Consider the following 48654-nt stretch of genomic DNA (forward strand, 5'->3'; position numbering starts at 1 on the left):
AGGTTTACATTATGGCGGCACTAGCAGATTTAGTTAATTTTCAACTTCAAAATGCCAAAGCCTTATCTGAATTATTGAATTCAGAGAAAATTGCTATCACTAGCCGACAATCAAACGATATTGAGCGAATCGCCAAAGAAAAAGTAGTCCTTGTCGAACAACTTCGGTTGACCGATCAGCGCATTGCAGCCCATAGTAATATCTCAGAACTCACCGAAAATCCGGAACTTGTCGAGTTAGTCAAGACAATCAAGTCCATAGTTCATGATTGTCATCAATCGAATCTCGTCAATGGTGAAGCACTGAATCGAGCACACCTTAGCTTCAAAAAACTCAGCAACATGATGCAGCAAAGCCACGGAAAGATTGGTATGACTTACAATGCCGGTGGTCAAACCCATACGATTTCAACTCTGGGAACCAATATAAAAGCCTAGCCCCCCCCCTTCACGAGTCCTGCTTGTTATCTCACACTTAGCTCTTAGCTCTTAGCTCTTAGCTCTTAGCTCTTAGCTCTTAGCTCTTAGCTCTTAGCTCTTAGCTCTTAGCTCTTAGCCAGCATTTTTACGCCCCTATGAAATACGTCAACAAACCCGCAAAGACACAAAAGCGGCAAGTATTTTCATACTTGCCGCTTTATTTTATTGACTGTTAATGATTGCCGCTACGCCATCTGGAAAACGAGTCGCCATTCATATAACTCAAAGAACCTGAAACAAAATCCTCATGAATCTAGAATAATGTTTTCTGTCTCTTCTCTGGTACGGCTTGAACTTCACCGTAACTACGTAGCTGGTTCATTTTACGGATATCTAACTGAAGCTCTGTGACGTAACTATCGCCAACCGGGTAACTGCGCACCACTTCGGCTCCACGAATGACACCATCAACTGCACCTGAAGTTCGTTCGATACCAAGACGTTGATCTTCAAGTTCAGCTCGGCCACTCACTCGCATGCCATAGACTTGTTCCGCAAGTTCACGGTACGCATCAACCTTAGACGCTCTCATCGCACGGATACGTTTCTCTTCGTCGGTACGTCCTTTTTGCTCACTGATACTTGCGTAACCAACAGCAACCAAAGAATCGTCTGTTCTCATACTTTGAATAGGCTGACAACCCACAAGCAATAAAGCAGCAACAACAAATATTAACTTCTTCATTTCAAACTCCTAAGGGCGAAGAATCACAGTATAAGGCTGAGTGATCGTTGGGTCCGAACGAATAATCACACCATCTTGAGTTCGAATGCTGTTCAGGGTATCGAGGTCACGACCGATACGATCTGCGGGTAAGAAACCTTGCGCTGAAGCAACCACAATACGAGTTTGCATTCCAACCACGCGAGCATTCACTAGAACACCGCCTTCTTGGCGAAGCATCGTTCCCGTCAAAACATATTGGACATCTTGCTCTTGAGCGAGATCTTTCCAATCACGACTGAGTGCAAAGTCACCTTGGTGAGTAACTTGGATAGAACCTGTTGTTTTAAAATCAACAACCTTGAAACCTCGACGCTGAAACTGGTGAATAAAACCTTCTGATACTGAGTTTCCAAGCCAGTTTGTGGTGTCCATATGCTGTAGATCAACAAAAGAGGTGATCGCAATCGGTGTTCTTGCTGAAATACCGGTATTCGAAATAATCAAATCTTCGGTCATACTTTCCACGAAAAAATCCATGGTATGACGAGGGCTGTCCATCAACATAAACTGGCTGCCTGAGTATTCAGACTTACCGTTATAGATTGGCGAATAAGCGCATGATGTCATTAACATGACACTCATTACTACGAGCCATTTTTTCATTCTCTTATCTCCAGATATATTTCGTGCTTACTGTATTAACATGTTCTCACCATTATTCTTTTCAATGGATTACAATGTTGGAACAGTCTTTGCTTTTCACTAATGGTTCAGATTAAGAAAAACGCACTTAAGTCAGCTTCAAGCTTATAGTTATTTGTTAAGCAATATTTATACCCAACTGGTAACGAATAAATGAAAAAAATAATTTCTTACTTATTTTCAATAAGTTCACTGATAACAATAAGTTTCAATGCTCATGCCTCTTGGTATGAGGTTACCGGCACTGCAACCATCGTATCGTCGGAAGAAACCGCAAGGATCCACGCGCTAGAAGACGCCCTATATAAGGCCGTGCAGTTTTCAGGTGCCGATATTGGCAGTATATCTAACCTTACGCCCTATCTAGATTCGAACAAAAAAGAGTTCCAGTTTACCAACCACGAAGTACGCTACATATTAGTTGAAAAAGAGAAGACTCGCGGTGGCAATTTAACGGTCACCGCAAGAATCGATATCTACCCTTCGGCAAATGCTTGCCATGACAACCAATACAAAAAGACATTTTTGGTCGGAAACATTGATGTCACCTCCCCTCAACAAGCCGTGATGGGAAGGGTTTATAACATCGGAGATGATTTCAGCCATATCATTGACCGACAACTGGCACAAGAATCACGCAGCTTTGTTTCTGTCGGCACGACAAATTACGAAATAGATAAACGTCGACCAGAAGTCATCAAGATGATCGCTCAAGACACCGGCGCACAATACATTATTGGAGGCGAGATTACCGATTTAACCGCAACGGTGGAATCTAAACTTTTAAAAGACGACATCATCAACCGCCAGTTTGCGTTAGAAATGCAAGTATTTGATGGTAAAACAGGACAGCAAGTTTACAGCCGTAACTACCGTGAAGTGGCAAAGTGGCCATTTGCTAAGACCAGTGAAGTCGATACGCGTAGTGCTCGTTTCTGGTCATCCACCTACGGCAATATGATGCTTCGCGTCAGCCGCGATATTATGTTGGACTTGGAATCTGAAGTGTCATGTAAGATTACACTTCCGGAAGTGGCCGCGGTTTTTGACAACACTGTCACCATTGATTTAGGTCGAATACATGGCGTACAGCAAGGTGACAAACTTAAATTGTGGCATACGGGTTCATTTATCGACCAAAGAGGCTTACCACGTAACAAAGTATCGCAAAGTGATATCACATTGACGGTTTCTCGCGTATACGAAAACGAAGCGGAACTCACGATTGATCAACCAAGCCTTGCCGCAAGTATTCAAATTGGCGATGTCATGCAGAAAATCATGTAGTTAGCGACAATCATACTGTTGAATAAAGCCTTAGCACTGTTGTTAAGGCTTTATTTTTTCATGATGAGTTTCGGTTTTAGCGTATTTGTCGTAATCTTATTAATAACATAATCATCATTTAGCAAACTATGAACCAGAATAATCTCATTGGTGCGACCGGTTATCGCTTTATATCAAAAGGCAAGACCGCTTTTAAAATCCATATTCATACCCCAGATGATACAGTCTTACATCGTTCTGTTGGTTTTGTTCGTTTGGGTGAAAAGAAAGCACTAAAGAAAACCATTAAATTGAGAGATGAACTCGGCAGAGAGCTGTGGGGGAAATTTTGGCCAAAAGTCCTTAAAGATCCCTATTTAATGACGCGCTTGCCGCATAGTTTAGAACCTAAAATAGTATTCAAGCCAAACCCGACTCAAACGGACCCCGAGCATAGAGACGAATGCTATATCGCTAAGTGGCGCGTATTTTCTGAGAATGGCGATTACAAATACAAAACAAAGGTCTGTTCTATAAAGAAACACGGACGACTTGCAGCCTACAGCCAAACCAAACGCGCCCTACTTGATGCCCACAAAGATGTGATAGAGCTCCTTATCTTTATGGGTCGATTGAACAGTATTAACTTAAAATAGAATCCGTGACCCAGACTGAGCAGATATAAAAACAGCCGTCATCGCGGCTGTTTTTATAGTTAGATTAACGGGCTTAACACTTCTCGCATATGGCTACATACCTCTAGCTTCGACATATCTCAGCCAGTGTTGTCAATCGGCGTTTTGACTCTTTAACATAAGGATTGGTTTGATCCCATGCGTAGCCGGCCAAAATAGAGCACACCATTTGCTTAATCTTTGGGTTTGGATCCTGATAGAAAATCACATCCTGCAAAGTACCTGAGTACCACCCCTCGACATACGTTCTAAAAGTGTTGACACCAACCATCAACGGATCCGCATACTCGCGTTCCCAATCGACTTTTTCACCGTTAAGCTGCTTTTCCACACACTCAACCGCAAACTGAGCCGACTTCATCGCAATTGTCACGCCGGATGAAAATACCGGGTCAAGGAACTCACCAGCATTGCCAAGCAACGCGTACTTATCCGTCGCCAGATGTTTTACATTGGCAGAATAGCCACCGATGTCACCGGCTGGGTTCGGATACTCTGCATTTGCCAGAATCTCGGCTAAACCAGGCTCTTCCATTGCCAGTTGTTTAATCGCAGCAATTTTGTCTTCTGGATAAGACTCAAAAAACTCAGGCTCTCCGACTACACCAAATGACGAGACACCGTTGCTAAACGGGATCAACCAATACCAAACATCAGGGTTGGTTGGGTGCACAGAGATAAGTATTTTATTGCGATCATATTCTAAGTCGGAATCCACCTCAGCAATATGATCGTTAATGTGCGTAAAAATAGCTTTGCGTGGAGGAAGTGATGACGGCTCTTCCAAGTTAAGCATTTTCGGTAACACTCGACCAAAGCCACTGCCATCCAATACATATTGCGCTTCTAGCTGATAGCGCTCTCCATTAAGCTCTTGCACCTCTAAAACAGTGCTATCTTCGGCAAAATGAATGCCCACTAACTCATGCTGGTAATCAATGGCAACGCCTTGCGCTTCGGCACTATCAGCTAATACCTTATCAAAGGCACCTCGCTGAACCTGAAACGTGGTTCCTGGACCAGAAGAGAACTTATCTTCAAAATTGAACGCCGTATAAACACCATTTTTGCGAAAGGCAGCGCCATCTTTGTATTGGAAGTTGGCGTTGATTACTGCGTCAGTCATCCCAGCCTGTTCAATCACTTCCATACAAGCTGGTAATAGGCTTTCACCAATAGAAAAACGCGGAAATAGGCTCTTTTCAATCACTCGAACGTCGATACCTTTTTGGTGTAACAAAGACGCAGCAATAGACCCAGAAGGCCCTGCTCCAATGATCACCACTTGAGTTGCTAGTTTTTTCATTAATTTAAGCCATGTTTGTTATTTTTTATTGCTCGCCCGCTTTCAATTCAAGAAGCGTGTGGCCAAGGCCAATATCATCCGTACGGGTCACCACTTCGAAGCCCGCTTCTTCAACGATCTCTAAGAAATCTTCACTGCGGTAAAAGCGACTGTTGCCGTTGGCCAAGCAGGTAAAGTAGAGAGACGTCGCATTTAAGCTATAAGAAGCCGCATCGTATTTCTGTGCATCCCAAAACAGTTCAAGAATATAGACAGTCGCCTCCTCTGACATATGAGAGCGAACACGCTTTAATATGCTCAGAATCTCCATTGGCGAGAAACAGTCCAGAAACTGACTCATCCACCACACATCAGCGCCCGTTGGCAATGCTTGCTGTTTATCGAGCATGTTAGCGGGGAATGGCGTTACTCTATCTTGATGACCATGCTTTGCCGCGTTTGCCATCGCCATTTCTAGTTGCTGTGGCAAATCTACAATCGTCACCTCAACGTCCGAATCATGATGACAACACTGCATCGCCCACTTACCCGTGTTACCACCGATATCCACCAGCGATTTAGGTTTCTTGCTGAAGACTTTCTCGAGCAACACAGGGAACGAACGGTCCGAATAGAAGTGGTCGAACTTGAACCAGCTCTCTTTTGCTTTTTCTGGCAATTGAGACAAACCTTGGTAAATGGTTTCCCAATCTCCTAGCTCTTTCAAGCCTGCTGGTGTGCCTTCTTCAATGGCTTCGGTTAAATGCATCATCGCGGCGTAACAAACATCAGCGGTAAAATCCATGTTTGCGTTGGTCATACCATCGTGCAGAAGATAGAAACCAAGGTTGGCCATTTTATAGTTAGGCTTATCCCAAGTAACAATATGCGCACTTAACGCCATATCGAGCAGAACTTTAACGCCGTACTCGGATATCCCCGTTATTTCAGAGATCGTCTCTGCAGGTAAGCCACCGTTACCCGAATTATCTAACGCTTTTAAAATACCTAAATCACGGAGTGTACGAGCAGTATGAAAAACAATAGGAGCGAAAGACAATTTTTGCGCTTCTGTTTTTGCCTCTAATGCATTGAATGGATCTAATTTATATTCCGACACGAAAAACCTAACTTTAAAATTAAGAGGAAGTTACTCAGCTGCCATTTGTGCCAGCTTACGTTTAATATCAACGTTTAAGTTATTAACCCAGCGGTTGTAATTACGGTGTATTTCACCATCGTCATACTTCAAATTCTCTGATGTAACGTAAAGAATAGAGTAAAACTTATTACTATAAGGAATTTCAACCACAGCGTGGTGTGAACGCACATACAATTCAGCACGGATCAAACCTGGCTTTATTTCTGAAACCAACCAACCTCGCTTTTCCGCCGATTCATAAATGGCTGATTTCACCTGTTTACTTTGAAGATTCAGTGCAACTGGAGTATCCTCAACATTCATTACAGGTTGAACACGCCCGCAACCAGCAAGAACAAATATGAATATCATTGAAACAGCTATTTTTAGTAATTTCATTTAAATTTCTTATTCTGTGTTTATTTATGAACACCCTAGTATTTAGTCAGACTCAAAGCAAATCAATACTCTATGTCAAATCAATCACAATTAATGTCGTTTAATATTGAGAAATGGACGGCCAATTCTGCAGGGCTCAATTCCGATGTCGACTGGAAAAGGTGGAGCGCTAATTTAGCTTGGCCAGACAATGGCACCACTGAATTTAAAGCCATCCCGCCGATGATGCGTCGTCGCATGAGTGTGCTAAGTAAGCTTGCTGTCCAAACCGCATTGACTCTATTAAAAGACACTTCGATTGATTATCTGGTCTTTGCCAGTCGGCATGGTGAGTTACACAGAACCGCCCTATTAATTCAATCGATATTAGACGGCGATGACGCTTCACCAATGGCGTTTTCTCAGTCAGTACACAATACCGCAGCGGGACTCACCACGATTGCTGCCCAAGCACCGATTCCACTGACCTCAATAGCCGCAGGACAAGATACTTTCCATTGTGCACTGATGGAAGCTTATCTTTACCTTCACCAGCACCCATCACACCGTGTACTCGTGATAGACTTTGACCAACCTTTGCCTGAGCTCTATCAAGAGTTCGAAACGCAAAATTATGCCGATTATGCTTTGGGTTTGGTGATCACCTCAGGGAATGACTACTCAGTATCAAGAACCGTAACCAAAGAAAGATCAACCACAGAATTGCCACAAGGCTTGCAAGCTCTACAGCATATCCTGTTAGATCCCCCTTATTGGACAATTGCAGGCACACACCAAGTTTGGTCATGGGTAAATAACGAAAAACCGGGAATAGCACGATGAGCAAAGTCGACCAATATTGGCGAGTGTTCGCGACAGGGCTCTGCTTTACCATCTTTGGTCTAGGCGGCTTAGTATTAAGCTTCTTAATCTTACCCGCTATCGCGCTAACCACTCCCAATACCATTAAAAGAGAGCTTAAAGCACAACGATTGATTCGTTTCTCATTCCATGCTTTTTGCCAGATTATGAAGTTTACGGGCGCAATTGATTACCGAATTGATGGTGCTGAACGGCTCCGAGAAGATCGCAACTGCATCATCGTGGCCAATCACCCAAGCTTAATTGATTATGTGTTGATCGCCTCCCAACTGCCTCAGTGTGACTGTCTCGTAAAAGCCGCGATATGGAAAAACCCTTTTATGAAAAGGATTGTCAAAACGGCCGGTTATATACCTAACCAAGCCCCTGACGATCTTTTAGAGCGCTGTGAAGAACGTTTCTCACGTGGCAATGTGCTGCTGGTTTTTCCCGAAGGAACTCGCACAACGCCCGGAATTAAACCATCCTTACAACGTGGGGCCGCGCAAATTGCCACTCGAACACAAACCGATTTGCGCGTGATTCATATTACGGTTTCTCCGACATTCTTAACCAAAGAGAAAAAATGGTATCAAGTTCCAACGACAAAGCCCTTTTTTCATATCGCGGTGAAAGGTAAAATAGAAGTCGCACCCTTTATTACAAGCTCGAATAACTTAACTTCAGCAGCAAGACGTCTTAATCATCATCTTGCACAAACGATTTTCCCCTCAGAAGAAAGTATTTAGCGTTTCAATAAAACAACTGGCGATATCGCATTTTTAAAATACATCACATAATGTAGAATCCCCCTTAAAGCAGCATTTAAATAAAGTATTAAGTAGGCCAAAGTGGAAACATTACACAACGAACTGAAACAACTGATCATCGATGCATTAAATCTTGAAGACATGAGTATTGATGAAATTGAGACTGAAGCACCACTATTTGCAGATGGACTTGGGTTAGATTCGATTGATGCGTTAGAACTGGGTCTTGCTATCAAGAAAAAGTACAACATTGTTATTGATGCCGACGATTCGAACACTCGCCAACATTTTGCCTCGGTTGAAAACCTAGCGAACTACATCTCATCTCAAACGAACAACTAGGTAGCTCTTATGACACAAACGAACCAACAAGAAGTATACAACCAGGTCAAAGATACACTGATTGAGTTGTTCGAGCTTGATGCTGAAGATATCACTCCAGAAGCTCATCTTTATCTCGACTTAGATCTCGACAGTATTGATGCGGTTGATTTGGTTGTTCACCTACAGAATGTAACAGGCCAAAAGATCAAACCAGAAGAGTTCAAAGCAGTACGCACCGTCAATGACGTTGTTAACTCTGTGGTTGAACTCATGAAGGACGCATAATGCGTCCTCTGCTGACTTTATTGTCGGCAATCGTACTGTTCACTTATCCAATCGCGGTTTACTTTGGGCTCAACAAGTTTGGGCTCCAAACCGTTGGGCTCGTCTTAGCCGTTATCTTTGCTGTCCGTATTTTCACAGGTGGTCAGGCCAAGATCAAAGAGTTAAAACACTTAGCTTGGATAAGTGGCAGTGCAGGCATTATTCTACTGGCATTAGGGTTAACCTTTAAGCAACATGGCTGGTTAACCTATTATCCGGTCATCGTTAATGTTTGTATGTTAACGGTGTTCGCTTCAAGCCTTTGGCAACCGCAAACCATTATCGAACGCCTTGCTCGCCTCCAAGAGCCGGAACTGCCGCAAAGTGGCATTGATTACACTCGGAAAGTCACCAAAGTTTGGTGCCTATTCTTTATTATCAATGGCTCTATTGCCCTTTATACCTGCTTTCAATCTCTTGAAATATGGACCCTATACAATGGCTTACTCAGCTATTTATTCGCAGGGTTACTCTTTGCCGGAGAGTGGATAGTAAGACAGCGCATTCGTCAGAGTTAAATTGTTATGACCCAAACCGTATCTTACATCTCGTTATCTGAGCTTCTCCATCAAACCAGAGCCCCTGAATCGATTGTCTGCTTTGATGACAATAGCGAAATTACGTGGCAAACATTTAACGACGACTTATCTCAACTCGTACACCTTTTATCTTCATCCCCTTTTCAACGAGTTGCAATTTGCACCGAAGACAGCTACTTATTTTCGGTGGCCGTTTTGGCATCGGCTATCAGCAACAAACACATCATCTTACCGGGCAACTACCAACCTTGTGCACTGGCCGAGTTAAGTGAACATTTTGATTGCCTGCTGGTCGATAATTCGATTGGAGCCGTAGAGGTTGATGACGTTCGCAATATCCAAACACTGTTGGATTCAAACACCAAAACATCGACATTTCGAGCAAACGCTCTCGCTCTCATTGATTTATCAAAGGTCCAATTAACCCTGTTTACCTCAGGTTCAAGCGGCAGCCCCAAGGCAATCAATAAAACATTAGAACACCTCGATATTGAGACCGCTCAATTAAATAAAAATTGGGGCGAGATGCTAAAGAGTAATCAAATCCACAGCACGGTCTCACACCAACATATCTATGGCCTGTTGTTTCGACTCTTATGGCCGCTCTGCTCCGGCGTTCCATTTGCTCGACACAACCTTGAGTACCCTGAACAAATTCTGTCTCATGCCAATAAAAACAGCGTGTTGATCAGCAGCCCTGCTCTGCTCAAACGATTGAAGCACGAAACAAAGTCCGCGCGCCTAGCGGGGGTGTTTTCTTCAGGCGGCCCGTTGCCAACCGAATCGGCTCACCAAGCTCGCAGCCTGCTTGGTCAATTACCTATCGAGGTGTTCGGTAGCACTGAGACCGGCGGCATTGCATTCCGTCAGCAAGAGAGCGCTCAAACACCTTGGCAGCTTTTTGACTGTATTGAAGCTAAGCTTAACAGTGAGAATTGCATTAAGTTATTGTCGCCATACATCGACAAAAACAACTGGTATCAAACGGCTGATGAGTGCGAAATGATCTCAAAAAATCAATTTGTATTGAAAGGGCGAACCGATCGAGTGATCAAAATAGAAGAAAAACGAGTATCACTGGTTGAAGTCGAAAAGCGACTAGAACAACTGCCTTGGATAAGTGAATGTGTGGTGATTCCATTTGAAGAGCCGCAACGCTTAATCTTAGCGTCAGTTTTGGTATTATCCGATGAAGGCCGAGCGACACTTGCGGCCATGAGTAAAGGCAAGTTCTGGTTGATGCTACGTTCAGAGCTCAGAAAATGGTTAGAGCCAATTGCAATCCCGAGAAAGTATCGTGTGGTTGATGAGATTCCCCTTAACAGCCAAGGCAAGCGATTAACCTCTCACATAGAGCAACTCGTAAAATCATAGAAATCACTTATCGTGTTTTACACTGAGTTTATCTTTTTATATTTTTGTCAGAACCCCTATTTTCAGCCCAAGGATTCTAAGCACCTGCTATGAATAAGAGAAAGCCAAACGTTATTGCTGTTGACACTGCAGAGAAGGAATCGACTCTGACTCTCCATGTTAGCGGAGACATCACCGATTTTAAGGGGCACTTCAAGCGCTTCCCTATTCTTCCGGGTGTTACTCAGATTGATTGGGCGCTCCACTATGCCGTGCAAGAAATGAGTGTCCCAGGTTTTTTTAAAGGCATGGAGGTCATCAAGTTCCAAGAGCCGATCCTACCTGACTCAACCATTCAGCTATCACTCAAGTGGGACGCCGACAAAAATAAACTGAGCTTCAGCTACACCTCGAACCACGGCGAACAGACCCACTCTTCAGGCAAAATGAAGCTGGGAGAGAAAAGTGAATAGCACTCCGAACGAGGCTGTTTCTCAACACGCAGCAAGCGAAAGCAACTACAAGGCTTGCTTCCTGATTCCGTGCTTTAACCACGGCGCAACCATGCCCTCGGTGGTCTCATCACTTCTTAATTTTGAGCTTCCGATCATTATTGTTGATGATGGGAGTGAACTCGAGACCAAACAGTTTTTGACTCCCCTTGCTGATAACTCAAATGTCACTCTGGTGACACTTAAGCACAACCAAGGAAAAGGCGGTGCAGTAAAAGCTGGCATTAAGAAAGCACAAGCACTTGGCTTTAGCCACGCTATTCAGATTGATGCTGACGGTCAACACGATCTAGAAGCCTTGCCCGCATTAATCCAAGCGTCTCAAGAGCGCCCACAACGCCTGATATCAGGCCAACCCGTCTATGACGAGAGTGTGCCTAAAGCTAGGCTTTACGGACGCTACGCAACACACATCTGGGTGTGGATAGAGACCCTATCTCTATCGATCAAAGACAGCATGTGTGGCTTTCGAGCCTATCCGATAAACCAAACTCAAGCGGTACTCAACAAATACGATGTGGGATCGAGAATGGACTTTGATATCGAGGTTCTGGTCCGTCTGTATTGGGAAGGCTGCGACATCGACTTTATTGAAACGCGCGTTATCTATCCTGAAAACGGCGTCTCTCATTTTGATGCACTGTGGGATAATGTAAAAATCAGCTGGATGCACACACGATTGTTCTTTGGCATGCTGCCAAGAGCACCCAAGCTGATAGCTCGTCATTTCAAATCCGATTCTACTAAAAGTGGTCAAACCCAAGATTTCTTGGCTGAATCAAACAACAACGCGTCAGAACAACCCCATTGGTCTCGCACTCAAGAACGCGGTACCGTACTTGGCATCAAGTTACTGCTGGCTGTTTACACCCTACTAGGTCGCAGTGTATTCAACCTGATCTTGCGTGGTGTAATGCGTTACTACCACTTAACGGGCAAACGCGCGCGAAATGCTTCTGAGCAATATCTATTCCAATTAAAAGCGTACGCAGAGCAGCAGAATATAGCGTTACCCGCGGAGTTAACCAGCTATAACCACCTACTTTCTTTTGGTCATACCATGTTAGACAAGCTCGCAGCATGGAAAGGTGATTTCTCAGTCGATAACCTGACCATCCATGGCCAAGATCAGTTCGAAAGCATGGTGGCCAATAAGCAAGGTGTGCTAATCCTGGGATCTCACCTTGGCAATATTGAACTGTGTCGAGCTTTGGGTCGTAGGCACTCAAACATCAAAATCAACGCGCTGGTTTTTACAGAACACGCCGAACGTTTTAATTCCGTAATGAAAGCGGTTAACCCGCAGTCTGATTTGAACCTGATTCAGGTAACTTCGATGGGGCCGGATACGGCTATCTTGTTACAACAGAAGTTGGAGCAAGGCGAATGGATTGTGATTGTTGGCGATAGAACCTCCACCAGCAAAGAGAGTCGTTCAGTATGGGCTGAATTCTTGGGCAAACAAGCCCCCTTCCCTCAGGGGCCATTTATGTTAGCCTCAGTCCTCAAAGCCCCCGTATTTTTATTGTTTGGACTGCGTGACGATTCACAACCTAAGCCACATTTTAATGTCTATTTCGAGCATTTTAGCGACAAGATAGCGCTACCAAGAAACGTTCGCGAACAATCTTTACAACAAGCCGTGCAGCAATACGCAGACCGACTTCAACACTACACACTGAAAGCGCCGCTTCAGTGGTACAACTTTTATAACTTTTGGACATTGAGCAACCAGCACCATGACGAAAAAGAATCCAAATAGCATCACCTTTGGTGCAGAACGTCTCACTATTGAAGATGTTGTCGCTATCTCTCAAGGCGCAAAAGCCTCGATGAATACCTGCGACAAATTTACCTCTAAAATCGACCGCGGTGTCGCGTTTCTAGAGCGCTTACTAAAAGAAGAAGGCGTGATCTATGGGGTCACAACAGGCTATGGAGACTCATGTACTGTTGCCATTCCACCCAACCTTGTTGATGAATTACCACTGCATCTCACGCGCTTTCACGGTTGTGGTTTAGGTGAAATCCTGTCTCACGAACAAGCTCGAGCAGTACTTGCAACGCGACTTTGTTCATTATCACAAGGGGTATCCGGTGTTACTCACGATCTATTGAATCAAATCGTCACGCTAATCAATCAAGATATCTCACCACGTATCCCTCAAGAAGGATCGGTGGGGGCCAGTGGCGACCTAACACCTTTATCTTATTTGGCAGCGGCACTGATTGGTGAGCGCGATGTTATTTATAAAGGTGAAGTGCGCCCAACCAGTGACGTCTATAAAGAGCTCGGCATTCGCCCTATCAAGCTCAAGCCTAAAGAAGGCTTAGCACTGATGAACGGTACATCAGTGATGACCGCTCTCGCTTGTATCGCCTACAAACGTGCAGAATACCTAGCTCAACTGTCGACAAAAATCACGGCGATGGTGTCAGTGGGTATACAGGGTAATGACTTCCACTTCGATGAAGCTCTATTCGCAGTGAAACCTCACCCTGGCCAACAACAAATTGCATCGTGGCTGCGCGACGACCTTCAAGCTGATCGCCCGCCACGTAATAGTGACCGTCTACAAGATCGTTACTCGCTACGTTGTGCTCCGCATGTGATCGGTGTTGTACAAGACGCTCTACCTTGGCTACGTCAAATGATCGAGAATGAACTCAACAGTGCCAACGACAACCCAATCATCGACGGTGATAATGAGCGCATACTGCACGGTGGGCACTTCTATGGTGGGCATATTGCAATGGCAATGGACACGCTAAAAACAGCAGTCGCCAACCTTGCCGACCTACTTGACCGCCAAATGGCGCAGTTGATGGATTACAAGTTCAATAATGGTTTGCCATTCAACCTAACCGGTGCAGAAGGCGAGCGTAAACCAATTAATCACGGCTTCAAAGCGGTACAGATTGGCGTGTCAGCTTGGACTGCTGAAGCATTGAAACACACTATGCCAGCAAGTGTGTTCTCTCGTTCAACTGAGTGTCACAACCAAGATAAAGTTAGCATGGGAACCATTGCTGCTCGTGATTGCTTACGTGTTCTTGAACTGACCGAGCAAGTTGCCGCTGCATCACTTCTGGCTGGTACACAAGCGCTTGAGCTTCGTAAACGCCAAAATGAGTTGGATGAGCACCATATGAGTAAAAACCTAAAGCACATTCGCGACGAAGTATTGAAAGAATTTGAGTTTATTGTCGAGGATCGTCCGCTTGAAGACGATCTACGCCACTTCATTGCTCGTATTCAAAGTCAGCATTGGCCACTTTACTCATAGCGTCGCTAACCTCATAAAGTAGCTAACTTCATAAAGTAGCCACCCTTTACGCAATATTGTTGAGAACGGTTTATGTCAGAGATCCTTCATCCATTACAATCTGAGGTGACTTTAGTCACCTCATTCCAAGATGCCGACCCTATGGGCGTGATCTATCATGGCAACTACTTTCGTTTTTTTGAAGAAGTCAGGAGCATCATGATGAATAAGATTAAGTACAACTATCATGAGATGAAGGATTCTGGCTACATGTGGCCGATCATCGATACACGTGTAAAATACATTAAGGCGATACCGTTTAATCATCAGATCAAGGTATCAGCTAAGTTGACCGAATGGGAAAACCGCTTGCGCGTTGACTACGAGATCCACGATGCAAACACAGGTGCGCGGATGACACGTGCTCACACCATACAGGTGGCGGTGACCATCGAAGAGCAAGAAATGCGCTTCGCTTCGCCAAAAGTGTTTACCAATAAAGTCGAGCACTGGCACCAGTTTGGTTGCTTGTCCCAACCGGCAGAGCATCAATCGCAGGTATCTCACACACAGCAGCAGGTGAAACATGAGTCTGTTTAAACATGGACGTAAGCAAATCAGCATTGCGCTACTAGGGCTTGCCTCAATAATGGCGAGTAACTTTGCCATCGCGACTGAAAATACAAGTGCCGTCGGTTCTCTTTCAGAACTGCAAACCGTACTCAGCGCAAACAGCATGGTTCGGGGTAGTTTTACTCAAACACGCAATATGGACATGTTCGCTCAGCCGCTGATATCACAAGGTTCATTCCTATTAGATAAATCGAACGGCTTGCTCTGGACACAAGTCACCCCCTTTCCTGTGAGCTTGGTGCTGACCAATAACAAACTGAGCCAAAAGTTTGCCGATCAACCCGCTAAAATCATCACAGATAAAGAAAACCCGATGGCATTTTATTTCAGCCATGTCTTCTTATCCGTGTTCCACGGTGATACCCAAAAGCTTCAAGAGCAATTTTCACTGTCATTTGAGCCAACAACTCAGCAAAGCTCTACTGCTAATGTAGATAACACGCTATGGACACTGACCCTAACGCCTAAAAGTGCACCGATGAATGCCGTGTTCGAAGCCATCACACTACAAGGCAAGCATGATATCGAACGTATTGAGTTAAAAGAGATTCGTGGAGACAGCACGGTGATCGAATTTAGTCAGTTAAGCCATCAACCGGAAAGACTATCAGATGCTGAAGCGCAACAATTCCAACTCTAGCCTTGCCCTTGTTTGGCTTGTGGTTGTCATGCTATTTAGCGGATTATTGGTCAAACAGTTCGCTTTTTCTTCCTCAGTACCGATTGAAAGCAACATTATGAAATTGCTGCCAGAAAATCAGCAAGATCCGATGGTAGAGCAAGCCTTTCAACAGATTTCCAACTCAATGAGCGAGCAAGTGGTGTTTGTCTTGAGCAGTTCTGACATCAACAACACCATAGCGGCGACCAAAGCCTTTGAGAACTCGCTCAATCAAAATCCTTCTTCAGGAAAGCCTACGCTGTTTCAACATGTTCAAGGCAAGATCAACGCCAGCACACAAAGCCAATGGAGTCACTTCTATTTTCGTCACCGAGCTCAACTGTTAACCCAATCTCAACAAGAGACCCTCACTCACTCACCAAAGTCACGAGCTCAACATGTGATTCAGTCATTGTACAATCCATTTTCAGGCGTTACGGCAGCAGAGCTGACCCATGACCCATTTTTATTATTTCGCGACTACATCAGTGCAGTTGGCACCCGTTCGAGCAACTTTGGGATTAAAGATGGCTACCTAACGGCGCAGTCAAAAGGCCAGTCACACATTCTGGTTACCGCAACATTAGCAGGCTCTCCCTACAGCTTGGCCCTTCAAGAACAACTGCCCGCGCTCGACGATTTAGAGCGCGACATCGAGAAGCAATTTAACGTCAAAATTCAACATACTGGTGTGGTTTTTTACGCCAATTATGGAACTCAAAGCGCGAAATCAGAAATCAGCACTATCGGCTTAGGTTCACTGGCTGGTGTTATTTTATTAGTGTGGTTAACGTTTCGTAGTGCCCTTCCACTGACTTTATCTTTGCTTTCAATCAGTACAGGGTTATTAGTCGCCTTGGTAAGCACCGTCGCTATCTTCGGCAAAATTCACCTGTTCAGCTTAGTGTTCGGAGCAAGCTTGATAGGCGTATCCATCGATTACTCTTTTCACTTTTTAACCGATCGTTTGGCGGCGGGTAATCAATGGCAAAGTGACAAAGGTCTAAAGCATATCTTCGTCGCCATCACATTGGGCCTACTCACCAGCTTAATCGGCTATTTAGGCTTGCTGGTTGCACCTTTTCCCGGCTTACAGCAACTGGCTTTGTTTTCGTCGATTGGCCTTATCGCCGCTTACGCCAGTGTGGTGTGTTGGTACCCTATTTTAGCCGCGAAACCAAGCCAAGATCGCCCGCTTCCCTTTGCGACACTTTGGCTAACTTGGCTCAATTTATGGAGCCAACCTAAGTTCAGAATCGGCTTACCATTGGTCGTCACGATCTTAAGCGTGGCATCGCTCAGCCTCGTTCGCTACGACGATGACATTCGACAATTGCAGGCAATGCCTGAACACCTAAAACAACAAGAACAAGCCATCGCCGAACTCTCAGGCTTAGGCAATGCGCAAAATATGTTACTGATCACGGCCAAAAATAATCAGGCGTTACTCGAAAAATTAACCCTGATCAGTACTGAATTAGATGCGTTAGTCGATCGACAAGGCATCTCTGGGTATCGCAGCATCAATCAACACCTACCCAGCAAACAAGAGCAATACAATAACTATCAATTGGTTAAGCAACTTTATGCCAACCAAAGCACCCAATTACAAACAACACTGGGTTGGCCAAGCTTCCCCGAGCTACCAAAATATCAACCGATCACCCTGAATGAGTTTTTGGCATCTCCGGTGTCAGAGCCGGTTCGACCACTGTGGCTGACCCCGATCAATGGGCAAGCGGCGTCCGTTATTTTAATTAAAGACGTCACAAACTCAGATCAATTCTCGCAATGGCTGAATTCAAGCTTCGCCCAGCAGCAAGGTGTTCGATTCCTCAACAAAGCCGATGAAATCTCATCCCTTTTTGCTGAGTACCGCGTCAAAATCACCGAGTTATTATTAATTGCATTTGCGGTCATTGGCATGGTTTTAGGTTGGCGTTACGGAGTTAAGCAAAGTCTGCTGATGCTTTTACCGTCATTGATTGCTGGAGTGGCAGGTTTAGCGGTGACCGGTATTTTAGGTTCGACACTGAACCTATTTAACTTGCTTGGTCTGATCCTGATTTTAGGGATTGGCATTGACTACACCCTGTTCTTTGCAGAGCAGAAGAAGTCATTAAGTACCTTATTAGCGATCACCTTATCTGGCCTCACAACGCTGCTTTCATTTGGCTTATTGTCACTGAGTCAGACTCACGCCATTCACAGTTTCGGTATTACCGTCCTGACGGGTATTTTTGTGGCATGGCTGCTTTCGCCACTCGCACTCAACACCAACCATGCCATAGAAAGGCAAACCTCTCGTGAGACTTCTCGATGATAAAGATACTGAAGATAACATTCGCCATGGTCGTAGGGCTTGTACTCAGTGCTTGTTCGATGACCTCTCAACAACCAACGGGGGCAAGTGTGTTCATCAATGATGATATCCAATTAGCACTTCCGCAGCCGGATCAGCTCGGATACTCCCTCATCGCTAGCCAGCTCATCAGTGCTACGTGGCAAAACGATACACAACAGCTACCTGTTCAAGTTGAAATTACAGAAGGGAAAGTCGTTTTGGCTGGTTTTTCTTCTTGGGGAACTCGTATCCTGTCGCTGCAATATCAAAATCAACAAATTGATACTCAGGTTTTATCTGGGCTTGGGGCGGCTTTGCCACAACCGGAACAGGTGCTATTTAATTTAATGTTGACCCTATGGCCCGCTGAAGCTTGGGCAAAACCATTGCAACACATCGGTTGGCATTTAGTCGATACTCAGACCACAAGAACCGTGTTTGACGACAACCAACAAGCTATTATTCGAATTGATTACCAAGCAACCGCTGGAGAACCCAAAGTATCGGGAGACATTATTTTCAAACACTTACTCCAAGGTTACACCATCACCATTCAAACGTTGAACTCAACGATTACTGACAACTCAAGTAAGAGCTGAACACTATGCCTATTTACATCCAAGACTGTGGTTTCCATTCAGCATTAGGCTCAAGCATCGCTGATATTCATGGTTGCCTCAAAAATGAGTGCAAATCCAACATGGTTAAAGTGGAGAATATGCTCAACGATGGTAAGCAAACTGTCGTGGGCAAAATATCAGAAAAACTGCCCCAAATACCATCAAACCAAGCTCAATACGCCTCTCGTAACAACCAGCTCGCACTATCGGCTCTCAATCAAATCAAAGATTCTATCGAGCAAGCGAAAACGCAATTTGGTGCGGATAGAATTGCTGTGGTTATTGGTACTAGCACATCAGGGATCTCCGATGGCGAAGCGGCTTTCAAAAACAAACTGACGCACAACACATTTCCTGAGGATTACCATTATTTTAAGCAAGAGTTGGGGAATACCTCGGAGTTCATCAGCCAACACTGTTCATTAACCGGCCCAAGTTACGTTATTTCAACGGCTTGCTCATCGAGTGGTCGGGCATTTCTTACCGCACAGCGCTTGTTAGATTCTGGGATGGTTGAGGCTGTCTTAGTGGGTGGGGTCGATACCTTATGTAAACTAACACTCAATGGTTTTCATGGTCTTGAAGCACTATCAACGACCGATTGTAAGCCTTTTAGCGCAACTAGGGACGGCATCAACATCGGTGAAGCCGCCGCATTTATGTTGCTCAGTAAAACAAAGCTGATGGGGGGGAGTTCTCCCCAAAACACAGCGAACATCGCTTTACTTGGATGCGGTGATAGCTCCGATGCACATCACATTTCAGCACCTCACCCTGAAGGAAACGGCGCCGAGCAAGCGATGAGAAAAGCATTAGATTCAGCGCAGTTACAAGCAGAAGACATTGGGTACATCAATGCCCATGGCACCGCAACGCCACTCAATGATTCTATGGAAAGCAAAGCCATTCATCGTATTTTTGCAAACAAGGTTCCCGTCAGCTCCACCAAGCCGCTTACCGGGCATACTCTTGGAGCCGCCAGTGCGATAGAAGCCGCCATTGCATGGCATATTTTAAAGTATGACTTACCGCTTCCCTTACAAAAATGTCAGGATAAAGCTGAAGATATTGAGATTGATTTGGTAAACTGTACCCAGAAACTTAAAGTAAAGAACATCTTAAGCAACTCGTTTGCTTTTGGTGGTAACAACATTAGCCTGATTTTTGGTGTCGTAAATGACTGATATCCCTTCTGTAGAGCAACTCCTCCCTCACGATGAACCGATGATATTAATCGATCGTGCAATCAGCGTAGAGCCGTTGTCGATCCACTGCCAAGTCGATATTGGTGCTCATAATCTGTTCTTTAATGCCGAATCACAAACGGTCCCAGCTTATGTTGGTATCGAGTTTATGGCACAGTCTGTTGCTGCGTGGTCTGGATACCATGCACTGAAAAATGGCACCACTCCACCCATCGGTTTCTTACTCGGTTCTCGTCGCTACAAGTCACTGTGTGATGAATTTACTCAAGGTCAGACCCTTGATATCTATGCCGAGCAACTAATGGAAGACAATGGCATGGCCGTGTTCACTGCCAGAGTTGAAGACCAAGGTGAGCTAGTGGCTCAATGCCAACTCAACGTCTACGTACCAACCGAACAAAAATTACAAGAAATGAAAACTAGGAGCCCATCATGACTCGTCAGGTTTTAGTCACTGGTGCCAGCAAAGGCATTGGTAAAGCGATCGCTATTCAACTCGCGAACGACGGATTTGAAATCGCCGTTCATTACATGAGTGACAAGCAAGGTGCAGAAGAGACGCTGCAGTCGATCACCGAACTGGGTGGATCAGGTCGTCTTATCCAATTTGATATCAGCAACCGCAGCGAGTGTCGCGAAAAGCTTGAGTCTGATATCGCTGAACACGGCGCTTACTATGGTGTAGTGAACAACGCGGGCATTACTCGTGACACGGCATTTCCTGCGATGACTGAAGAAGAGTGGGACGGCGTTATTCATACCAACCTCGACAGCTTCTACAATGTGCTCCACCCGTGTGTGATGCCTATGGTTCAAAAACGCAAAGGCGGTCGTATTGTCACTCTAGCGTCTGTATCTGGCATCATGGGTAACCGCGGTCAAACTAACTATGCAGCGGCAAAAGCCGGTGTAATTGGCGCGACTAAGTCTTTGGCTTTAGAGCTCGCAAAACGCAAAATCACCGTTAACTGCGTGGCTCCTGGCTTAATCGATACCGGTATGGTTGACGAACACGTGAAAGATCATGCTCTTCCTCAAGTACCACTGCGCCGAATGGGCGAGCCAGAAGAAGTCGCAGGCCTAGTGAGCTACTTAATGTCTGATATTGCAGGTTACGTCACTCGCCAAGTCATATCCGTTAATGGAGGCTTAGTATGACCCGCCGCGTCGTTGTAACGGGCATGTCTGGTGTTACTGCCTTTGGTAATGACTGGCAGCAGATCGAGCCGAAACTAAAAGCCTGCGAAAACGCCACCCAATATATGCCAAACTTTGAGCAGTACGATGGTCTCAACACTAAGCTTGCCGCGCCAATAAATGACTTCCAGCTGCCAAAACACTATAAGCGTAAACAAGTGCGTGGCATGGGACGAGTCTCTCGCTTAGCCACTGTTGCGACAGAAAATGCATTAAAGCAAGCAGGGCTGATCGGCCGCGATATTTTAACCAATGGTGAAACCGGTATTGCTTACGGTTCTTCAACCGGCAGTACCGACGCCATTGGTGCGTTTGGCGTGATGCTGAACGATAAGTCGACACGAGCGATCACAGCAACCACTTACGTTCAAATGATGCCACACACCGCTGCGGTAAACGTGGGTCTCTTCTTCGGTCTGCGCGGCCGCGTGATTCCCACCAGCAGTGCGTGTACTTCAGGAAGCCAGGCGATTGGTTATGCCTATGAAGCCATTAAGCACGGCTACCAAACCGTGATGGTGGCTGGTGGTGGTGAAGAGCTATGCCCAACTGAATCTGCCGTTTTCGATACCCTTTTTGCGACCAGTTTAAAAAACGACACACCAAAGAAATCTCCAAGTCCATATGATCGTGATCGCGACGGCCTTGTTATTGGTGAGGGTGCAGGCACGCTGATACTTGAAGAGTATGAACATGCTGTCGCTCGTGGTGCAAAGATCTACGCAGAAATCATTGGTTTTGCTAGCAACTGCGATGCTGCTCATGTAACCCAACCGCAAATGGAAACCATGCAAATTTGTATGGAGAAAGCGCTGAAAGACGCACAGCTTCCAGCTGAGAAGATTGGCTATGTTTCTGCGCACGGCACGGCAACCGAAAAAGGCGATATTGCAGAGAGTAATGCGACGGCCAATATTTTCGGTGAAGTGCCGATCAGCTCATTGAAAAGCTACTTTGGTCATACGCTTGGCGCGTGTGGTGCCATTGAAGCTTGGTTAAGTTTAGAGATGATGCACAGCGGTTGGTTCAGTCCAACCTTAAACCTTGAGAACATCGATGAACAGTGTGGCAAGCTTGACTACATTACAGGCTTAGGCCGCGAATTGGATGTTAACTATCTGATGAGCAACAACTTTGCCTTTGGCGGCATCAACACTTCTATCATCTTCAAAAAAATCTAAACATTAGTAAGATAAAATTCGAGGCAAATAAAAAGGGTCAGCAACTAAGTTACTGACCCTTTTCTAAATCTAGCGATTGCTCAATTAAGCGTTAGCTTCACGCTCAGCGATGAACTCAAGAGCCATCTTGATGCGAGCGATTACCCGCTCTTTACCCACAAGCTCCATCACGGCATCAACAGAAGGAGACTGACCACCGCCAGTTACTGCTACGCGAAGTGGCATACCGATTTTACCCATACCGATCTCTAGCTCTTCACATACGGCAGCAATCACACCCTCTTTGATGTTTGCAGTAGTGAAATCTTCAAGCGCTTCAACCTTCGCAAGAGCAAGCTCTAGTGGGCCTTTAGCCACGCCACGTAGATGCTTCTTCGCTGCGCCCGCTTCAAACTCAGAGAAATCTTCGTAGAAGTAACGAGATTGCTCAGCAAGTTCGATAAGCGTATTACAACGCTCGCCAACGAGCTTGATCACTTCAGTGATCGCTGGGCCATTGGTTGTGTCGATCTTCTGTGCGTCTAGGTGCCATTGTAGGTATTTCGCAACGTACTCAGGCTCAGAAGTCTTGATGTAGTGGTTGTTCAACCAACGCAGCTTTTCCGTGTTGAATGCAGAAGCAGACTTGCTGATAGCATTCAGGCTGAAGAATTCAATCATCTCTTCTTGAGAGAAGATCTCTTGGTCACCGTGAGACCAGCCTAAACGAACGAGGTAGTTGTTGAGTGCATTTGGTAGGTAACCTTCGTCGCGGTATTGCATTACCGATACAGCACCGTGACGCTTAGACAGTTTCGCACCGTCGTCACCAAGAATCATTGCACAGTGAGCGAAAGTTGGCACTGGCGCGCCTAGTGCTTCATAGATGTTGATTTGACGAGGTGTGTTGTTGATGTGGTCTTCACCACGAACAACGTGTGTAATACCCATATCCCAGTCATCCACTACCACTACGAAGTTGTATGTTGGTGCACCGTCTGTACGACGAATGATGAGGTCATCAAGTTGGCTGTTCGCAATTTCAATGCGACCACGGATTTGGTCATCAAAAACTACGCTGCCTTCTTTAGGGTTACGGAAACGGATAACGCACGCATCACCTTCTTTTGCTGCTTCGTTTGCTGCAACAATTTTAGGGTGATTCGCATCGTAACGAGCCATCTCTTTATTTGCTTCTTGCTCTGCTCGAATTTCATCAAGCAGTTCTTTAGACGCATAGCATTTGAATGCTTTGTCTTCAGCTAGTAGCTTATCAACCATTTCGTTGTAACGGTCAAAACGCTGAGATTGGTAGTAAGGACCTTCATCCCATTCCATACCCATCCATTGCATGCCTTCTAGAATTGCATCAACCGCTTCTTGAGAGTTACGCTCAAGGTCTGTGTCTTCGATACGCAGAACGAATTCACCGCCTTGGTTTTTAGCGAATAGCCAAGAGTAAAGTGCAGTACGTGCACCACCAACGTGAAGATAGCCAGTTGGGCTAGGAGCAAAACGAGTTTTAACCGTCATTTAAATACCTTGATTATGTAGGTGATTCTTTTAGTGCTCATCATTACAAAACCTGTAATCAACAAATATCACTAAATTTTGGGCGCTATTTTATCACCAACGTTTAAATCTACAATCAGTAGTGAATGATTAATGCGCTTATCTTGTACGAAAGCCTGTGTAGACAGGTCAAATTCTGCCTCGACCTACAAACCGACAACCGAAACCAGTCGATTCTAGTCATGCTTTTCTTCCACTCTCGCCCATTCCACAAACTTAGCTCCCCCCTTCATAGACCACTAAGACAAAATTCTTGAATTTATGTTTGACCTTACCCTTACAGGAAGGTTTATGTTAGGCATAGATGAGAATTGGAGGTATCGATATGAACCATTACACAACCGCGCTCAACGGCCTAAATTGCATGGGTTGTGCGAAGAAAGTTCGCACATTGTTTGCCGATCTCGACAACACAACGATCAATGATATATCACCGACCTACATCGATATTTCGACTCCATTTAGTTACGCTCAACTCAGCGAGCAATTAACGACTCTGGGTTATAGCATGGGCAATAAGCTGCATTTTTCGCTCTCAGGTCTTAACTGTGGTAAGTGTGTCAACAAACTGACTCAAGCTCTTGAGCAAACCGAACAAGCCTCAAACCTAGCCGTCAGCAAGCATGAATTATCGCTGGTGACCCTGCTTTCAGAATCAGAAGTGATTGAGGTAGTTGAAAGTGTTGGCTATCAGGCAACCTCCGACTCTGCCACGGATGAGCTTTTACCAAGTTCAGATTCAGAAGAAACGAAAAAACCAACGTCAGTAGAACCCAAAGCGGCTAAACCTGCCGCTAGCCAATATACCTATCACCTTGTGATTGAGGGAATGACGTGTGCGAGTTGTGTTTCTTCTGTAGAAAAAGCACTGAAAAAGAACAAGTTCGTTGACCAAGCTCAGATCAACCTGGCAGAACAAACCGCTTTGATTTTTACCTCAAAAACTCGAGACGTCATCGAAAACGCACTAATAGAGTCTGTGAAATCAGCCGGTTATGGTGCCGAGTTTGTTGATGACATGGCAACTCAACAACAAAAACAACAAGAGCAACAATTTCGCACCCAAAAAGCTTTCCTAAAAAATTCCGTTAGCGCGCTGGTTATCGGTGCTCCGTTAATGGCATGGGGCCTATTTGGCGGCAGCATGACCATTACTACATTTAACGAGCAACTGGCTTGGGGCTTGGTTGGTGTCGTTTGTTTCATACTGCTGGCTACCTCAGGTCGTAGTTTCTTCACTAATGCTTGGCAGTCTCTCATGCATAAACGCGCGACCATGGATACTTTGGTCGCCTTAGGTACTGGCGCAGCATGGTTCTATTCTATGCTGGTGGTACTGATTCCATCATGGTTTCCTGAAGCATCCCGTCATGTTTACTTTGAAGCCAGTGCGATGATTATCGGCCTTATCTCTTTAGGGCACTACATTGAAGCTAAGGCCAAAGCGCGGACCACAAAATCGTTACAAGCCCTGATCAACTTACAGCCTCAAAAAGCGGTGGTTATCGTCGATGGCAAAGATCAAACCATCGCCGTAGAAGCGATCCAAGTCGGCATGCAAGTTCGAGTAAAACCCGGAGAAAAAGTACCGGTTGATGGTGTGGTGGTATCGGGGGAATCTTATATCGATGAATCGATGCTGACCGGTGAACCACTGCCCAACGTTAAATCAATTAATGATGGCGTTTCTGCTGGCACCATAAATGGTGATGGTAGCCTGATCATTGAGGCGACAGGGATTGGTTCAAGTACCATGCTGGCTCGAATCATTCAGATGGTACGCCAAGCACAAAGCAGTAAACCGGCGATTGCTAAGCTAGCCGATTCTATCTCAGCTGTTTTCGTTCCGATTGTCGTCACAATCGCAGTCGTTGCCGCCTTAGTTTGGTTTTTTGTGGGGCCGCAACCAAGCGCCAGTTACATGTTAGTGGTATCAACCACCGTACTGATCATCGCTTGTCCTTGTGCATTAGGCCTAGCGACACCGCTTTCGATTACGGTTGGCGTGGGTAAAGCGGCTGAGTTTGGGGTTCTTATTAAAGATGCGGATGTATTACAGTCTGCCAGCAAGATTGATGCGGTTGTGTTTGACAAAACAGGCACGTTAACCCAAGGCAAACCAACCGTCCAACAAGCTTTTTACTCTAATCTAACGGAACAAGAGTTACTGGCTTACGCTTACTCAGTAGAAGTAGGTTCTGAGCACCCACTCGCCAAAGCCGTTTGCCAATATGCAGAGAGTTTGGACATTTCAGCTCTCCCATACCGCCAATTTGAGAACCAACGAGGGCTTGGGGTTCAAGCAACGATTAACGGTAAGAACGTGCAAGTTGGCTCGCTTAAATACCTAGCCCAATTAGGCATTAATACCGACATTGGTGCCGATTTTATCGAGCTTTGCCGCTCGCAAGCATGGACTCCTATTTTCGTCGTGATTGACCAAAAACTGGAAGGCATATTGGGCATTTCAGACGCATTAAAAGTAGACAGCAAACAGGCGATAGCTCAACTGAAATCCGCTGGAATTCACACTGTACTGTTAACAGGCGACAACGACTCTGTAGCTCAAGCAATTGGTCATATCGTGGGTATAGACGAAGTTATCTCGGAAGTGCTTCCGGATCAGAAAGCGCAACACATTGTTCAGCTTCAGCAGCAATATAAGAGTGTCGCTATGGTCGGAGACGGCATTAACGACGCCCCCGCTCTTGCTCAAGCAGATATAGGTATCGCGATGGGCAGTGGCAGTGATGTCGCGATCGAAAGTGCACAAATGACACTCCTTAACTCATCGCCATTATCGGTCAGCAACGCGATCGAGCTATCCCAAACGACGGTGAGAAATATGAAACAAAACCTGTTTGGAGCCTTCATTTACAACTCGCTCGGTATTCCCATCGCGGCCGGTGTGCTTTACCCATTTTTCGGCTTTATGCTTAGTCCTGTCGTGGCAGGTGCGGCAATGGCGATGTCGTCAATTACTGTTGTCAGCAACGCCAATAGGCTGAGATTGTTCAAACCCACTCATTCCAATATCAATAAGAATCACATTCACGAGGTTAACCATGATTCGTAAACTTATGACGCTTACGGCACTCGCTGTTATTTCAGGCCAAGCTTTAGCTACCGATGTTATCAACCATAAATCCCCAAACTGCGGCTGTTGTACACAATGGACAAAGAATATGAGAGATGCTGGTTTTAATGTCACAGAGAAACTCCATAATGACATGAGTCCAATCAAACAAAAAATGGGGATACCATCAGAACTCACCGCCTGCCACACAGCAGAGATCAACGGTTACGTATTTGAAGGTCATATTCCACCAGCAGACGTCAAAGCATTTTTAGATAACCCACCAAGCAACGCGGTTGGCTTAGCCGTTCCGGGTATGCCTACAGGCTCATCAGGTATGGAGTATGGCGATCAAAAAAGCGAGTACTCGGTGTATGCGTTTAATAAGCAAGGTCAGAAGTTTGAGTACCACCACTACAACGGAAAGTAGAGCGCAAAGGAACTGACAACGTCATACTAAAAAAATGAAAATAGAGCCTAGCAAGAAAAACCGGTAGCGGATTTTCTAACTAGGCTCTTTGTCTTGGGCAGTAAAGCAATTTTTTGCGGTACCAACCGGGCTGTTAGTACCGCTATGCTCCTCTCGCTAATTAGCTAAGACGTTATTGAACAAAAAAACGATTTAGCTAAGAAGCTCATTTGGCTAATCATCTTATCGACTAAGTAGCCAAGTGAATCGGCTTAGAAGCCGTAAGAAGCACCGAATACGAATGCGTTGTTTGCATTATCAGCTTGGTTACGGTACTCAAAGTAAGGTTGAACACCTTGGCGAGTCCATGTAGCACGAAGCTCGTGGTCCATTGTGTTGTCAGCATCACTAATAACGTATACGTTGTTGTAGCTTAGAGATAATTCATCATTTACTGCGTAAGCAATGCGGTTATCAAAACGAGTTTGGTCATCGGCTTTGCTGTCTTCCATTGCGTGGTAACGAGTACGGTTACTGATAGAAATACCGTTATCGAAGTTGTAACCAATCTTAACTAGTGGGCGGTACTGAACCGTTTCACCGTTATTCAGTAGGTGGTGGTAACCAATAGCAACCCATAGGTTATCGTTGACGTGGTACATTTGCTCAACACCTAAAGTGATGTATGGCGAGTTCCCGATGTTCTTATCCTGAAGAGCAGCATCATCGTATTTACCAAGTGAAATACCATCGAACTCAGTTAGTAGCGTTGTACCTGAATCAAACGTGTGACCGGCTTCTAGAGTAGAACTCACGTTTGGTTGGAAATCAGAGTGTAATTGAACGTTACCTGTAACGTAAGAAGAACCAGCAAAAGCACTAGAAGCGAAAGCAAGAGAAAGTGCACTTAGAGCGATAATTTTTTTCATAGTAAACTGCCTTAGTTTGATTTTTAGCGGCATATCTTCGGTATATCATACACCTTCACCGCTTGAGTAATTGATAGCCTTCCTGGCATGAAATCTATGTTGCTCGAATTAATTTGCGTTTCAAAATAAAAGTATAAGTAGAGTGATCTCTCTCACTATAAAAAATAAAAGGTTATTTACACGTTAAAAAACAATCACTTAAAAACATAAAAAATCATAAAAAGCTAAATGATAAAAATAACAGATCGAGATCACGTTATTTCATGCTAAAAAAACTGGATTAAGATGGTTCAGTCACACCGAATTTAGAGTTTTTTATGAGAGACTTATTTTTCAATGAGAATAATGAGAAGCGCGTCACTTTTGCGACGAAAGTCACTTTGTGTGCATTGTTGACGATATAAACAAAGACAGTGTCTAGGTATTTCAATTTAAAACAAACACCCAACATGACTGAGACGAAAAAAGCTCCCGCTTTTTATCTAAGTCAGATAAAAGCTAGAGAGCTTTTCTATTAATGTTACTTATTGATTATTTAACCGAAGTCACTCGACTGACTTTCTGTCCACTTTCAGAGATAGAGCGGATGTACGTTTCACCAGAAACCAATGGACGTTGCTGCTCATCATAAGTCAGCCAATGTTCACCATCCGTTGAGTATTGAAGCTCTACACCAGGGAATTGAACGTTCATTGCAAGCTTGCCATCAACCACTTTTGCACCCGGAACTGGCAGTCGGTAATCGATACCCGCCTTTTCAAGCTTAGCCAGCTCACGTTGGCCAACAATATTCGCGAAACGATTAAAGTCGTTGTTTAGAGCCTGCTTATTCACTAAGTCTGTATCTTGAGAGTACTCAACCCCCACTTTGTAGTCATTTTCCCAATCCGCTCGGTGCCATGCACGCTCAGCTGCAGCAAGAACGCGAGGGAACACCATGTATTCATATTGCTCGTCGGTACGTACGGTTTCAGACCAAAGTTGCGCTGATAAACCGTAAAAAGGTTTTGCTTCAATCTCGCCTTTACCAGAGAAACCATTGCCGTCGCGGTCTAATGACGTTTCTGCGTTTTGTGGCATGTTCTCTGGAGCAAAGCCAAACATCTTACGAGTATCGGTTGCACGCGTTGCCCAGTAGTAACCACGCTCTGCGGCATCGACTTCGTATGGCATATCCATGTATACGTAATCTGGGTTAGAAACAATCACGTCATAACCTTTCGCAGACCAGTCGTAAACGGATGAAGTACCGCCCCAGTAAAGAACATCCCAGAAGTTAACGCGCGTACTTTCTGTTGCAAATGCTTGTTCACCTTCGCTGTATTTCAGGCCATCTTGCCACGCTTGGAAGTGTGGAATGCCCTTCTCAGCAACAATCTTAGACACCTCTTCTGCAAAGTGGCTTGGCAGGTGACCGAAATCGCTGACTGTACCGTCAGCAATTAATTTCTGACATTGTGGAGACTGTTGGAATGGTTTGTCTTGCTTAGATAAGTCAATGTTTCCTTTCCATGCCACTTTGTCTTCTGCATCAATATCTTGTAAGCCCGCGCCTAACTTAATGTTTTTCGCTTCATCGCCACCAAAGTGCCAAGTCGTTAGCGGAACGCCCGCTTCTTGGTGCATTGCTGCCACTTCAGAGATCACTTTATCAACAAAGTGAGTCGACGATTCCATACATGGGTTAATGAAGCTTTGCTTATCGTAGAACTGAACCGTGGTCACGTTCGATGTATCTTGTGGATCCATCAGACGGTATTCGTTCGCTTCCGCTTCTTTCCCTTCCGCCATTAGGCGAGTGTAACGTGCTTCCATTGATACCACAGCAGAACGAGCGTGTGCTGGCATATCAATCTCAGGGATAACTTCGATGCTGCGCGCTTTTGCGTAGCTTAAGATCTCGACGTAATCCGCTTTACTAAAGAAACCAGAGCCGAAGTTGTCTGTTGTTGGACCTGAACCTAGCTGAGGCAGTAAACAGCTTTGCTCTTCCAAATCGAAACAACGATTAGACCCCACATCCGTTAGCTCTGGTAAACCTGGGATTTCTAAACGCCAACCTTCATCATCCGTTAAGTGAAGGTGCAGTTTGTTCATCTTGTAGGCTGCCATTTGATCCAGCGTCGCTAGGATGGCATCTTTTGAGTGGAAGTTTCGAGCAACATCCACCATCACACCACGGTAGTCAAAGCGTGGCGCATCTTGGATCGACAGTTGTGGTAATGATTCAGCGTTCTGACTGTCTATTAGGCCAAAAATAGACTGAACTGCGTAGAAAGCGCCTGTTTTATCAAACGCTTTAATTGCAATCCCCTCTTCCGAGATGCTGAGTTCATAAGCGCCAGATTTCGCTAAATCACCCGTAAACTGAGTAGGAACAACAGCGACACTCACAGGTAGGTCGCCACTCACATCTACGTTTACCACATCTGCACGTTCTTCAATTGCTGCGAATTGCTCAGCATCGAATGCGTCTTTAGGTAGGGCAATACCACCAGCAATGCTGACTGAACCTTCACCGGCTTCTACCGACATTGGCGTTGGTAGTAAAGTGGTGGATACGTCTTGCGTTGCTAGATCCGCATTCTTTTCGAAACGCGTAACAGCCGTCGCCATGACGTTGTTGTCATCCGGTGTACGCTTAAGGTTGTTGCCTTCTAAACCGGTTACAAACGACGCGACATCTTCCGTGTTCAATGAAGCGATCATCTTAGGTTCGGCATTTGGCGCTGTTACAAATGCGCCAGGCATAAAGTCGGTTTCAAACAGTTGCCAGTACTCGCTAGTTAGTGGAAGAATCACTTCTTCACCCGCCGCAAAGCCGTCAAATTTTTCTGTTGGTTCTAGCTTGTGTAAGTCACCGGTTACACGAGTGATTTTAAACTGTTCATTATCAACATCTAAGATAAGACGAATGCTGTGGAAGTAGATGGCCCAATCTTTTGAGTCAATCGCTTCACCATCATTAGTTAGCGTCATGTTAACTTTATTGCATGATGCCCACTCTGCGCCTAAGTCCTGACAAGCCATGCCTTCGTTTGCACCGTGGTTGGTCAAGATTTCGTATTGCACATCCAGGTTATCAGCCAGTGCATTCACCACCTTTTGTTCTGGCGCTTGTGTTACCGCACAACCCGCCAAACCCGCCAATACCGCTACCGATAGTAAGTTTCTCTTCAACATCGTATTCACCCATAAATTTAAAAATCGAGTAAGAAGCAAAGTGGAGCGCTTCAAAAGTTAAATAAACTATATGGGCTTATTTTTTGCCGTGAATTAAATTAAGTAAATACAGTGATCGGCTTCAAATCTCAAAAACAGAGATAAAATTAATCAAATAAAAATCAGATAGTTATGCCAAACGACACTTACGTCAGTTTTATTTTGACGTAAAAATTGARAATTGAATCACACTCTTTTTAAAGGATTGAATAAAATCGAGCCGTTAATAGAGRGAAAGGTTTAAGCGCTTGCTTAGGTTGTTATACTTTTCCTACAAACAACGTGACATCGTCCTCAAAAAAAACCGTTAAAAAACGCCGTCAATTTTCTTTTAACGGGTTTATATTCCCTAAGGAGTTTTATTTGCGCGCATTTTTGTCCCTTATGTTACTCACTCTCGCTTGTTCAGCACAGCAAGCGGTCGCTGAGCCTCTTTATTGGCAGGCAAAAAAAGAGGGGGTAACTCTCACTATTTTGGGTTCGGTGCACGTTGGGGACGAGAGTATGTACCCACTTCCTTTAGCAATCACCGACGCACTAAAAAACAGTGATGGGTTAGTGATCGAAACGGACATCAGAAAGTCTGATGGCATCGTGTATCCCCACAATAAACTCACGACTGCCGATGTACTCAATACAGAACAGCTGCAATTATTAACCGACATATCAAAATCACTCGGTATGCCGACGCAACAACTGCTCATCTCACCGCCTTGGGCAACTTCTCTTTCGATACAAATGCAACAGTTAAAGAACCTGGGGTATGGTTCTGCCGACGGTGTTGATGCCTCGCTAGTCCACAAAGCGACCACCCAAGATATTCCGCTGATCAGTTTAGAGCCTCTTCAATTCCAAATCGATCTGATGACAAAACAAAAGGATGACGGTAAGGAGTGGTTAGTCAGCAGCCTCAATGAGTTTGACCAAGCTGATCGTGTGGCTCATTGCCTAATTGAAAGTTGGAAAGCCGGTGATTTAGTCAACCTGTCAGACTTCGCAGAGTTGTCTGAGATGTCACCAGAACTGGAGAAAGCATTCTTAACTGATCGCAATATAGACTGGGCAAACAAACTATCGGCCAATGATTGGAAACTCACCCCAAAAGGAAGCTACTTGGTCGTGGTTGGCGCCTTGCATCTAATTGGAGAAGGCAACCTTTTGCAGCGATTAGAAGAGAAAGGGTTCAATGTTACTCAACAGTCACAAAGCCAACCAGCGCAATGCCAATTTCCCGATCGTAAGTAAACCGTACACAGAAAAAACAAAGCGTTGAGAGACTAGATACCCTGCGATGAAATCTCGCAACGCAAAGAGAAGAAACGAAAAAGGCTCCTCATTTCTGAGGAGCCTTTTTCTTAATATGGTCGGTGAAGAGGGATTCGAACCCCCGACCCTCTGGTCCCAAACCAGATGCGCTACCAAGCTGCGCTATTCACCGAGACATCTAACAAGCTAATTGCCTGTCGATGAAGCGTATAATACGGATTCTAAATTTATCCGCAAGCGCTTTTTCCACTCTTTTTTACAATCATTATCCGTTAGAACAAAAGACGTACAAGATAGAGGCCAATATGCCGAAAAACCGACCGCCATCAATAAATGCCATCTCTTTCTGAAAAGCGTCCTCACGCTTTACACCAGAATAGACTTCTCTCACCACTTCTGTTTTTTCATTTTTAAACCCAACACCAACTTAGGTATACTTAACCAATCCTTCTCCAACTTGAGATAAACACTATGTCTCATGATAACGACTTAGATCTATTCCAAGAAATGATGGGCGATGTCAAACGTATCGACCATGACACCGCTGAGCATCAAAAAGTGCATCGAGTAACCGAGTCTCAACTGGCAAAGCGTGAAGCGGCGATGTGGCTGTCAGAGGATGAAAAAGATTACCTCTCTCTCGACTACGCCCCGATGTTGAAACCTGAAGACGTTATTGAGTATAAAAAAGACGGCATTCAAGAAGGCGTGTATAAAAAGCTGCGCTTAGGTAAGTACCCCATTCAAGCCAAGCTCGATCTCCATCGGAAAACATTAAAAGATGCTCGTAACGAAGTGCTTTCATTTTTACGCCAGTGTCTAAGAATGGATGTTCGCACCGTCATCATTGTTCATGGTAAAGGTGAACGTTCGAACCCACCAGCCATGATGAAAAGCTATGTGGCCAATTGGTTGTCGCAAATTAATGATGTTCAATGTGTTCACTCAGCACAACCCTTTCATGGTGGCACAGGTGCTGTTTATGTCATGCTTAGAAAAAGTAATGACAAAAAACTAGAAAATAGAGAGCGTCACCAAAAGCGAACTCGCTAAACCAGCAAAAACTGAGTAAAAAAGAGGCCATCTTCTTCGAGCATTCTGTTCAGCATATTGATCTGTTAAGCATATTAAACAGCGAAATAGATATTTAGTGCCGAAGCCCACACTAAATGTTAAAATTGCGCCAGTTAACCAATTAAAACGCAAAAGCAACTGTCCATAGTTGCTTTTTGCTTATCTATATTTCCGTTGTGAAACGCTAAGAGAATATCATGTCACAAGAATCCCAAGCTAAACGCCTTAATAAATACATCAGTGAAACTGGTTTTTGTTCACGTCGTGAAGCCGATAAACTGATCGATGCAGGGCGAGTCACTATTAATGGTAAGATCCCGGAGATGGGCACGAAAGTCTTGCCTGGTGATGATGTTGAGATCGACAATAAACCGGTACGTTCAAAAGAGAAGCCGATCTATATTGCCCTCAATAAACCGACGGGCATTACCTGTACAACTGAGCGTGATATTCCTGGCAACATCGTCGACTTCATCGGCCACCACAAACGCATCTTCCCGATTGGTCGCCTAGATAAGCCCTCTGACGGCCTTATCTTCTTGACCAATGACGGCGACATCGTAAACAAAATCCTACGTGCCGGTAATAACCACGAGAAAGAATATGTGGTACGTGTCGATAAGCCGATTACAACGGAGTTCTTGAAGCAAATGGGCGCTGGTGTGCCTATTCTTGATACGGTTACTTTACCCTGTAAAGTAGAGAAAGAGACCAAGTTTTCGTTCCGAATCACATTAACGCAAGGCCTTAACCGCCAAATTCGCCGTATGTGTGAGGCATTGGGTTACGAAGTCTTTAAGTTGCGCCGCGTTCGTATTATGAACATCTCACTAGACGGCATTCCTAACGGGAAATGGCGCTATCTAAGCGACGCAGAGATCACTGAGATCTTGGCGATGTGTGAAGGCTCAGTCAGTACTGAGGATGCGTCAAAAGTGAACGCAAAAGGTCAACGTATTCGTAAAGCGACTGACGCGAAGCTGTTTGACAGCCGTGAAGAGAACCAAACTTCAACAGCGCGCCGCAATCAAAACGAGAACCGCACGCGCACTTACCGCGGTAACAATGCGGATGAATTCCGTCATGCGCCAAACTCGAAGCGTGGCCGTAATTCGTCGAATAATGAAACGGGTGGCAACACCGAAAACTGGAAATCGAACTCTCGTTCAGAGCGTCCAAATTCAGACAAAAACCGTTCAGATCGCAATCGCAACCGTAGCAGCAGTAAGTCAGATTCAAACAGACAAAACAAACCGGCACCCAAGCGTGTTGGCGGTACTTTAGGCCTGAAGAAGTAGTCACCATTCATCCTCAATGTGCAAACACATTTCAGGATTGACACTCGATATAGAAACGCCCACTCGGTTAGCCTAGTGGGCGTTTCTATTTGTCATTCGATAATCTTATCGCCATAACGACGGCAATCTACAAACATAGATCTGCAAACTGGCCGCGAGTCAGCAGTGCTAAGTCTTGTGGGGCTAATTCAATTTCTAGTCCTCGCTTCCCTGCACTCACACATATCGTTTCAAAACTGGTGGCCGTGGAGTGAACAAAGGTCGGTAAGGCTTTCTTCTGACCAAGTGGGCTGATTCCCCCTACCACATAACCCGTGGTTTTCTGTGCCATATCAGGATTCGCCATCTCTGCTTTTTTACCTTTCGCCGCTTTTGCTGCAAGCTTGAGGTTTAGCTTTTGATCGACTGGAATAACGGCCACTGCTAAATCTTTAGCAACACCGTTCAAACAAAATAAAAGTGTTTTGAATACACGTTGAGGATCCTGCCCCAACGCTTCAACCGCTTCTAAGCCATAATTGGTATTATTCGCATCGTGATGATACTGATGCACGGTATGAGGAATTTTCTTTTTCTTGGCAAGATTGATTGCTGGGGTCATAACAAGTCCAAACGATAAATAAACAAAAAGCGACGCCTTAGCGTCGCTTTAGTTAAATTTATCATGGTGCTAGAGTCAATCTACTTTCACACCTATTGATTCAGTTATTTGTAAACAATTTGACCTGAAGGTGCAAATTTATTCACGTCAACAGGGCTGTTCTTTTCTAGGTACTCTTTTAGTACTTCAGCATCCACAAAACCGGTATTCACGTAACCTGGGTTATCCGTTAGTTTAGGATAGCCGTCACCACCTGCCGCGTTGAAACTTGGCACTGTGAAACGGTATGTTTCATCTAAACGAAGCTGCTTACCACCGATGAATACATTCGATACTTTACCGTTTGCGACGGTCATTGAAATGCCAGCAAACTGCGCATAAGCACCAGAGTCAACTGGTTTCGTCGCAACAACATTTAGGTAATCTAGCACTTCTTTACCAGTCATGTCTGTGTAAGTCACGATGTTTGCAAAAGGTTGAACCTTCAGTACATCTTTGTAAGTGACATTGCCAGCTTCGATTGAGTCACGCACACCACCCGAGTTCATCACTGCGAAGTCTGCTTTTGCTCTTTCCATATGAGCGGTTGCGATCAAACGACCTAGATTAGTCTGTTGGAAACGAACGACATCACGATCACCTTCAAGCTTACCGTTTGTTTCTGCAATTTTAACATCTAGCTGTGCTTTACCTTGCTCTTGGAAAGGGCGCAAGAAATTAAGCATCTCTGGGTCTTGCTCGATTTTATCTTGAATCAGCACACGTTCTTTCTTGCCATCAACATTAATGGTTTTCTTAAGGTTAACAGGGACTAGATTGTAGCTCACCATTTTCAACTCACCGTTGCGGAATTCGTAATCAGCACGACCTACATACTTACCCCATTCGTGAGCTTGAACGATATAAGTACCGTTTTGAATATCAGGTTTACATTCATCACCCGGCTTGAAGTTTTTATTTACAACGTTCGGGCCTTCCATACAGACAGGCTCTTGGGAATGACCGCCCACGATCATATCTAGATCGCCTTCATTTAGGTAACGTGCCAGTGCTACATCACCCGGAGCGTTGATGCCACGTTGACCATTTTCGTAGTGACCCATGTGAGTCACAGCAAAAATCAAATCTGGTTTCTCAGTCTCTTTAAGTTCTGCGATCAATTTCTTCGCTTCTTCTTTCGGGTCACGGAAATCGATACCGGCAATAAACTCAGGGTTACCAATTTTTGCTGTATCTTCCGTTGTTAGACCGATAATCGCAATTTTAATACCTTGCTTTTCAATTATCTCGTAAGCTTGGAACTTACGTTTGCCTGTCGCTTTATCGTAAATATTTGCTGACAATACCGGGAAGTTAGCCCAATCAATCTGTTTTTTAAGCACATCTGGGGCATTATCAAACTCGTGGTTACCTAATGCCATCGCATCGTAACCAAGTTTATTCATCCCTTTAAAATCCGGTTCAGCATCCAGCAGATCTGATTCTGGTACACCCGTGTTAATGTCACCACCAGATAAAAGCAATACGCTACCGCCTTCAGCTTTAACTTCTGCGCGAATTTGATCAACAAGCGTTTTACGTGCAGACATGCCGTACTCGCCATATTTGTTCTGCCAGAAACGACCATGATTGTCATTTGTGTGCAGGATAGTAAGCTTGTAAGTTTGGTCTTGCTTCCAATCATGAGTTGATTGAGATGCACACCCAGCAAGTGTCGCTAGGATTGCAGCACTGAGTGCTGTCTTTAGAATAAGGCGTTGCTTCATTGTCATACCTTTGAACTTTTTAGGGGAATCCACTGCTTTTTTATGACCTATTGCGCCCCCTTATTAGAGTGCGAACAATAAGACTTCAACGTGAGTTATTTTAAATTAACATGCTAGATGTAACACGACGATTTCATGTTTCTGTCGAATTGGTCACGCATAGATCACGAGTTGAGTGTAACAAATTTATGAGATTGCACTCAAACTTCCCCTGCATCACAAGCAATCGTTTACCTAGAAAATGTGATGCATATCTATAATTTTCGATTAACAAGACAGGCGTCACACTCATATGTTCAACTCAGTAGATATTAAATGCTTCAATTACAACCCGTTAAATCCAAAAAACGAACTCAGCACTCTCTTTAAGATAAAAAAACGCCCACTTCTAAAAGTAGGCGTTTATGGTTTTGATCAGTGTTAAATAACCGTCTTCGGATTACTTTATATCAATGTGCTCGAAGCCTTTAATAAGGTCATCAAGCGCTTTCATTTGCTTCAAGAACGGCTCTAGTTTATCTAGAGGTAGGGCCGACGGACCATCACAACGCGCTTGATCAGGGTTTGGATGCGCCTCAAGAAACAGACCAGCAACACCAGTAGCAAGGCCCGCTTTAGCAAGTTCAACCGTTTGCTCACGACGACCACCAGATGCAGCACCTGATGGGTCACGCATTTGCAGCGCGTGTGTCACATCAAAAATGATTGGACTGCCGTTTGATACTTTTTTCATGACACCAAAACCCAGCATATCAACAACGAGGTTGTCATAACCCATGCAAGAGCCACGTTCACAAAGAATGATATTTTCGTTGCCACATTCCGCAAATTTATCAACGATATTACCCACTTGATCAGGGCTCATGAACTGAGGCTTCTTCACATTGATAACCGAACCTGTCTTAGCCATCGCTTCGACAAGGTCAGTTTGACGAGCAAGGAAGGCAGGAAGTTGGATGACATCAACCACATCAGCAACAGGCTGAGCTTGTGCTTCAGTGTGAATATCAGTGATGATCTTCACGCCAAATGTATCTTTCAGCTCTTGGAAGATTTTAAGACCTTCCTCCATACCTGGACCACGGTATGAATGAACAGAGCTGCGGTTCGCTTTGTCAAAAGACGCCTTAAATACATAAGGGATACCCAACTTCTCTGTTACCTTCACGTAGTGCTCACAGATCTGCATTGCAAGATCGCGAGATTCAAGAACATTCATGCCTGCAAATAGCGTAAATGGCTTGTCGTTAGCAATTGGCATATCGCCAATATAAACTGTCTTCTGTTCCATGATATTCTCTCTAAATAATTACGGATTAGTGAACAACCACGGTCTTTTCGTTCATGGCGTTCACTTGAGATTTCAATAACTCAGATGCCGGGTCATTTGGACACTGAGCGATAAAATATTGATAATCGGCTACAGCAACCTGATGACAATCCAATTGTTGATAAATAAAACCACGATCGCGGATTTCATAAGGATCATCGGGGACAAATGTTAAAGCAAGATCTGTGCACTTTAACGCCAGCGTATAATGCTCTTCCCGCAGCAGTGCACTTTTGATTAACGCTAACCACTTCCCAATAATTGTTGGGTGGTCGGCAACTTTCAAATGATCGCTTTTTAGTTTCGCGAGTGGTCCATTATGACCAATAAGCCATGCTCGCAACGTTTGCTCACCGACATACTCACCATTGTAAGGGTTAATATAGACCGGAGTTTGACCATACCAACTGATCTTAAGGAGAAACTGAGTCGGAAAAGAGACTCCCTCAACAGGAAACCCTAGCTTGCGACCCAGAAAAAGAAAGATAGCTCCAAGACTTACCGGAATCCCTTTCTTTCTCTCAAGCACTTTATCGAGAAATGCGTTCTCCGAAGAGAAGTATGCGTCTTTATCTCCAGCAAAACCCCACTCATAGAAAAACAGTCGGATAAAAGATTCAAACTTTTGCTGTTCATTGGTTTCATCCACCAAAGTCAACTCAGCTTCTTTTAACAACCTTGCTAGCTCTTGCTCAGCCCAACGATCTTGAGTCTCTGGATTAATCGCTTTGTTTAAGATCAATGCACCTTCCGCTAATTCTAGCTGGTCAAAGTCTTCATCAAAAAATTCGTACATAGATAGTTAACCGAAATAAGGAGGTCATTAACCGAAAAATGTGGGTGTTTTCGTCATCGCGATTTTTCCAGCCATCACTAACCAACCTAGAGCTCCGAAAAATGAGAACACTCTCAATAACTTGTTCTGACCTAATTTAAGCGCGAAGAAACCTAATGCGATGTAAGCCATTACACAGGTCAGTTTTTCTGTTAACCAGGGAGCAGCAGGGGTAAACGGAATAAAGCCCGTCATAAAAATTAAACCAATACCCGATAACAGCAGTAACGAGTCATTAATATGAGGAAAACGCTGTAAGAAAGGGTGTTTCAGCATCGGTGAATTCGCCATCATCAGAGCGAAACGAATCGAAAGCAGTAGCGCGCTTAGAGCTATCGTTAATAGGTGAAAATGTTTTAAACCTTCGTACATGGTATTCCTTTATATTTTTATATGTGCATTCGTTAACACGAACCAAACAATACCCGTTAATGCCCTGTATTTCTGCGTTAAATGCATTATCGAGCTAAATGTATCAAATTCGTCCAAACCGATTCTCTATTGACCCTATCAGCCAGTAGAAAAGAACAAGCTAGAAGTCGTAACGACCCAATGTCACCCGGTCATTACCACCGTAGTCTTTCTCTGTCACAATATCGACATAACCCAGTGTCTGCATGATTTCACGTACCGCCAAACCTTGGTCATAGCCGTGTTCAAATGCCAACCAACCTTCGTTTTCTAAAAAACTTCGTGCGTTTTCAGCAATGTACCGAATATCAGCTAAACCTTTCTCTTCTGCAACTAACGCTGTAATCGGTTCAAAACGCACATCACCTTGAGATAAATGAGGATCATTTTTTTCAATGTAAGGTGGATTAGAGACGATCAAAGAGAACTTAACATCGCTCACTTCAGAATGCTCTGAAATTAAAGGCTCAAACCAACTGCCATGCAAAAATGTGGCATTCGTAATATTTAGCCGCTGCGCGTTTTCTATCGCGATTTCTTGTGCTTCAGGGCGAAGATCAATCCCTGTCACTTGTCGGTTCGGCAGCTCCGACGCCAGTGCCAAAGCAATCGCACCGGTACCAGTCCCTAAATCGAGAATCGCCCCTTGTTTGCCATACGTTTTGTCTAACACCACTTCAACTAAACGCTCGGTATCGGGCCGCGGGATCAATGTCGCAGGAGAGACTTTTAACGGCAATGACCAAAACTCACGTTCACCCACAATATAAGCAACAGGCTCCCCCGTTAGACGGCGCTTTAGAAGGGCATTAAATTCAGACTCTTGCTCTAAAGATAGATGCTTTTCAGGCCAAGTCAGCAGGTAAGACCTTGGTTTATCTAAAACATGGCAAAGCAGCACCGCAGCATCAATCGAGGGTGATGTATTTTCACCCTCTTGTAGTTGTGCGATTGCTGACTTTAACGCATTTTCAAGCGTATATACCGACTGCATGGTCATTAATGTTGTTCGGCAAGTGCCGCGAGTTGGTCAGCTTGGTGCTCTTGTAGAACAGGATCAAGCAGACTCTGCATATCACCTTCCAATACTTCATTCAAACGATAGATCGTGAGGTTAATTCGGTGATCAGAAACACGACCTTGTGGGTAGTTGTAGGTACGAATACGGTCACTACGGTCACCAGAACCGAGTAGGTTTCGACGTGTATCTGAAATCGCAGCAGCACGACGCTCCTCTTCAGCTTGAACGATACGAGCCGCGAGAACAGCCATCGCTTTCGCTTTATTTTTATGCTGAGAACGCTCATCTTGACACTCGACTACCGTACCAGTAGGTAAGTGCGTAATACGAATAGCTGAATCCGTGGTGTTAACGTGCTGACCACCCGCGCCAGATGCACGGAAAGTATCAATTTTCAGATCGCCCGCTTTAATTTCTGGTAGATCCGCTTCAGGGATCTCTGGCATCACTGCAACCGTACACGCTGACGTATGAACTCGACCTTGAGATTCAGTCTCCGGTACACGTTGCACACGGTGACCGCCAGACTCAAACTTCATGGTACCGTAAACACTGTCGCCACTGATTTTAGCGATCATCTCTTTAAAGCCGCCCTGCTCTGAAACATTGCTGCTCATCACTTCGACGCGCCAGCCTTTTTTCTCAGCAAATTTAGAGTACATACGGAAAAGGTTACCCGCAAAGATACCCGCTTCATCACCACCCGCACCGGCACGAATCTCTAAGAAACAGTTACGTTCATCGTTTGGATCTTTTGGAATAAGAAGAATTTGTAGCTCATCAGTCAGACGTTCAATGTTCGCTTTCGCATCTTTGATTTCTTCTTGAGCCATTTCACGCATCTCTGCGTCGTCTTCATTTGCCATCTCTTCAGCAGCTTCTAAATCTTCTTGAGCTTGCTGGTATGATTTAAAGCATCCCGTCACCTCTTCTAATTGAGAATACTCTTTTGACAAGGCACGGAATTTGTCTTGATTCCCAAGTACATCGGGATCACCAAGTAGATGTTGAACTTCTTCATAGCGTTCAACCAGTGTTTCAAGCTTTGTTAGAATCGAGGCTTTCATAATGTCTTATCTTAATAGGGGTCGTATATTATTGAGGGTTTTCTAGTCCCAAACTCTGTCTAATGACCGTTAATTTTGCAGGTTCTCCTTGCTCTGCGGCACTTTGAAGTGCACGCGTTGGAGCATGGATCAATTTGTTTGTGAGCTTATTGCTTAGTTCAAGTAAGACTTTTTCAGGGTCACCGCCAGCGGCAAGTGATTGCAAACTCTTACTCAATAATTCTTCTCGGATTTCATTGGCCGATTTACGATAGTCACGGATACTGTCAACGGCTTCTAGCGATCGCATCCAACTCATGAACGCGGAACTTTCCTCACTGACTATCGCTTCGGCTTGAATCGCTTCAACTTTACGTTGCTCAATATTACCATCAACAATCGATTGCAGATCATCGACTGAGTATAGGTACGCGTCGTTCAACTTACCGACCTCAGACTCTACGTCGCGTGGAACGGCAATATCAACCAACAACATGGGTTGGTGCTTTCTTCTTTCGAGCGCACTCTCGACCATCCCTTTACCAATAATAGGCAGCGGACTTGCGGTGGAGCTGATCACGATATCCGCTCTATGCAGATGGTCGGGAATTTCATTCAAGCTGATCACTTCAGCCCCAAACTCTTCAGCAAGACCCAAAGCTCGTTCACGAGTTCGGTTGGCCACTATCATTTTGGCACAACCATTCGCAGAAAGATGCTTTGACACCAACTCAATCGTCTCACCCGCACCAACCAGTAACACCGTCAACTCTGTAATAGATTCAAAAATGTGCTTAGCTAACGTACAAGCAGCATAGGCCACAGAAACCGCACTACCGCCGATTTCCGTTTCAGTTCGAACACGTTTTGCTACAGAGAATGATTTTTGGAACAGCTTTTCCATGGAAGCATCCACAGATTGGTTCTCCCGCGAATCCATATAAGCTTGCTTTACTTGGCCTAAGATTTGCGGTTCACCTAAAACCAGTGAGTCTAACCCACAAGCAACGCGCATTAAGTGTTTAATCGCAGCTTGCTCTTCATGGATATAAATACTCGGTTTTAATTCTTCCGGGTTAATTTGATGAAATTCAGACAACCAATCAATGAGCTGATTTTTTGCTACGCCTTTGACGTCACAATAAATTTCAGTGCGATTACAGGTTGAAAGTATGACACTTCCATTCACGTGTGCATTTGCGTTAAGTTGCTTAAGTGCCTCAGACAATTTGTCTGGACCAAAAGCAACTTTTTCTCGCAATTCAACCGACGCTGTATTGTGATTGATACCTACGGCAAGCAAAGACATGTATCAGAAGTTCTCGATCAAGGAATGGAAACAAGAGGCGAATTTTACTTGATGCATGACTCTATTTAAAGAGCAAGCGGGATTTGTTTTCCTGACTTCGTGAATTCAATGCTATAGTTGAAGCGTTTTTTAGATAAATTTGAACAAGTTGTGAGCAAATATGAGCAAGCTTCGCAAAATCACGTTTCTTCTTTTTATGACCATAATCATGGTGGGTTGCTCGTCTATCCCAGAACAACCCACCAGTGTTGAGTGGCAAAGTTACCAAAATCAGCTTCTACAGATAGAAAGCTACCAAGCCTCTGGCAAACTCGCTTATATCTCCCCAGCACAACGCCAAAGCCTTAACTTCATTTGGAAACACTCATCGAACCAGAGCCAATTGAGGTTAACAACCTTTCTTGGTCAAACCGCATTGAACCTAACCATTAACTCATCAGGCGCTAAAGTCGTGACCTATGATGATCGAGTGTTTACCGACGCCAGTGCTACCGTTCTGGTTGAGCAACTGACAGGTTTACTGATCCCAATTGATCATTTGCCACAATGGTTCCTTGGTATCCCAGAGCAAGCTGATGCTTACCAATTAAACGACTCTAATACGCTTGAATCACTCTCTAAGCAGGTCGATAATCAGCTATGGACTCTACATTTTGATCGCTATCAAAATACGGAGATACCAAGGTCACAACGCTCTGATGAAGGCAATGCAAGTGCAGAGATCATTCCCCTCCCGACTCGATTAGCCTTCAAGCAAGACCAGAACAAAATCAACATTATCGTTTCCAAGTGGACACTGAACAAATGATTACTACGCCAACACTCTGGCCCTCCCCTGCCAAGCTGAATCTATTTCTTTACATCACAGGCCGACGTGATAATGGCTATCACGAGCTTCAAACTCTGTTCCAGTTTGTCGACTTTGGCGATGAACTGACGGTGACGGCGAATAAAGCATCGAATTCAATTACGATAACGCCCGAAATTCCTAACGTAGCACTAGAAGATAACCTTATCTGGAAAGCTGCTACAGCGCTACAGCACTACACTTCAACATCGTTTGGTGCCGATATTGAACTCAAGAAAGTCTTACCCATGGGAGGCGGCATTGGTGGCGGCTCTTCAAATGCAGCTACAGTGCTAGTTGCCCTAAATCATTTATGGCAACTCGATCTATCAGAGGACCAATTGGCGGAAATAGGATTAACGCTTGGTGCTGACGTACCGGTGTTTGTTAGAGGACACGCCGCTTTTGCTGAAGGGGTTGGCGAACAGTTATCATTGGCGACTCCAGACGAAAAATGGTACCTCGTCGTCAAACCACAAGTGAGCATAGCAACTGTCGACATATTCACACATCCAGAATTAACTCGAAATACGCCAAAACGCGCACTATCAACACTTCTCGAGCAGGAATACGTAAACGATTGCGAAAAAATTGTACGAATGCTGTACCCAGAGGTTGATAAGCAACTTTCATGGCTGCTACAATACGCGCCGTCGAGATTGACTGGTACGGGTTCATGCGTTTTTGCTGAATTTAGCAATAAACAAGAAGCCGAATCATTACTAGAACAACTGCCTGACACAGTTTCCGCGTTTATCGCGAAAGGACGAAACGTTTCGCCTTTAAAAGAAACTCTGGCTGAATACCAATCAGCCCACCCACAATCTATTTAAAACTGGACGCAACCCGAGGTTTCCACCGTGCCTGATATGAAGCTATTTGCTGGTAACGCAACACCTGAACTAGCCCAACGTATTGCTGACCGTCTATACATCTCTCTTGGCGATGCTACTGTAGACCGTTTTTCTGATGGCGAAGTCGCTGTTCAAATCAATGAAAACGTTCGTGGTAGCGATGTATTCCTGATTCAATCAACTTGTGCACCAACCAATGACAACCTTATGGAATTGGTGGTAATGATTGACGCAATGCGCCGTGCTTCTGCTGGCCGTATTACTGCTGTAATCCCTTACTTCGGTTATGCCCGTCAAGATCGTCGTGTACGTTCTGCTCGTGTGCCAATCACTGCAAAAGTTGTTGCTGATTTCCTTTCTAACGTTGGCGTTGACCGCGTTCTTACTATCGACCTACACGCAGAGCAAATCCAAGGCTTCTTCGATGTACCTGTTGATAACATCTTCGGTACACCCGTTCTTCTAGAAGATATGGCGAACCGTGGCCTAGAAAACCCAGTCGTGGTTTCTCCAGACCTTGGTGGTGTTGTACGTGCTCGTGCAACGGCTAAAGCGCTAGGGGATGTTGACATCGCTATCGTTGATAAGCGTCGTCCACGTGCTAACGTTTCTGAAGTAATGAACCTAATCGGTGATGTTGAAGGCCGTGACTGTGTTATCGTTGATGACATGATCGATACGGGCGGCACACTATGTAAAGCTGCTGAAGCGCTTAAAGAGCGCGGTGCTAAGCGTGTATTCGCTTACGCAACTCACGCGGTTTTCTCTGGTACTGCTGCGAACAACATCAAGAACTCTGTTCTAGACCAAGTGATCGTAACGGATTCTATCTCTCTATCTCCAGAGATGGCTGCGACGGGTAAAGTGACAACACTTAGCCTTTCTCGCATGCTTGCTGAAGCGATTCGTCGTATCAGCAACGAAGAATCAATCTCAGCGATGTTCAACTAATCAAAGCCTTTTTATTTTTTACAAAAGCTTAGTTTTAGAAACGCGTTAGAGAAAGACATTAAGCACTTCATTCAATGAAGTGCTTTTTTTATGTCTAAGTCATATTGCATTGCTAATTATCACAAGCAGGAATAATCGCGTCGCTATCAGCTAGCTCGCACCTTTTTCATAAACTGTGATATCATACGGCGCTTTTTGAAATCCCAAGAGAGATCCATACCTTGAGCCAACAAATAAAACTTCTCGTTGGACTGGCTAATCCAGGTCCAGAATACGCCAAAACTCGCCACAATGCGGGGGCTTGGGTCGTGGAAGAATTAGCACGTGTACATAACGTAACGCTGAAGAACGAACCAAAGTTCTTTGGCCTAACGGGTCGTATCATGGTTCACGGTGAAGATCTTCGTTTGCTGATCCCAACGACTTTTATGAACTTGTCAGGCAAAGCCGTTGCAGCCTTAGCAAAGTTCTACCAAATTAAACCAGAAGAGATCATGGTCGCTCACGATGAGTTAGATCTACCTCCTGGTATTGGAAAGTTTAAAAAAGGGGGGGGTCATGGTGGACACAATGGTCTGAAAGACATCATCAGCAAGCAGGGTAACAATAAAGAATTCTATCGTCTTAGATTAGGCATCGGCCATCCAGGACACAAAGATAAAGTTGCAGGTTATGTATTAGGCAAAGCTCCTCAAAAAGAGCAAGAGTGTATCGAGGCCGTCGTTGACGAATCGGTTCGCAGCCTAGACATCTTATTAAAAGATGGCCTACCAAAAGCACAAAATCGCTTACATACGTTCAAAGCAGAATAAGGTTTATATCATGGGTTTTAAATGTGGCATCGTTGGTCTACCAAACGTTGGTAAGTCAACTCTGTTTAACGCACTGACTAAAGCAGGCATCGAAGCAGCAAACTTTCCATTTTGTACGATCGAACCAAACACAGGTATCGTTCCGGTTCCCGATCTACGCTTAGATGCATTAGCAAAAATTGTTAATCCACAGAAGATCCTTCCAACGACAATGGAATTCGTAGATATCGCAGGCCTCGTTGCTGGCGCATCTAAAGGTGAAGGTCTTGGTAACAAATTCCTAGCTAACATCCGCGAAACTGACGCTATCGGTCACGTTGTACGCTGCTTTGAAAATGAAAACATTGTCCACGTTGCGGGTAAAGTCTCTCCAATCGAAGATATCGAGGTGATCAACCTTGAACTTGCACTGGCTGATTTAGACAGCTGTGAACGTGCAATTCAACGTAACGCGAAGAAAGCAAAAGGCGGCGACAAAGACGCTAAATTCGAAATCACCGTACTAGAAAAACTCCTTCCAGTGCTCACTGAAGGTGGTATGGCGCGTACTGTTGAACTCAGCAAAGAAGAAGCGGCAGCAATCGGCTACCTAAACTTCCTAACGCTTAAGCCAACAATGTACATCGCAAACGTAGCGGAAGACGGTTTCGAAAATAACCCTTACTTAGATGCTGTTCGTGAATACGCTGAAAACGAAAACAACGTAGTTGTTGCCGTTTGTGCAGCTATCGAATCTGAACTGTCTGAGCTTGATGACGAAGACCGCGAAGAGTTCCTAGCAGATATGGGGATCGAAGAACCAGGTCTTAACCGAGTGATCCGCTCTGGTTACGAACTACTGACTCTTCAAACTTACTTCACTGCTGGTGTTAAAGAAGTTCGCGCTTGGACCATCCCTGTAGGTGCAACAGCACCACAAGCCGCGGGTAAGATCCACACCGACTTCGAGAAAGGTTTCATCCGAGCTGAAGTCGTTGGCTTTGATCATTTCATCGAATTTAACGGTGAAAGCGGCGCTAAAGAAGCCGGGAAATGGCGTCTTGAAGGTAAGGAATACATCGTTAAAGATGGTGACGTTGTTCACTTCCGCTTCAACGTATAATTCTGATTAAACATCTAATAAAAAGGCCAGTGAATTCACTGGCCTTTTTGTTTTTCCCCTATCCCAACAATCTCGTATCAGAAGCTTAACTTCCTCTATATATCGTCTTTTAGGTCTGTTTTTTGTCGACAAATACGTCTCTTTGCCTAAAAAGAAACCGAACAGATGTTTATTCGTGATTTATTCAAAAAAAAAGTTGACGGGTTTCGCTCAACTCCGCATAATGCGCCCCGTTCACAACGAAGCTGAGAGGCTTTGAAATGAACCACAATTTGGAAATGGCTACTTAGCTCAGTTGGTTAGAGCACATCACTCATAATGATGGGGTCGCAGGTTCAAATCCCGCAGTAGCCACCATTTCCTAAGCACTCTGTTTGTGGTTAGATAGATTGTCTTAACAATAAAGAGTTTTTAGGAAAATAAAGCGGTCGTGGCGGAATTGGTAGACGCACCAGATTTAGGTTCTGGCGCCGAGAGGTGTGAGAGTTCAAGTCTCTCCGACCGCACCATTATTTAGATGTCTTAATTGATATCATTGTTG

45 protein-coding genes, 3 tRNA genes and 1 pseudogene are annotated in these 48654 nt (G+C 44.7%); 32 read left to right on the plus strand and 17 right to left on the minus strand.

The features are described from left to right. Nucleotides 1-11: 11 nt before the first annotated feature. The gene (locus tag L4B77_RS08390) at nt 12-437 is read left to right on the plus strand and encodes a flagella synthesis protein FlgN (RefSeq protein ID WP_261839134.1); all 426 of its coding nucleotides are present in this window, start codon (nt 12-14) and stop codon (nt 435-437) included. Between the two features lie 295 nt (nt 438-732). Here the strand turns inward: L4B77_RS08390 and flgP are convergent, their stop codons facing one another. After that, the gene (flgP, locus tag L4B77_RS08395) at nt 733-1164 is read right to left on the minus strand and encodes a flagellar assembly lipoprotein FlgP (RefSeq protein ID WP_261839133.1); all 432 of its coding nucleotides are present in this window, start codon (nt 1162-1164) and stop codon (nt 733-735) included. Between the two features lie 9 nt (nt 1165-1173). Then, the gene (locus L4B77_RS08400; RefSeq protein WP_261839132.1) at nt 1174-1809 is read right to left on the minus strand and encodes a FlgO family outer membrane protein; all 636 of its coding nucleotides are present in this window, start codon (nt 1807-1809) and stop codon (nt 1174-1176) included. Between the two features lie 192 nt (nt 1810-2001). Between L4B77_RS08400 and L4B77_RS08405 the strand changes: the two genes are divergently transcribed. Then, nucleotides 2002-3135 (plus strand): flagellar assembly protein FlgT, encoded by a 1134-nt coding sequence (locus L4B77_RS08405; protein WP_372040660.1) that lies wholly within the window; start codon nt 2002-2004, stop codon nt 3133-3135. 128 nt (nt 3136-3263) lie between these two features. Continuing rightward, nucleotides 3264-3770, plus strand: a complete 507-nt coding sequence (locus tag L4B77_RS08410) for a Fe3+-citrate ABC transporter substrate-binding protein (RefSeq protein WP_261839130.1) — start codon at nt 3264-3266, stop codon at nt 3768-3770. Between the two features lie 103 nt (nt 3771-3873). Here the strand turns inward: L4B77_RS08410 and L4B77_RS08415 are convergent, their stop codons facing one another. Genes L4B77_RS08415 through L4B77_RS08425 form a run of 3 tightly spaced genes read right to left on the minus strand, consistent with a single transcriptional unit; the run spans nt 3874 to nt 6634 of the window. Further along, nucleotides 3874-5115 (minus strand): NAD(P)/FAD-dependent oxidoreductase, encoded by a 1242-nt coding sequence (locus L4B77_RS08415; RefSeq protein ID WP_372040658.1) that lies wholly within the window; start codon nt 5113-5115, stop codon nt 3874-3876. Between the two features lie 25 nt (nt 5116-5140). Then, nucleotides 5141-6214, minus strand: coding sequence for a methyltransferase (locus L4B77_RS08420; RefSeq protein WP_261839128.1), 1074 nt, complete (start codon nt 6212-6214; stop codon nt 5141-5143). Between the two features lie 30 nt (nt 6215-6244). Further along, nucleotides 6245-6634, minus strand: coding sequence for a hypothetical protein (locus L4B77_RS08425; RefSeq protein WP_429749751.1), 390 nt, complete (start codon nt 6632-6634; stop codon nt 6245-6247). Between the two features lie 72 nt (nt 6635-6706). On the opposite strand from L4B77_RS08425, the gene L4B77_RS08430 reads away from it, so the two are divergent. The 17 genes from L4B77_RS08430 (at nt 6707) to L4B77_RS08510 (ending at nt 22403) form a co-directional block, all read left to right on the plus strand. Then, nucleotides 6707-7456: a beta-ketoacyl synthase chain length factor gene (locus tag L4B77_RS08430; protein WP_372068182.1), complete on the plus strand. Its 750-nt coding sequence runs from the start codon at nt 6707-6709 to the stop codon at nt 7454-7456. After that, complete coding sequence (locus tag L4B77_RS08435) at nt 7453-8223, plus strand: lysophospholipid acyltransferase family protein (protein WP_429749753.1); 771 nt, start codon at nt 7453-7455, stop codon at nt 8221-8223. The genes L4B77_RS08430 and L4B77_RS08435 overlap by 4 nt, the downstream gene beginning before the upstream one ends. Before the next feature lie 102 nt (nt 8224-8325). After that, nucleotides 8326-8586: a phosphopantetheine-binding protein gene (locus L4B77_RS08440; protein ID WP_261839125.1), complete on the plus strand. Its 261-nt coding sequence runs from the start codon at nt 8326-8328 to the stop codon at nt 8584-8586. Nucleotides 8587-8595: 9 nt separating this feature from the next. Continuing rightward, nucleotides 8596-8853, plus strand: coding sequence for an acyl carrier protein (locus L4B77_RS08445; protein ID WP_261839124.1), 258 nt, complete (start codon nt 8596-8598; stop codon nt 8851-8853). Further along, on the plus strand, nt 8853-9410 hold the full coding sequence (locus tag L4B77_RS08450; RefSeq protein ID WP_372093478.1) for a COG4648 family protein: 558 nt from the start codon (nt 8853-8855) through the stop codon (nt 9408-9410). Before L4B77_RS08445 ends, L4B77_RS08450 begins: the two co-directional genes overlap by 1 nt. Nucleotides 9411-9416: 6 nt before the next feature. Beyond that, complete coding sequence (locus L4B77_RS08455; RefSeq protein WP_429749756.1) at nt 9417-10805, plus strand: AMP-binding protein; 1389 nt, start codon at nt 9417-9419, stop codon at nt 10803-10805. An 89-nt stretch (nt 10806-10894) separates the two neighbouring features. After that, a complete protein-coding gene (locus L4B77_RS08460; RefSeq protein ID WP_429749758.1) occupies nt 10895-11257 on the plus strand; it encodes an ApeI family dehydratase in 363 nt (120 codons plus the stop codon). Then, entirely contained in the window at nt 11250-13058 is a 1809-nt protein-coding gene (locus L4B77_RS08465) for a glycosyltransferase family 2 protein (RefSeq protein WP_429749760.1), read from the plus strand. The genes L4B77_RS08460 and L4B77_RS08465 overlap by 8 nt, the downstream gene beginning before the upstream one ends. After that, nucleotides 13036-14583, plus strand: coding sequence for an HAL/PAL/TAL family ammonia-lyase (locus tag L4B77_RS08470; protein WP_429749762.1), 1548 nt, complete (start codon nt 13036-13038; stop codon nt 14581-14583). Before L4B77_RS08465 ends, L4B77_RS08470 begins: the two co-directional genes overlap by 23 nt. 72 nt (nt 14584-14655) lie before the next feature. Beyond that, entirely contained in the window at nt 14656-15162 is a 507-nt protein-coding gene (locus L4B77_RS08475; RefSeq protein WP_261839118.1) for an acyl-CoA thioesterase, read from the plus strand. Further along, a complete protein-coding gene (locus tag L4B77_RS08480; protein ID WP_429749765.1) occupies nt 15149-15835 on the plus strand; it encodes a LolA family protein in 687 nt (228 codons plus the stop codon). Before L4B77_RS08475 ends, L4B77_RS08480 begins: the two co-directional genes overlap by 14 nt. Further along, nucleotides 15807-18179, plus strand: coding sequence for an MMPL family transporter (locus tag L4B77_RS08485; protein WP_429749767.1), 2373 nt, complete (start codon nt 15807-15809; stop codon nt 18177-18179). The genes L4B77_RS08480 and L4B77_RS08485 overlap by 29 nt, the downstream gene beginning before the upstream one ends. After that, on the plus strand, nt 18176-18799 hold the full coding sequence (locus tag L4B77_RS08490) for a DUF3261 domain-containing protein (protein ID WP_429749769.1): 624 nt from the start codon (nt 18176-18178) through the stop codon (nt 18797-18799). Before L4B77_RS08485 ends, L4B77_RS08490 begins: the two co-directional genes overlap by 4 nt. Nucleotides 18800-18804: 5 nt before the next feature. Continuing rightward, on the plus strand, nt 18805-20004 hold the full coding sequence (locus L4B77_RS08495; protein ID WP_261839114.1) for a beta-ketoacyl-[acyl-carrier-protein] synthase family protein: 1200 nt from the start codon (nt 18805-18807) through the stop codon (nt 20002-20004). After that, nucleotides 19997-20461 (plus strand): hotdog family protein, encoded by a 465-nt coding sequence (locus L4B77_RS08500; RefSeq protein ID WP_372040646.1) that lies wholly within the window; start codon nt 19997-19999, stop codon nt 20459-20461. Before L4B77_RS08495 ends, L4B77_RS08500 begins: the two co-directional genes overlap by 8 nt. Continuing rightward, on the plus strand, nt 20458-21183 hold the full coding sequence (locus tag L4B77_RS08505) for a 3-ketoacyl-ACP reductase FabG2 (RefSeq protein ID WP_372040644.1): 726 nt from the start codon (nt 20458-20460) through the stop codon (nt 21181-21183). The genes L4B77_RS08500 and L4B77_RS08505 overlap by 4 nt, the downstream gene beginning before the upstream one ends. Further along, nucleotides 21180-22403 carry a beta-ketoacyl-ACP synthase gene (locus L4B77_RS08510; protein ID WP_429749772.1) on the plus strand — a complete coding sequence of 408 codons (1224 nt, stop codon included), beginning with the start codon at nt 21180-21182 and terminating at the stop codon, nt 22401-22403. The genes L4B77_RS08505 and L4B77_RS08510 overlap by 4 nt, the downstream gene beginning before the upstream one ends. Before the next feature lie 84 nt (nt 22404-22487). Here L4B77_RS08510 and gltX read toward each other — a convergent pair whose 3' ends face one another. Next, nucleotides 22488-23915, minus strand: coding sequence for a glutamate--tRNA ligase (gene gltX / locus L4B77_RS08515; protein WP_372040641.1), 1428 nt, complete (start codon nt 23913-23915; stop codon nt 22488-22490). Between the two features lie 330 nt (nt 23916-24245). Here gltX and L4B77_RS08520 point away from each other — a divergent pair. Further along, nucleotides 24246-27030 (plus strand): annotated as a pseudogene (locus L4B77_RS08520) (heavy metal translocating P-type ATPase). Further along, nucleotides 27020-27460 (plus strand): DUF411 domain-containing protein, encoded by a 441-nt coding sequence (locus L4B77_RS08525; protein WP_429749775.1) that lies wholly within the window; start codon nt 27020-27022, stop codon nt 27458-27460. Before L4B77_RS08520 ends, L4B77_RS08525 begins: the two are co-directional and overlap by 11 nt. Before the next feature lie 251 nt (nt 27461-27711). On the opposite strand, the gene L4B77_RS08530 is transcribed toward L4B77_RS08525, so the two are convergent. Beyond that, nucleotides 27712-28368 carry an oligogalacturonate-specific porin KdgM family protein gene (locus L4B77_RS08530; protein WP_261839107.1) on the minus strand — a complete coding sequence of 219 codons (657 nt, stop codon included), beginning with the start codon at nt 28366-28368 and terminating at the stop codon, nt 27712-27714. Between the two features lie 531 nt (nt 28369-28899). Continuing rightward, entirely contained in the window at nt 28900-31551 is a 2652-nt protein-coding gene (locus L4B77_RS08535) for a beta-N-acetylhexosaminidase (RefSeq protein ID WP_429749778.1), read from the minus strand. A 402-nt stretch (nt 31552-31953) separates the two neighbouring features. On the opposite strand from L4B77_RS08535, the gene L4B77_RS08540 reads away from it, so the two are divergent. Continuing rightward, nucleotides 31954-32835, plus strand: coding sequence for a TraB/GumN family protein (locus L4B77_RS08540; RefSeq protein ID WP_429749780.1), 882 nt, complete (start codon nt 31954-31956; stop codon nt 32833-32835). 116 nt (nt 32836-32951) lie between these two features. Here the strand turns inward: L4B77_RS08540 and L4B77_RS08545 are convergent. Next, nucleotides 32952-33028, minus strand: a tRNA-Pro gene (locus L4B77_RS08545). A 299-nt stretch (nt 33029-33327) separates the two neighbouring features. Between L4B77_RS08545 and smrA the strand changes: the two genes are divergently transcribed. Beyond that, nucleotides 33328-33909 carry a DNA endonuclease SmrA gene (gene smrA / locus L4B77_RS08550; protein WP_429749782.1) on the plus strand — a complete coding sequence of 194 codons (582 nt, stop codon included), beginning with the start codon at nt 33328-33330 and terminating at the stop codon, nt 33907-33909. 218 nt (nt 33910-34127) lie between these two features. Next, nucleotides 34128-35228, plus strand: a complete 1101-nt coding sequence (gene rluF, locus L4B77_RS08555; RefSeq protein ID WP_429749784.1) for a 23S rRNA pseudouridine(2604) synthase RluF — start codon at nt 34128-34130, stop codon at nt 35226-35228. 127 nt (nt 35229-35355) lie between these two features. Here rluF and ybaK read toward each other — a convergent pair whose 3' ends face one another. From ybaK to hemA, 8 genes are all read right to left on the minus strand, one after another. After that, a complete protein-coding gene (gene ybaK, locus L4B77_RS08560; protein ID WP_429749786.1) occupies nt 35356-35829 on the minus strand; it encodes a Cys-tRNA(Pro) deacylase in 474 nt (157 codons plus the stop codon). Nucleotides 35830-35933: 104 nt separating this feature from the next. Beyond that, the gene (gene ushA, locus L4B77_RS08565; protein ID WP_429749788.1) at nt 35934-37595 is read right to left on the minus strand and encodes a bifunctional UDP-sugar hydrolase/5'-nucleotidase UshA; all 1662 of its coding nucleotides are present in this window, start codon (nt 37593-37595) and stop codon (nt 35934-35936) included. 439 nt (nt 37596-38034) lie between these two features. Further along, nucleotides 38035-38886 carry a 3-deoxy-8-phosphooctulonate synthase gene (gene kdsA / locus L4B77_RS08570; protein ID WP_261839100.1) on the minus strand — a complete coding sequence of 284 codons (852 nt, stop codon included), beginning with the start codon at nt 38884-38886 and terminating at the stop codon, nt 38035-38037. Nucleotides 38887-38911: 25 nt separating this feature from the next. Beyond that, nucleotides 38912-39721 carry a SirB1 family protein gene (locus L4B77_RS08575; protein WP_261839099.1) on the minus strand — a complete coding sequence of 270 codons (810 nt, stop codon included), beginning with the start codon at nt 39719-39721 and terminating at the stop codon, nt 38912-38914. A 27-nt stretch (nt 39722-39748) separates the two neighbouring features. Beyond that, a complete protein-coding gene (locus tag L4B77_RS08580) occupies nt 39749-40132 on the minus strand; it encodes a SirB2 family protein (protein ID WP_261839098.1) in 384 nt (127 codons plus the stop codon). A 160-nt stretch (nt 40133-40292) separates the two neighbouring features. Then, nucleotides 40293-41165 carry a peptide chain release factor N(5)-glutamine methyltransferase gene (prmC, locus tag L4B77_RS08585; protein WP_429749791.1) on the minus strand — a complete coding sequence of 291 codons (873 nt, stop codon included), beginning with the start codon at nt 41163-41165 and terminating at the stop codon, nt 40293-40295. 5 nt (nt 41166-41170) lie between these two features. Beyond that, entirely contained in the window at nt 41171-42259 is a 1089-nt protein-coding gene (gene prfA / locus L4B77_RS08590; protein WP_261839096.1) for a peptide chain release factor 1, read from the minus strand. Between the two features lie 28 nt (nt 42260-42287). Continuing rightward, nucleotides 42288-43547, minus strand: coding sequence for a glutamyl-tRNA reductase (hemA, locus tag L4B77_RS08595; protein ID WP_429749793.1), 1260 nt, complete (start codon nt 43545-43547; stop codon nt 42288-42290). 160 nt (nt 43548-43707) lie between these two features. Between hemA and lolB the strand changes: the two genes are divergently transcribed. From lolB to L4B77_RS08630, 7 genes are all read left to right on the plus strand, one after another. Further along, nucleotides 43708-44355 carry a lipoprotein insertase outer membrane protein LolB gene (gene lolB, locus L4B77_RS08600; protein ID WP_429749795.1) on the plus strand — a complete coding sequence of 216 codons (648 nt, stop codon included), beginning with the start codon at nt 43708-43710 and terminating at the stop codon, nt 44353-44355. Continuing rightward, on the plus strand, nt 44352-45227 hold the full coding sequence (gene ispE / locus L4B77_RS08605; RefSeq protein WP_429749797.1) for a 4-(cytidine 5'-diphospho)-2-C-methyl-D-erythritol kinase: 876 nt from the start codon (nt 44352-44354) through the stop codon (nt 45225-45227). Before lolB ends, ispE begins: the two co-directional genes overlap by 4 nt. A 27-nt stretch (nt 45228-45254) precedes the next feature. After that, a complete protein-coding gene (locus tag L4B77_RS08610; protein ID WP_004739814.1) occupies nt 45255-46199 on the plus strand; it encodes a ribose-phosphate pyrophosphokinase in 945 nt (314 codons plus the stop codon). A gap of 221 nt (nt 46200-46420) precedes the next feature. Beyond that, nucleotides 46421-47011, plus strand: coding sequence for an aminoacyl-tRNA hydrolase (pth, locus tag L4B77_RS08615; RefSeq protein ID WP_004739815.1), 591 nt, complete (start codon nt 46421-46423; stop codon nt 47009-47011). Between the two features lie 10 nt (nt 47012-47021). Beyond that, nucleotides 47022-48113: a redox-regulated ATPase YchF gene (gene ychF, locus L4B77_RS08620; protein ID WP_261839092.1), complete on the plus strand. Its 1092-nt coding sequence runs from the start codon at nt 47022-47024 to the stop codon at nt 48111-48113. A 280-nt stretch (nt 48114-48393) separates the two neighbouring features. Continuing rightward, nucleotides 48394-48470: transfer RNA gene (locus L4B77_RS08625), tRNA-Met, on the plus strand. A gap of 67 nt (nt 48471-48537) precedes the next feature. After that, a tRNA-Leu gene (locus tag L4B77_RS08630) sits at nt 48538-48622 on the plus strand. The last annotated feature ends 32 nt before the right edge of the window (nt 48623-48654 follow it).

Source organism: Vibrio minamisatsumaniensis, from assembly GCF_050337445.1.
Lineage (GTDB): Bacteria > Pseudomonadota > Gammaproteobacteria > Enterobacterales > Vibrionaceae > Vibrio > Vibrio artabrorum.

Excerpts from the sequence above, each read along its gene's own strand:
- L4B77_RS08390 (WP_261839134.1), top strand. The coding sequence starts at position 12 with ATGGCGGCACTAGCAGATTTAGTTAATTTTCAACTTCAAAATGCCAAA.
- flgP (WP_261839133.1), bottom strand. The coding sequence starts at position 1,164 with ATGAAGAAGTTAATATTTGTTGTTGCTGCTTTATTGCTTGTGGGTTGT.
- L4B77_RS08400 (WP_261839132.1), bottom strand. The coding sequence starts at position 1,809 with ATGAAAAAATGGCTCGTAGTAATGAGTGTCATGTTAATGACATCATGC.
- L4B77_RS08405 (WP_372040660.1), top strand. The coding sequence starts at position 2,002 with ATGAAAAAAATAATTTCTTACTTATTTTCAATAAGTTCACTGATAACA.
- L4B77_RS08410 (WP_261839130.1), top strand. The coding sequence starts at position 3,264 with ATGAACCAGAATAATCTCATTGGTGCGACCGGTTATCGCTTTATATCA.
- L4B77_RS08415 (WP_372040658.1), bottom strand. The coding sequence starts at position 5,115 with ATGAAAAAACTAGCAACTCAAGTGGTGATCATTGGAGCAGGGCCTTCT.
- L4B77_RS08425 (WP_429749751.1), bottom strand. The coding sequence starts at position 6,634 with ATGAAATTACTAAAAATAGCTGTTTCAATGATATTCATATTTGTTCTT.
- L4B77_RS08430 (WP_372068182.1), top strand. The coding sequence starts at position 6,707 with ATGTCAAATCAATCACAATTAATGTCGTTTAATATTGAGAAATGGACG.
- L4B77_RS08435 (WP_429749753.1), top strand. The coding sequence starts at position 7,453 with ATGAGCAAAGTCGACCAATATTGGCGAGTGTTCGCGACAGGGCTCTGC.
- L4B77_RS08445 (WP_261839124.1), top strand. The coding sequence starts at position 8,596 with ATGACACAAACGAACCAACAAGAAGTATACAACCAGGTCAAAGATACA.
- L4B77_RS08450 (WP_372093478.1), top strand. The coding sequence starts at position 8,853 with ATGCGTCCTCTGCTGACTTTATTGTCGGCAATCGTACTGTTCACTTAT.
- L4B77_RS08455 (WP_429749756.1), top strand. The coding sequence starts at position 9,417 with ATGACCCAAACCGTATCTTACATCTCGTTATCTGAGCTTCTCCATCAA.
- L4B77_RS08460 (WP_429749758.1), top strand. The coding sequence starts at position 10,895 with ATGAATAAGAGAAAGCCAAACGTTATTGCTGTTGACACTGCAGAGAAG.
- L4B77_RS08470 (WP_429749762.1), top strand. The coding sequence starts at position 13,036 with ATGACGAAAAAGAATCCAAATAGCATCACCTTTGGTGCAGAACGTCTC.
- L4B77_RS08475 (WP_261839118.1), top strand. The coding sequence starts at position 14,656 with ATGTCAGAGATCCTTCATCCATTACAATCTGAGGTGACTTTAGTCACC.
- L4B77_RS08480 (WP_429749765.1), top strand. The coding sequence starts at position 15,149 with ATGAGTCTGTTTAAACATGGACGTAAGCAAATCAGCATTGCGCTACTA.
- L4B77_RS08485 (WP_429749767.1), top strand. The coding sequence starts at position 15,807 with ATGCTGAAGCGCAACAATTCCAACTCTAGCCTTGCCCTTGTTTGGCTT.
- L4B77_RS08490 (WP_429749769.1), top strand. The coding sequence starts at position 18,176 with ATGATAAAGATACTGAAGATAACATTCGCCATGGTCGTAGGGCTTGTA.
- L4B77_RS08495 (WP_261839114.1), top strand. The coding sequence starts at position 18,805 with ATGCCTATTTACATCCAAGACTGTGGTTTCCATTCAGCATTAGGCTCA.
- L4B77_RS08500 (WP_372040646.1), top strand. The coding sequence starts at position 19,997 with ATGACTGATATCCCTTCTGTAGAGCAACTCCTCCCTCACGATGAACCG.
- L4B77_RS08505 (WP_372040644.1), top strand. The coding sequence starts at position 20,458 with ATGACTCGTCAGGTTTTAGTCACTGGTGCCAGCAAAGGCATTGGTAAA.
- L4B77_RS08510 (WP_429749772.1), top strand. The coding sequence starts at position 21,180 with ATGACCCGCCGCGTCGTTGTAACGGGCATGTCTGGTGTTACTGCCTTT.
- gltX (WP_372040641.1), bottom strand. The coding sequence starts at position 23,915 with ATGACGGTTAAAACTCGTTTTGCTCCTAGCCCAACTGGCTATCTTCAC.
- L4B77_RS08525 (WP_429749775.1), top strand. The coding sequence starts at position 27,020 with ATGATTCGTAAACTTATGACGCTTACGGCACTCGCTGTTATTTCAGGC.
- L4B77_RS08530 (WP_261839107.1), bottom strand. The coding sequence starts at position 28,368 with ATGAAAAAAATTATCGCTCTAAGTGCACTTTCTCTTGCTTTCGCTTCT.
- L4B77_RS08535 (WP_429749778.1), bottom strand. The coding sequence starts at position 31,551 with ATGTTGAAGAGAAACTTACTATCGGTAGCGGTATTGGCGGGTTTGGCG.
- smrA (WP_429749782.1), top strand. The coding sequence starts at position 33,328 with ATGTCTCATGATAACGACTTAGATCTATTCCAAGAAATGATGGGCGAT.
- rluF (WP_429749784.1), top strand. The coding sequence starts at position 34,128 with ATGTCACAAGAATCCCAAGCTAAACGCCTTAATAAATACATCAGTGAA.
- ybaK (WP_429749786.1), bottom strand. The coding sequence starts at position 35,829 with ATGACCCCAGCAATCAATCTTGCCAAGAAAAAGAAAATTCCTCATACC.
- ushA (WP_429749788.1), bottom strand. The coding sequence starts at position 37,595 with ATGAAGCAACGCCTTATTCTAAAGACAGCACTCAGTGCTGCAATCCTA.
- kdsA (WP_261839100.1), bottom strand. The coding sequence starts at position 38,886 with ATGGAACAGAAGACAGTTTATATTGGCGATATGCCAATTGCTAACGAC.
- L4B77_RS08575 (WP_261839099.1), bottom strand. The coding sequence starts at position 39,721 with ATGTACGAATTTTTTGATGAAGACTTTGACCAGCTAGAATTAGCGGAA.
- L4B77_RS08580 (WP_261839098.1), bottom strand. The coding sequence starts at position 40,132 with ATGTACGAAGGTTTAAAACATTTTCACCTATTAACGATAGCTCTAAGC.
- prmC (WP_429749791.1), bottom strand. The coding sequence starts at position 41,165 with ATGCAGTCGGTATATACGCTTGAAAATGCGTTAAAGTCAGCAATCGCA.
- prfA (WP_261839096.1), bottom strand. The coding sequence starts at position 42,259 with ATGAAAGCCTCGATTCTAACAAAGCTTGAAACACTGGTTGAACGCTAT.
- hemA (WP_429749793.1), bottom strand. The coding sequence starts at position 43,547 with ATGTCTTTGCTTGCCGTAGGTATCAATCACAATACAGCGTCGGTTGAA.
- lolB (WP_429749795.1), top strand. The coding sequence starts at position 43,708 with ATGAGCAAGCTTCGCAAAATCACGTTTCTTCTTTTTATGACCATAATC.
- ispE (WP_429749797.1), top strand. The coding sequence starts at position 44,352 with ATGATTACTACGCCAACACTCTGGCCCTCCCCTGCCAAGCTGAATCTA.
- ychF (WP_261839092.1), top strand. The coding sequence starts at position 47,022 with ATGGGTTTTAAATGTGGCATCGTTGGTCTACCAAACGTTGGTAAGTCA.